The organism is Ruegeria sp. AM7 (assembly GCF_056535965.1).
Genome location: NZ_JBQFJE010000001.1, coordinates 1 through 56,241, shown reverse-complemented (window position 1 = coordinate 56,241; position 56,241 = coordinate 1). Strand labels below are relative to the sequence as shown.

Annotated in this window: 57 protein-coding genes and 2 pseudogenes (1 of these 59 only partly in view); 30 read left to right on the top strand and 29 right to left on the bottom strand. The window is 53.6% G+C overall.

Features of this window, described 5'->3' with window-relative positions:
* The 6 genes from ACR3EG_RS00295 to ACR3EG_RS00270 all read right to left on the bottom strand — a co-directional run.
* Positions 1-668: the 5' portion of an L-iditol 2-dehydrogenase gene (locus ACR3EG_RS00295; RefSeq protein ID WP_480481904.1), read on the bottom strand. It extends 106 nt beyond the left edge of the window; only the first 668 of its 774 coding nucleotides appear in the window; it begins with the start codon at positions 666-668; its stop codon lies off the left edge, out of view.
* The gene (locus tag ACR3EG_RS00290; protein WP_480481902.1) at positions 665-1,669 is read right to left on the bottom strand and encodes an ABC transporter ATP-binding protein; all 1,005 of its coding nucleotides are present in this window, start codon (positions 1,667-1,669) and stop codon (positions 665-667) included. Before ACR3EG_RS00290 ends, ACR3EG_RS00295 begins: the two co-directional genes overlap by 4 nt.
* 12 nt (positions 1,670-1,681) lie before the next feature.
* Complete coding sequence (locus tag ACR3EG_RS00285; RefSeq protein ID WP_170356287.1) at positions 1,682-2,512, bottom strand: carbohydrate ABC transporter permease; 831 nt, start codon at positions 2,510-2,512, stop codon at positions 1,682-1,684.
* A gap of 12 nt (positions 2,513-2,524) precedes the next feature.
* Positions 2,525-3,391, bottom strand: a complete 867-nt coding sequence (locus tag ACR3EG_RS00280; RefSeq protein ID WP_209196140.1) for a carbohydrate ABC transporter permease — start codon at positions 3,389-3,391, stop codon at positions 2,525-2,527.
* Positions 3,392-3,497: 106 nt separating this feature from the next.
* Entirely contained in the window at positions 3,498-4,799 is a 1,302-nt protein-coding gene (locus ACR3EG_RS00275) for an ABC transporter substrate-binding protein (protein ID WP_480481900.1), read from the bottom strand.
* Positions 4,800-4,894: 95 nt separating this feature from the next.
* A complete protein-coding gene (locus tag ACR3EG_RS00270) occupies positions 4,895-5,920 on the bottom strand; it encodes a LacI family DNA-binding transcriptional regulator (protein WP_480481898.1) in 1,026 nt (341 codons plus the stop codon).
* A gap of 121 nt (positions 5,921-6,041) precedes the next feature.
* On the opposite strand from ACR3EG_RS00270, the gene xylB reads away from it, so the two are divergent.
* The gene (xylB, locus tag ACR3EG_RS00265) at positions 6,042-7,478 is read left to right on the top strand and encodes a xylulokinase (protein WP_480481896.1); all 1,437 of its coding nucleotides are present in this window, start codon (positions 6,042-6,044) and stop codon (positions 7,476-7,478) included.
* Positions 7,479-7,729: 251 nt separating this feature from the next.
* On the opposite strand, the gene ACR3EG_RS00260 is transcribed toward xylB, so the two are convergent.
* On the bottom strand, positions 7,730-8,335 hold the full coding sequence (locus tag ACR3EG_RS00260) for a helix-turn-helix domain-containing protein (RefSeq protein ID WP_480481894.1): 606 nt from the start codon (positions 8,333-8,335) through the stop codon (positions 7,730-7,732).
* A gap of 114 nt (positions 8,336-8,449) precedes the next feature.
* On the opposite strand from ACR3EG_RS00260, the gene ACR3EG_RS00255 reads away from it, so the two are divergent.
* The 5 genes from ACR3EG_RS00255 to ACR3EG_RS00235 are packed head-to-tail and all read left to right on the top strand — an operon-like array spanning position 8,450 to position 12,056.
* Complete coding sequence (locus ACR3EG_RS00255) at positions 8,450-9,640, top strand: LLM class flavin-dependent oxidoreductase (RefSeq protein WP_480481892.1); 1,191 nt, start codon at positions 8,450-8,452, stop codon at positions 9,638-9,640.
* Positions 9,633-10,310 (top strand): glutathione S-transferase family protein, encoded by a 678-nt coding sequence (locus ACR3EG_RS00250; protein ID WP_480481890.1) that lies wholly within the window; start codon positions 9,633-9,635, stop codon positions 10,308-10,310. Before ACR3EG_RS00255 ends, ACR3EG_RS00250 begins: the two co-directional genes overlap by 8 nt.
* Positions 10,307-10,792: a flavin reductase family protein gene (locus ACR3EG_RS00245; protein ID WP_480481888.1), complete on the top strand. Its 486-nt coding sequence runs from the start codon at positions 10,307-10,309 to the stop codon at positions 10,790-10,792. The genes ACR3EG_RS00250 and ACR3EG_RS00245 overlap by 4 nt, the downstream gene beginning before the upstream one ends.
* Entirely contained in the window at positions 10,789-11,685 is an 897-nt protein-coding gene (locus ACR3EG_RS00240) for an alpha/beta hydrolase (RefSeq protein WP_480481886.1), read from the top strand. The genes ACR3EG_RS00245 and ACR3EG_RS00240 overlap by 4 nt, the downstream gene beginning before the upstream one ends.
* Positions 11,682-12,056, top strand: coding sequence for a nuclear transport factor 2 family protein (locus ACR3EG_RS00235; protein ID WP_353392107.1), 375 nt, complete (start codon positions 11,682-11,684; stop codon positions 12,054-12,056). The genes ACR3EG_RS00240 and ACR3EG_RS00235 overlap by 4 nt, the downstream gene beginning before the upstream one ends.
* 352 nt (positions 12,057-12,408) lie before the next feature.
* Here ACR3EG_RS00235 and ACR3EG_RS00230 read toward each other — a convergent pair whose 3' ends face one another.
* From ACR3EG_RS00230 to ACR3EG_RS00185, 10 genes are all read right to left on the bottom strand, one after another.
* On the bottom strand, positions 12,409-13,563 hold the full coding sequence (locus ACR3EG_RS00230) for a Gfo/Idh/MocA family protein (protein WP_480481884.1): 1,155 nt from the start codon (positions 13,561-13,563) through the stop codon (positions 12,409-12,411).
* Positions 13,563-14,618 (bottom strand): sugar phosphate isomerase/epimerase family protein, encoded by a 1,056-nt coding sequence (locus tag ACR3EG_RS00225; protein ID WP_480481882.1) that lies wholly within the window; start codon positions 14,616-14,618, stop codon positions 13,563-13,565. The genes ACR3EG_RS00230 and ACR3EG_RS00225 overlap by 1 nt, the downstream gene beginning before the upstream one ends.
* Positions 14,619-14,645: 27 nt before the next feature.
* Positions 14,646-15,722, bottom strand: coding sequence for a LacI family DNA-binding transcriptional regulator (locus ACR3EG_RS00220; protein WP_480481880.1), 1,077 nt, complete (start codon positions 15,720-15,722; stop codon positions 14,646-14,648).
* A complete protein-coding gene (locus ACR3EG_RS00215) occupies positions 15,712-17,334 on the bottom strand; it encodes a dihydroxyacetone kinase subunit DhaK (protein WP_209196152.1) in 1,623 nt (540 codons plus the stop codon). The genes ACR3EG_RS00220 and ACR3EG_RS00215 overlap by 11 nt, the downstream gene beginning before the upstream one ends.
* Before the next feature lie 11 nt (positions 17,335-17,345).
* On the bottom strand, positions 17,346-18,338 hold the full coding sequence (locus tag ACR3EG_RS00210) for an ABC transporter ATP-binding protein (protein WP_480481878.1): 993 nt from the start codon (positions 18,336-18,338) through the stop codon (positions 17,346-17,348).
* Positions 18,331-19,428 carry an ABC transporter ATP-binding protein gene (locus ACR3EG_RS00205; RefSeq protein WP_480481876.1) on the bottom strand — a complete coding sequence of 366 codons (1,098 nt, stop codon included), beginning with the start codon at positions 19,426-19,428 and terminating at the stop codon, positions 18,331-18,333. Before ACR3EG_RS00205 ends, ACR3EG_RS00210 begins: the two co-directional genes overlap by 8 nt.
* A 2-nt stretch (positions 19,429-19,430) precedes the next feature.
* Entirely contained in the window at positions 19,431-19,619 is a 189-nt protein-coding gene (locus ACR3EG_RS00200; protein ID WP_282168718.1) for a hypothetical protein, read from the bottom strand.
* Positions 19,616-20,554 (bottom strand): carbohydrate ABC transporter permease, encoded by a 939-nt coding sequence (locus tag ACR3EG_RS00195; RefSeq protein ID WP_480481874.1) that lies wholly within the window; start codon positions 20,552-20,554, stop codon positions 19,616-19,618. The genes ACR3EG_RS00200 and ACR3EG_RS00195 overlap by 4 nt, the downstream gene beginning before the upstream one ends.
* Positions 20,551-21,498: a carbohydrate ABC transporter permease gene (locus ACR3EG_RS00190; protein WP_480481872.1), complete on the bottom strand. Its 948-nt coding sequence runs from the start codon at positions 21,496-21,498 to the stop codon at positions 20,551-20,553. The genes ACR3EG_RS00195 and ACR3EG_RS00190 overlap by 4 nt, the downstream gene beginning before the upstream one ends.
* Before the next feature lie 80 nt (positions 21,499-21,578).
* Positions 21,579-22,898: an ABC transporter substrate-binding protein gene (locus ACR3EG_RS00185; protein WP_480481870.1), complete on the bottom strand. Its 1,320-nt coding sequence runs from the start codon at positions 22,896-22,898 to the stop codon at positions 21,579-21,581.
* Between the two features lie 423 nt (positions 22,899-23,321).
* Between ACR3EG_RS00185 and ACR3EG_RS00180 the strand changes: the two genes are divergently transcribed.
* Entirely contained in the window at positions 23,322-24,077 is a 756-nt protein-coding gene (locus tag ACR3EG_RS00180; RefSeq protein WP_480481868.1) for an MOSC domain-containing protein, read from the top strand.
* Positions 24,078-24,153: 76 nt separating this feature from the next.
* Here ACR3EG_RS00180 and ACR3EG_RS00175 read toward each other — a convergent pair whose 3' ends face one another.
* The 4 genes and pseudogenes from ACR3EG_RS00175 to ACR3EG_RS00160 all read right to left on the bottom strand — a co-directional run bounded on the left by ACR3EG_RS00175 (position 24,154) and on the right by ACR3EG_RS00160 (position 28,368).
* Positions 24,154-24,936 (bottom strand): arginine deiminase family protein, encoded by a 783-nt coding sequence (locus tag ACR3EG_RS00175; RefSeq protein WP_480481866.1) that lies wholly within the window; start codon positions 24,934-24,936, stop codon positions 24,154-24,156.
* A gap of 3 nt (positions 24,937-24,939) precedes the next feature.
* Complete coding sequence (locus ACR3EG_RS00170) at positions 24,940-26,544, bottom strand: 5-guanidino-2-oxopentanoate decarboxylase (RefSeq protein ID WP_480481864.1); 1,605 nt, start codon at positions 26,542-26,544, stop codon at positions 24,940-24,942.
* Positions 26,541-27,725 carry a pyridoxal phosphate-dependent aminotransferase gene (locus ACR3EG_RS00165; protein ID WP_480481862.1) on the bottom strand — a complete coding sequence of 395 codons (1,185 nt, stop codon included), beginning with the start codon at positions 27,723-27,725 and terminating at the stop codon, positions 26,541-26,543. Before ACR3EG_RS00165 ends, ACR3EG_RS00170 begins: the two co-directional genes overlap by 4 nt.
* Positions 27,722-28,368, bottom strand: a pseudogene (locus ACR3EG_RS00160) (TetR/AcrR family transcriptional regulator). Before ACR3EG_RS00160 ends, ACR3EG_RS00165 begins: the two are co-directional and overlap by 4 nt.
* 93 nt (positions 28,369-28,461) lie before the next feature.
* On the opposite strand from ACR3EG_RS00160, the gene ACR3EG_RS00155 reads away from it, so the two are divergent.
* Genes ACR3EG_RS00155 through ACR3EG_RS00140 form a run of 4 tightly spaced genes read left to right on the top strand, consistent with a single transcriptional unit; the run spans position 28,462 to position 31,571 of the window.
* The gene (locus ACR3EG_RS00155; protein ID WP_480481861.1) at positions 28,462-29,256 is read left to right on the top strand and encodes an ABC transporter ATP-binding protein; all 795 of its coding nucleotides are present in this window, start codon (positions 28,462-28,464) and stop codon (positions 29,254-29,256) included.
* A gap of 36 nt (positions 29,257-29,292) precedes the next feature.
* The gene (locus tag ACR3EG_RS00150) at positions 29,293-30,057 is read left to right on the top strand and encodes a transporter substrate-binding domain-containing protein (protein WP_480481859.1); all 765 of its coding nucleotides are present in this window, start codon (positions 29,293-29,295) and stop codon (positions 30,055-30,057) included.
* 9 nt (positions 30,058-30,066) lie between these two features.
* Positions 30,067-30,813, top strand: coding sequence for an ABC transporter permease (locus ACR3EG_RS00145; RefSeq protein ID WP_170356311.1), 747 nt, complete (start codon positions 30,067-30,069; stop codon positions 30,811-30,813).
* On the top strand, positions 30,810-31,571 hold the full coding sequence (locus tag ACR3EG_RS00140) for an ABC transporter permease (protein WP_170755719.1): 762 nt from the start codon (positions 30,810-30,812) through the stop codon (positions 31,569-31,571). The genes ACR3EG_RS00145 and ACR3EG_RS00140 overlap by 4 nt, the downstream gene beginning before the upstream one ends.
* Before the next feature lie 70 nt (positions 31,572-31,641).
* Here the strand turns inward: ACR3EG_RS00140 and ACR3EG_RS00135 are convergent, their stop codons facing one another.
* Complete coding sequence (locus ACR3EG_RS00135; protein ID WP_480481856.1) at positions 31,642-32,646, bottom strand: helix-turn-helix domain-containing protein; 1,005 nt, start codon at positions 32,644-32,646, stop codon at positions 31,642-31,644.
* A gap of 127 nt (positions 32,647-32,773) precedes the next feature.
* On the opposite strand from ACR3EG_RS00135, the gene ACR3EG_RS00130 reads away from it, so the two are divergent.
* From ACR3EG_RS00130 to ACR3EG_RS00115, 4 genes are all read left to right on the top strand, one after another.
* A complete protein-coding gene (locus ACR3EG_RS00130) occupies positions 32,774-34,186 on the top strand; it encodes an amidohydrolase family protein (RefSeq protein ID WP_480481854.1) in 1,413 nt (470 codons plus the stop codon).
* A gap of 86 nt (positions 34,187-34,272) precedes the next feature.
* Positions 34,273-34,977 carry a DUF3299 domain-containing protein gene (locus ACR3EG_RS00125; protein WP_480481852.1) on the top strand — a complete coding sequence of 235 codons (705 nt, stop codon included), beginning with the start codon at positions 34,273-34,275 and terminating at the stop codon, positions 34,975-34,977.
* On the top strand, positions 34,974-36,152 hold the full coding sequence (locus ACR3EG_RS00120) for a carbohydrate porin (protein WP_480481850.1): 1,179 nt from the start codon (positions 34,974-34,976) through the stop codon (positions 36,150-36,152). The genes ACR3EG_RS00125 and ACR3EG_RS00120 overlap by 4 nt, the downstream gene beginning before the upstream one ends.
* 50 nt (positions 36,153-36,202) lie before the next feature.
* Complete coding sequence (locus ACR3EG_RS00115) at positions 36,203-37,414, top strand: dipeptidase (protein WP_480481848.1); 1,212 nt, start codon at positions 36,203-36,205, stop codon at positions 37,412-37,414.
* Positions 37,415-37,924: 510 nt separating this feature from the next.
* On the opposite strand, the gene ACR3EG_RS00110 is transcribed toward ACR3EG_RS00115, so the two are convergent.
* Positions 37,925-38,704, bottom strand: a complete 780-nt coding sequence (locus ACR3EG_RS00110; protein ID WP_480482842.1) for a site-specific integrase — start codon at positions 38,702-38,704, stop codon at positions 37,925-37,927.
* Positions 38,705-39,387: 683 nt separating this feature from the next.
* On the opposite strand from ACR3EG_RS00110, the gene ACR3EG_RS00105 reads away from it, so the two are divergent.
* A complete protein-coding gene (locus ACR3EG_RS00105; RefSeq protein ID WP_480481846.1) occupies positions 39,388-39,816 on the top strand; it encodes a hypothetical protein in 429 nt (142 codons plus the stop codon).
* A gap of 195 nt (positions 39,817-40,011) precedes the next feature.
* Here the strand turns inward: ACR3EG_RS00105 and ACR3EG_RS00100 are convergent, their stop codons facing one another.
* Complete coding sequence (locus ACR3EG_RS00100; RefSeq protein ID WP_480481844.1) at positions 40,012-40,209, bottom strand: recombinase family protein; 198 nt, start codon at positions 40,207-40,209, stop codon at positions 40,012-40,014.
* 72 nt (positions 40,210-40,281) lie between these two features.
* Between ACR3EG_RS00100 and ACR3EG_RS00095 the strand changes: the two genes are divergently transcribed.
* The 6 genes from ACR3EG_RS00095 to ACR3EG_RS00070 all read left to right on the top strand — a co-directional run bounded on the left by ACR3EG_RS00095 (position 40,282) and on the right by ACR3EG_RS00070 (position 43,374).
* Positions 40,282-40,719 carry a hypothetical protein gene (locus ACR3EG_RS00095; protein WP_480481842.1) on the top strand — a complete coding sequence of 146 codons (438 nt, stop codon included), beginning with the start codon at positions 40,282-40,284 and terminating at the stop codon, positions 40,717-40,719.
* Positions 40,716-41,066, top strand: a complete 351-nt coding sequence (gene tnpB / locus ACR3EG_RS00090; RefSeq protein WP_170779991.1) for an IS66 family insertion sequence element accessory protein TnpB — start codon at positions 40,716-40,718, stop codon at positions 41,064-41,066. The genes ACR3EG_RS00095 and tnpB overlap by 4 nt, the downstream gene beginning before the upstream one ends.
* 20 nt (positions 41,067-41,086) lie before the next feature.
* Positions 41,087-41,329, top strand: coding sequence for a hypothetical protein (locus ACR3EG_RS00085; RefSeq protein WP_480481841.1), 243 nt, complete (start codon positions 41,087-41,089; stop codon positions 41,327-41,329).
* Positions 41,330-41,633: 304 nt separating this feature from the next.
* Positions 41,634-42,458, top strand: a complete 825-nt coding sequence (locus tag ACR3EG_RS00080) for a hypothetical protein (protein ID WP_480481839.1) — start codon at positions 41,634-41,636, stop codon at positions 42,456-42,458.
* Positions 42,455-42,637: a hypothetical protein gene (locus tag ACR3EG_RS00075; protein ID WP_480481837.1), complete on the top strand. Its 183-nt coding sequence runs from the start codon at positions 42,455-42,457 to the stop codon at positions 42,635-42,637. The genes ACR3EG_RS00080 and ACR3EG_RS00075 overlap by 4 nt, the downstream gene beginning before the upstream one ends.
* A gap of 260 nt (positions 42,638-42,897) precedes the next feature.
* On the top strand, positions 42,898-43,374 hold the full coding sequence (locus tag ACR3EG_RS00070; RefSeq protein WP_480481835.1) for a hypothetical protein: 477 nt from the start codon (positions 42,898-42,900) through the stop codon (positions 43,372-43,374).
* A 74-nt stretch (positions 43,375-43,448) separates the two neighbouring features.
* Here ACR3EG_RS00070 and ACR3EG_RS00065 read toward each other — a convergent pair whose 3' ends face one another.
* The 4 genes from ACR3EG_RS00065 to ACR3EG_RS00050 all read right to left on the bottom strand — a co-directional run bounded on the left by ACR3EG_RS00065 (position 43,449) and on the right by ACR3EG_RS00050 (position 47,717).
* A complete protein-coding gene (locus ACR3EG_RS00065; RefSeq protein ID WP_480481833.1) occupies positions 43,449-43,910 on the bottom strand; it encodes a helix-turn-helix domain-containing protein in 462 nt (153 codons plus the stop codon).
* A gap of 53 nt (positions 43,911-43,963) precedes the next feature.
* A complete protein-coding gene (locus ACR3EG_RS00060) occupies positions 43,964-44,296 on the bottom strand; it encodes a DUF4258 domain-containing protein (protein ID WP_480481832.1) in 333 nt (110 codons plus the stop codon).
* A gap of 364 nt (positions 44,297-44,660) precedes the next feature.
* On the bottom strand, positions 44,661-45,596 hold the full coding sequence (locus ACR3EG_RS00055) for a hypothetical protein (RefSeq protein WP_480481830.1): 936 nt from the start codon (positions 45,594-45,596) through the stop codon (positions 44,661-44,663).
* A 966-nt stretch (positions 45,597-46,562) separates the two neighbouring features.
* Positions 46,563-47,717 carry a hypothetical protein gene (locus ACR3EG_RS00050; RefSeq protein ID WP_480481828.1) on the bottom strand — a complete coding sequence of 385 codons (1,155 nt, stop codon included), beginning with the start codon at positions 47,715-47,717 and terminating at the stop codon, positions 46,563-46,565.
* A gap of 222 nt (positions 47,718-47,939) precedes the next feature.
* Between ACR3EG_RS00050 and ACR3EG_RS00045 the strand changes: the two genes are divergently transcribed.
* A complete protein-coding gene (locus ACR3EG_RS00045) occupies positions 47,940-48,908 on the top strand; it encodes a hypothetical protein (RefSeq protein ID WP_480481826.1) in 969 nt (322 codons plus the stop codon).
* 751 nt (positions 48,909-49,659) lie between these two features.
* On the top strand, positions 49,660-49,878 hold the full coding sequence (locus ACR3EG_RS00040) for a hypothetical protein (RefSeq protein ID WP_480481824.1): 219 nt from the start codon (positions 49,660-49,662) through the stop codon (positions 49,876-49,878).
* A 206-nt stretch (positions 49,879-50,084) separates the two neighbouring features.
* Here the strand turns inward: ACR3EG_RS00040 and ACR3EG_RS00035 are convergent, their stop codons facing one another.
* The gene (locus ACR3EG_RS00035; protein WP_480481822.1) at positions 50,085-50,756 is read right to left on the bottom strand and encodes a hypothetical protein; all 672 of its coding nucleotides are present in this window, start codon (positions 50,754-50,756) and stop codon (positions 50,085-50,087) included.
* 15 nt (positions 50,757-50,771) lie between these two features.
* Here ACR3EG_RS00035 and ACR3EG_RS00030 point away from each other — a divergent pair, with 15 nt between their 5' ends.
* From ACR3EG_RS00030 to ACR3EG_RS00005, 6 genes and pseudogenes are all read left to right on the top strand, one after another.
* A complete protein-coding gene (locus ACR3EG_RS00030; RefSeq protein WP_480481820.1) occupies positions 50,772-51,038 on the top strand; it encodes a helix-turn-helix domain-containing protein in 267 nt (88 codons plus the stop codon).
* A 177-nt stretch (positions 51,039-51,215) separates the two neighbouring features.
* Positions 51,216-52,579, top strand: a pseudogene (gene tnpC / locus ACR3EG_RS00025) (IS66 family transposase); the annotation flags it as partial.
* A complete protein-coding gene (locus tag ACR3EG_RS00020; RefSeq protein WP_480482840.1) occupies positions 52,565-52,852 on the top strand; it encodes a transposase domain-containing protein in 288 nt (95 codons plus the stop codon). The pseudogene tnpC and the gene ACR3EG_RS00020, both read left to right, overlap by 15 nt.
* 668 nt (positions 52,853-53,520) lie before the next feature.
* The gene (locus ACR3EG_RS00015) at positions 53,521-53,823 is read left to right on the top strand and encodes a helix-turn-helix transcriptional regulator (RefSeq protein WP_480481818.1); all 303 of its coding nucleotides are present in this window, start codon (positions 53,521-53,523) and stop codon (positions 53,821-53,823) included.
* The gene (locus tag ACR3EG_RS00010; RefSeq protein ID WP_480481816.1) at positions 53,807-54,739 is read left to right on the top strand and encodes a reverse transcriptase family protein; all 933 of its coding nucleotides are present in this window, start codon (positions 53,807-53,809) and stop codon (positions 54,737-54,739) included. The genes ACR3EG_RS00015 and ACR3EG_RS00010 overlap by 17 nt, the downstream gene beginning before the upstream one ends.
* 112 nt (positions 54,740-54,851) lie before the next feature.
* On the top strand, positions 54,852-55,622 hold the full coding sequence (locus tag ACR3EG_RS00005; RefSeq protein ID WP_480481814.1) for a hypothetical protein: 771 nt from the start codon (positions 54,852-54,854) through the stop codon (positions 55,620-55,622).
* Positions 55,623-56,241: the final 619 nt, after the last annotated feature.

Sequence of the window (56,241 nt, the reverse complement as noted above, 5' to 3'; positions counted from 1 at the left end):
CCCATGCGGCCGTAGGGAACTTCTGCGGCCACTTCTAATTTCTTCTGTCCGGGGGGTTTTCCTTCATGTTTTGCGAAGAACGCATCTACCCCGTCCCAGTGCTCGCCACCCACCACACCCGGAGATATGGCGTTCACATTTATCCCATGTGCGATCAGGTTCAGCCCTGCAGATTGAGTCAGGGAAATGATCGCCGCCTTGCTGGCGCAATAAACGGCGACCAGAGGCTCACCGCGACGCCCTGCTTGTGACGCCATGTTGATGATACGGCCCTTGGTGCCATGCGCGATCATGTGGCGCGCGACGGCCTGCATGGTGAACAAGGCGCCGGCGACGTTGATGTCGAAGACACGTTGGTAGTCGGCGCGCTCAATCTCAACAACTGGGGCGGCAGTGAAGATCGCTGCGTTGTTGATCAATATATCGATCGGGCCGAATTGAGCTGCGGTGCAGGCGATGGCGTCGTCGATACTCGGCTGGTTTGTCACGTCCATTTCCACGGCCAAAGCCGCAGCACCGATCTCCGTCGCGGCTTGCTGCGCACGCCGGATGTCGATATCGGCTATGGCGACACGGGCTCCTTCCGCAACATAGGCCTTCGCAAAGGCCAGCCCTATGCCGCGCGCGGCCCCAGTAATCAGGGCGGTTTTGCCAGCCAGACGTGTCATTCGATCCGCAAGCCTTTCGCATCAAACCGGTGTATCACATCGGCGCGTGGTGTCAGGTGAATGCGGTCGCCGTGGCGGAAACCGACCTCGCCATCAGCGCGGACAGTGATTGTGTCGGCCAGCCCCGTCTCGTGGACATGGAAAAATGTATCCGAGCCCAGATGTTCGGAAACGCTCACCACCCCGGACCACTGACCTTCGGTTTCTGAGACTGTGATATGTTCAGGCCGTATTCCGATGGTCTGAGCGCCGTGTTTTGCGGCCTCGTCACCCTCGATGAAGTTCATTCTTGGGGAGCCAATGAAACCCGCAACAAACAGGTTGCGCGGTGTCCGATACAGCTCTAGCGGGCTGCCGACTTGTTCGATTACTCCGGCCTGAAGGACGACGATCTTGTCGGCCATGGTCATGGCTTCGACTTGATCGTGGGTCACGTAGATCATGGTGGTGGCGAGGCGTTCGTGTAATTCGCTGATCTCCAGCCGCATGCCTACCCGCAATGCAGCGTCGAGGTTGGACAGAGGTTCGTCGAACAGAAATGCCGCCGGTTCGCGCACAATCGCGCGCCCGATGGCGACCCGCTGACGTTGGCCGCCAGACAGCTGGCCGGGGCGGCGATCCAGATAGTCGGTCAGGTTCAGAACGCTGGCGGCGCCTTCGACTCGCTTGTCGATCTCGGCCTGATCCAGTTTCGCCATACGAAGGGGAAAGGCGATGTTCTTGCGCACAGTCATATGGGGATACAGAGCATAGGACTGGAATACCATCGCCAGCCCTCGTTTCGCGGGCGGGACATCGGTGGCGTCCGCGCCATCAATGTCGATAGAGCCCGAGGTGATATCCTCCAACCCAGCGATCAGACGCAAAAGGGTGGATTTACCGCAGCCTGAGGGGCCGACGAAGACGGTGAACTCGCCATCTTCGATGGTCAGGTCCAGCGGCGGAATGACCTGCACATCGCCAAAGCTTTTGGTCACGGACTTGAGTTGTATACGTCCCATGTGTCGTGTTCCTTATTTCACAGCGCCGAAGGTCAGGCCGCGGACAAGTTGTTTCTGGCTGAACCAGCCAAGGATCAGGATTGGTGCGATTGCCATTGTCGAAGCTGCGCTAAGCTTGGCAAAGAACAGGCCTTCGGGGCTGGAATAGCTGGCGATGAAGGCCGTCAGCGGGGCCGCGTCGACGGCGGTCAGGTTGAGGGTCCAGAATGCCTCGTTCCAGGCCAGGATGAAGTTCAGCAAAACGGTCGATGCTATGCCCGGAATGGCCATAGGGGTCAGGACGTAGAGGATTTCCTCTTTCAACGTCGCCCCGTCCATCCGCGCGGCCTCCAGAATCTCGCCGGGGATTTCGCGGAAGTAGGTGTAGAGCATCCAGACAATGATCGGCAGATTGATCAGCATCAGGACAACGACCAGCCCTCCGCGCGTATCCAGCAGACCTAACCGAATGAACAGCAGGTAGATCGGGTAGAGAACGCCAACGGCAGGCAGCATCTTGGTGGACAGCATCCACAGCAGAATGTCCTTGGTGCGCTTGGACGGCACAAAGGCCATGGCCCATGCGGCGGGCACCGCGATGATGACGCCCAGAACAGTCGAGCCCCCAGCGATAATGACCGAATTCCACAGGAACCGCATATAGTCCGAGCGTTCCTGCACGATGGCGTAGTTTTCAAGCGTCCAGTTGAAGTTCAAAAACAGCGGTGGGCTGGCGATCGCCTGTGCCTCGGTCTTAAAGCTGGTCAGGATGGTCCAGAGGATCGGGAAAAAGATCAGCAGACCGACAGCCCAGGCGAGGGCAGTGTTCAGCGATTTGCGGCGGGTTGTGACGGTGCGGGCCATGGTCTTACCTCCTCACGCGTCCAGGTTCTTGCCGACGATGCGCATCAGGAAGATCGCAACGATGTTGGCTAAGATGATTGCGTAGACACCTCCGGCTGATCCGAGACCAACATTCTGGCTCTCCAACACACGCTGGAAGATCAGGTAGGTGAGTGTACGGGTGCCGAATGCGCCGCCGGTGGTCACGAAGATCTCGGCGAAGATCGACAACAGGAAGATCGTCTGGATCAGGATTACGATGGTGATCGCGCGGCTCAGATGCGGCAGAATGATGTGGTAGAAGCGCTTCAAAACAGGTGCGCCATCCATTTCGGCGGCTTCCAGCTGTTCGCTGTCCAGAGATTGGATAGCGGTCAGCAAGATCAGCGTCGCAAAGGGCAGCCACTGCCATGAGACGATCATGATGATCGAGGTCATGGATGCTTCGGACAGCCATGAGATCGGCTCGGCCCCGAAAAAGCGCCACAGATGCGCCAGCAGGCCGTTGACCGGGTCCATGAACATGTTCTTCCAGACCAAAGCGGACACGGTGGGCATGACGAAGAATGGAGCGATTACAAGAATGCGGACAACCCCTTGGCCCCACATCGGCTGGTCCAGTAGCATCGCCAAAAGGATGCCCAGAACAACAGTGATGACAAGGACCCCTCCGACAATCACAAGCGTTGCTTGAACTGCCGGCCAGAATGAGCTGGATGAAACAAATCGAACATAGTTGTCTAAACCGACCCAGCCCAGATCACCGCCCCGCAGAGGCAGGTATTTCTTGAAGGAAAAATACAGCGTCATCGTCAGCGGCACGAGCATCCAGCCAAGTAGCAGGACCACTGCAGGTGCCATCATCAGGCGAGCAACGGATCGGGAATGTTGAGTAGCCATAACGCAAACCCTCTCTGTTCAGGCGTAACTCAGCCTGCGAGAAAAACGCGAATTGTGGAAGGGTAAGGCGGGGGGCAGATTACTGCCCGCCCGCGGGGAGAAGACCTCAGTACCCTGCGGCTTCCATTTCTTCTGCGGTAAACGCCTGCGCCTTGGCCAGTGCTTCCTCGACCGTTTGCTGCCCGGCATAGACCGCCGAGAACTCTTGGCTGACCTGGGTCGCGATGCCTGCGAATTCCGGGATCGCAGCGAACTGGATACCAACATATGGAACCGGCTTGACCGTCGGGTTGTTCGGATCAGCGGACAGGATCGAGTCCAGCGTCATCTTGGCAAAGGGAACCTTCTGGTATTCCGGGTTCTCATACAAAGAGGTGCGCGCACCCGGCGGAACATTTGCCCAACCTTCGTTTTCGGCTACCAACTCGATGTAGTCTTTGGACGTTGCCCATTCGATGAACTGTTTGGCTGGGTCTTCCTGCTGTGTGCCGGCCGGAATGGCCAATGCCCAAGCCCAAAGCCAGTTGGAGCGCTTGCCCAATCCGGTGTCAGGTGCCAGTGCAAAACCAACGCTATCCGCTACGGTCGAGTCTGTGGGGTTGGTCACAAATGACGCCGCAACGGTCGCGTCGATCCACATGCCGCATTTGCCCTGCTGGAACAGGGACAAGTTCTCATTGAACCCGTTTGTGGCATAACCTGCGGGACCAGATTCCGACATCATTTCAACGTAGAAATTCAACGTGTCGGCCCATTCTGGCTGGTCGAACTGGGGCTTCCAGTCTTCGTCAAACCAGCGCGCGCCAAACGAGTTGGACATGGCTGTGATGAACGCGCCACCTTCGCCCCAACCGGCTTTGCCGCGCAGGCAGATACCGTTGATGTCAGCGTCACGGTCGGTCATGGCCGCCGCGGCCTCTTTGATGAATTGCCAGCTTGGCGCTTCGGGCATTTCCATGCCTGCTTTTTCCATCAGGTCGGTGCGATACATGATCATCGAGCTTTCGCCATAGAACGGTGCTGCGTAGAGCGTCCCTTCATGGCTCAGGCCGCCTGACATTGCGGGCAGGATATCGCCAACGTCATAGTCCTCGGACAGACCATCCAGCGGAACCAGCCAGCCGTTCGCACCCCAGATCGGGGTTTCGTACATGCCGATTGTCATGATGTCGAACTGACCGCCCTTGGTGGTGATGTCGGTGGTGACGCGCTGGCGCAAGACGTTTTCTTCCAGCGTTACCCACTCGACGTCAATTCCAGTCGCTTCGGTAAATTTGTCTGTATAGCCCTGCATCCGGATCATATCGCCGTTGTTTACAGTCGCGATAGTGATGGATTGCGCATGGGCCGCTGCCGTTGCGACGAAAGTCATTGCAGTCGCCGCACGAAGTGCGTGCTTCAGATACATCCCTGTCCTCCCTGAGCTTGGATGTCGTGCAGAGAGGTTAGATCGCAAATTGTCGCGCAGTCAATAAAAACTTTACGCGCGTTAATTTTGTATCGTTATGCGGATTCTCTTAAAACCAACCGAGCTGGGAAAAGAGTCTCCGTCCGGTTTTCAAATTTCCCTCCGCTTTCAATGAGTTCGAAAAGCGTTTCGACGCTTCGCGCCGCCACGTTGTCATAATCGTGCGCCGCGGTAGTCAGTGACGGGCAGGTAAATTTTGCAAAGGGATGATCGTCATTCGAAGCCACACGCAAAGCGCAATCGTCTTTTCGACCGACGCGAATCCCCTGTTCAAAGCACGCCGCCAGAAAGCCGATGGCCAATCGGTCATTGCTGCACAGAACTGAATCCGTGCGCAACTTGCGTTCATCCAGCACCTTGAGCGCGCCGAGCCGCCCAATCTCTTCAAAGGCCCAACCTGTACCTTCGATTTTGATCACATGCGGCTCAAAACCCAGACGTTCCATCACCTCGATATAAGCTTTTCGCCGTTTGTTTGCATTGGGGTTTGCAGGTGTCCGCATTTCGAAGAACGAAGGCGGCTCGCCAGTACGGGTCATGTATTCCACGGTCTGAGACACAAAGCTGAAATTATCAGACCCGATAAATGCGGCGCCCAAACCGTCGAGGTTGCTGTCAAACAGAACTGTCGGGACGCTGGCGCAGAATTTCTCAATCGCGGACTTGTCTGAGATACGTCCCAATGGCGCCAACAAAACGCCCGCGGGCTTTAAAGATTGCAAGCCGTCCAGGATTTCGTTTTCCAGCTTTTGTTCACCGTGAGAGCTAAACAGAAACGGGCGATACCCCGCTGCGATACAGCTTTGCTCAAGATACCGCGCAATTTCGGCAAAGAACGGATCGGCCAGATAGGGCACGACGATGCCAATATTCTTAGTCAGTTTACGGTTCTGGTTCACAGCATAGATGTTCGGGCGATAGTCAAACCGCTCCAGCGCCTCTTCGATACGGGCCCTCGTCGATGGGCGAACACTGTCTGGATCGTGGAAGTATTTAGACACAGTGGGACGCGAGATCCCGCTGAGGGCTGCGAATTCTTCCATATTCTTTATCTTGTTCATGCCAGTCTGCCTGCGGATCTAAGCCGCCTTGATCTTATCCTATTTTTACATATTCTTTGCGCGCGCTAAAAAGATCAATAGCAAGACAAGTTCCGGACTTTTGTGCAGGTAAGGGGTTTGAATGTATCTCGGGATCGATATCGGTACGTCAGCGGTCAAGCTTGTCTGCGCAGATTCCAGTCGAATTCTTGCTATGTCCTCAGCGAGGGTAAAGACCTCTTCTCCGAAACCCGGTTGGTCAGAACAGCACCCAGATCTTTGGTGGCAGGCGACACGCGACGCTTTAGGCCAGCTTTCCAAGCAAACCAAATTGTCAGAGGTTAAGGCAATCGGGTTGTCAGGTCAGATGCACGGGGCCGTATTGTTGAACCGTGATCTGCGCCCAATCCGCCCGGCCATCCTGTGGAATGACAGCCGGGCAGCGCGAGAATGCGATGAACTGCGAACGACCTTGCCGGAGATTGGTCAAATCGCTGGCGTCCTCCCTTTGCCGGGCTTCACCGGGCCCAAGATTACATGGCTGAAGCAACATGAACCGAGGCACTATGCCCAACTTGCCCATATCCTGCTACCTAAGGACTACATCGGTTTAAAGCTGCATGGCGAATTGGGAACTGATACGTCCGATGCTGCTGGGACAATGTGGCTCGACCAGGCGTCGCGTGGCTGGCACGCCGGCATTGTCGAAGCCACGGATGTAGACTGGGATTGGCTGCCGCAAGTGTTCGATGGGCATAGTGTCGTTGGGACTGTGACAGCGCAAGCCGCGACTGAGACCGGCTTGAAACCTGGAACTCCAGTTGTTGTCGGAGGCGGAGACGCAGCAACAGGGGCTGTGTCTTTGGGCGCCACCGAACCGGGTCGCGGATTTATATCCCTGGGGACCTCTGGCCAGTTGTTTGTGGCAGATCGCTGCTACAAGCCGAACCCCGAACGCTATGTGCATGCTTTTGCGCACACACTGCCCGACCGATGGTATCAAATGGCAGCAATGTTGAATGGTGCACGGCCGATTTCATGGATAGGCAGCCAGTTGGAACTGTCCGCGGCCGAGGTTGTCGCGCTTGCCGAAACGGCCAGCAGGGATCGAGTTCCAGTCTTTCTACCTTATCTGACGGGTGAGCGCAGCCCTCATGGCGACCCGCATATCCGAGCCTGTTTCTTTGGACTGGAGGATTCTACAACACGCGCAGACATCTGCCGTTCCGTGGTAGAGGCGATTGCTTTCTGCTTTGCCGATGCGGCGCAGAGTTTCGGAGGCACAATCGAAGATTTGCCGGAGCTCGCAGCGATAGGAGGAGGCAGCAAATCAGATCTGTTGTTGAGGCTGATCGCGACGGCGACCGGAAAGCCAATTGTGCGGTCAGCTGGGGCAGATTCCGGTCCGGCTTATGGTGCGGCAAGGCTGGCAGCTTTGGGTGTAGGGGCTTTGGAAAGAACTGATCTTGCAGCTCAACCGCCATCAACCGACAGGTTCGAGCCCGCAGATATGGCACCGTTGTTCGAACGATTGACGCGGTTTCGGCGGCTTTACAAGGCCATCCGTCTGACCGAATAGTTGTCAGCACTTTCAAAAAATCTACGCCGCTTGCTTTTCCCGCAGCGGGATCATTGCTGTCTTAACAAACAAGAAAACCTTAAATACGCAGGTCGCTGATGCTCGAATTGACAGAGCGGACGGCGGCAAAGTCCGAACTTAAATCCTTGCTCACCGTCGAATGCAAGCAGGTGGGACGAACGGCGGCCATCCCGTTTGTGACCACCACATACGCAAAGCTATTCTTGGATTGTCTTTGATAAGACCAAACGTCACCAGGTGATGCGTATAGGTGACATCGCCCAGACCATTGTCGCTTCCTTTTCTGTCTTGTTGCGAAAGCGGTGCGCGATCATGGACGGGTAGGAGAAGCTATCTCCTTCACGCAATGAAATGATCTCGCCCCCGAGACGCAGTTCAACTGCACCGCTTAGGACGATGGCGTGTTGCTCACCTTCAAAGGAATACCCCTCCAGCGGCTCGGGCGGTTGTCCTGCGCCGGGACGGAATCGCGACAGTATCAGGTAACACTGGCCGGACAACGTGCTGGAAAGTAATTCGTCCTCAAAGCCCAACTCATCTGTTGACCGCGTATACATCGCAGACAGCGCCCTGCGGTTTTCGCGTCGCACGACGTGCTTGCGTTCCAGCGGACCTTCTCCCGCCTGTGTGGGAAAGAACCAACCCGGGTCAACCGCAAGCGCATCGCTAATTTCTGCAAGCAGGTCCTCTGACACCTTGGCCGCGCCAAGTTCAATCCTGCTGAGATAGGCTTTGGAACATGACACCGCTTCGGACAGGTGCTGCAGGGTCAGTCCACGTGCTTGACGCACTTCGCGAATTTCACTGCCGAGCCGTTGGGCGTCAGTCTGGGACACGTCATTTTTCATGTCTTCAGGATAAATGATTTCAGTTGACTTATCGATAATAAATCAACTTAGTTGAAATATGAGGTAAAAATCAACCACGCTTGGACTGCATGGGAGGAAGCTATGCGCTTTGATTTGATTGCCAATTTCAGCCCCGGCGAGACGATTCCATGGGCGCGCACGCTGGAAATGATCCTCGAACAGTGTTCCTTAGCCGAGCAGGCTGGTTTCACGACCGCATGGTTCACCGAGCATCACTTTGCCCATAACGGCTATATGAATGCGCCGCCCAACCCGATCCAGATGGGTACGCATGTGGCCGCGCACTGCAAGAAACTGCGGGTTGGGACGGCCCCCATCATCTTGCCCGATTGGCACCCCCTGCGTGTCGCCGAAGATGCTGCAATGTTGGATAATATGACCCAAGGCAGGTTTGATTTTGGCGTTGCCAAGGGCATCAACGAACGCTCGACCCTTCAATTCAATGAGGACGCGGACCGGCGCGACAATGCTAAGGTAATGCGACTGTATCAGGAAAGCCTTGAGATTATCCTGAAAGCCTGGACCAACGAGGCGTTCACTCATCACGGTGAGTTCTATCAGTTCCCGGTTCCCGGATGGAAAGAGACCAACCGGTTCTTTGATCCTCTGGACCCGCGCTACCACGACGAAGACGGCGAATACAAAGCGATGTATGTGCATCCGCGCCCCTATTCCAACCCCCATCCGCCGGTCTGGCTGATGTCGAACGCTCCGCCCACGTTCAAACTGGCGGGCGAACGTGGTTGGGGCGTGATCTCGATGGCGGCCGGCCCCAAGGCAACGTTGGCCTGTTGGGAACCTTATCGTCAGGCTCTGTCGCAACGCGAAGGGCGCGAAGTGAAGCTGGGCGAGGGTGTTGGTGTTTGCACGGCGTTTTATGTCGGTGAAAGCATGGAAGAAGCGGTGAACACGATCCGTGGCCCGATCAATGCTTATTACGAATTCCTCGGCGGGTCGCGCCCCAAAGGGGAATGGACCAAGCATGGTTATCTGGATGTTGGCGAAGAGATGACGCCCGAGGATGAGGGCATGGACTGGTTCGATTTCCTCAATAAACGAGGCATCATCGTGGTGGGCGACGCCGAATACGTCGCGGACAGATTTGCCGAGCGGCAGGAAACCATCGGCCTCGATCACCTCATGCTGATGCAGCAATATACCGGTGTGCCTTACGAAAAGATCCTCGCCAGCTGGCATCGCCTGTTCGAGCACGTGGTTCCCAAGTTCGGCACGCAATCCATCGCGCAAAAAAGGATGCTTGAACATGCTTGAGATTTGGGGGCGTCCTTATTCATCGAACGTCATTCCGGTGATCTGGACAGCGAATGAGCTGGGGTTGGACTATACGCTGCAACTGGCCGGCGGCAGCTTTGGCAAGCTCGACACCGAAATGTACGCGCAGATCAATCCTAACAGGATGATCCCGGCGATCCGTGATGGCGACTTTGCATTGTGGGAAAGCCTCGCCATCGTACGTTATCTCTGTGACCGCTACGGTGCGGGAACGCTGAGCCCTTCGGACGTTCAAACCCGTGCGACTGCGGATCAGTGGATGGAGTGGTCGGCCAGCCGCGCCTTTGGGCCGGTGATCTACCTGTTCTTCGCAACGGTACGTACGCAACCCGACCAGCGCGACCCGGAAAAGATCGCCAAGCTGCGTGATGAGGCGCATGAAGCCCTGACCCTTCTGGATCAACACCTTGCGGATCGTGCCTATGTCTGCGGGGACAGCTTTACGATGGCCGATATTCCCTTGGGCTGTGTGGCCTATCGTTACTTCAACGTCGAGGTCGACCGCCCGCCCTTGCCAAATGTCGAGGCCTGGTACCAGCGACTCGCGGCCCGCCCCGCGTACCGCGATCACGTCATGCGCCACTTCGGGACCAACCCCGATGAATGGGCTGCGCTGGAAAAAGCCTGTGCCAACGAAGGGGTGCTATGATGGACGTCCGAGACTACCGCCGTGCCCTCGGCGCCTTTCCGACGGGGGTGACCATCATCGCCACCTATGACGCGGACGGTGCGCCCTGGGGCCTGACCGCCAATTCCTTTACTTCGGTCTCACTGCAGCCGCCGGTTGTCTCGGTTTGCGTCGCAAAGTCCGGCCGTGTCTTTCCGGCGCTGGCGCAATGCGATCATTTCGCCGTCAATATCCTGTCGGCCGATCAGAAAGACCTGGCGATGCACTTCGCCAGTGATGTCGAAAACCGGTTTACCGATACCGAATGGACCGTTGGAACCACGACCCCTCTGATCCCCGGAGCGTCGGCACAATTGGAATGCACGGTTCACAGCAGGGTCGATGCCAACGATCATGAAATCCTTCTGGGTCGTGTCGTAAACTACACCCAGGTGCCCATCCCCCCACTTGTCTATTGCCGTGGTGCATTTTTCTCAGCACCCCAACCCGAGGCTCTGCCATGAAAGATCATCTGACCTATCACACCCGCTTCAGTCCTGAAGAGTTCGACGCGCAATACAATCTGCGGGCAGGGCGGCCTGACTATGAAGAGACTGTCATTCCCACCTGGAGCCGCGACAGCGAGGCCGCGCGCGCCACATCCGATTGCAGCCTCGATATCCGCTATGGCGAAGGTGAGAAACAAAAGCTCGATGTTTTCCGCTGTCCGGATGTGGATGCCCCAACACTGATGTATGTCCATGGCGGCTATTGGCAACGCGGCGACAAGTCGATTTACAGCTTCATCGCTCCGCCCTTTGTCGCGGCAGGGTGCAATGTTGTAATCGTCGGCTATGACCTGTGCCCATCGGTAACCATCACGCATATTTCCGAAGAAATCCGCGAAGCGATGGCTTTTATTTGGCGCAATGCGCGTGATTTGGGTCTTAATCCGGACCGTATCACCGTGATGGGTCATTCGGCTGGCGGCCATATTACGCAGATGATGATGGCGACCGATTGGCCCTCGCTTGGCGACGATCTTCCTGCAGACCTGATCAAATCCGGCATCCCGGTGTCCCCGCTCAGCTATCTGGAACCGGTGCGCCTGACTGAAGCGCTGAATGCCGGTATCCGGATGACGCCGAAAGAGGCCGAAGCGGAAAGCCCGATGACCAACCACCCGCCAATCACGAATGCACCGCAGCTGGTCGTTGTCGGTGGCGCGGAAACCGACGAATTTCACCGGCAAGCTCGGATGTATGTCGAAAAATTTGGGGCCGCGGACCGCGAGGTCGGCCTCTACATCGTCCCGGACGTCGATCACTTTGACGAATTGAACGTGCTTGTCGACCCGGCAAGCCCGTTCTTCAAGCACACTTGCGATATGCTTCAAGGAAAAGGACCGCAATCATGACCGCTTTGACCCGAGCCCTCGTCGACGCCGTCGGCGACGCGTTTAATGCCAATGACATCGATGCCGTTATGAAGCATTTCGCAGCCGACGCCACATTTGATCACGCCGTCGGTCCGGACGAGCATGGCGTGCGTCTGGAAGGCGCCGAAACCATCCGGGGTGCATTTTCTGCGCTGTTCGAAAAAGTGGAAAACGTGCACTGGGAAACGCTGGACTGCGCGATCTCGGGCAACAAAGCCTACTGTGAATACCGGCGCACCGCGACGCATAAGGATGGTTCGAAAGAAGAGTTCCTCAGCGTCGACATCCTGACCTATCGCGATGGGCTAATTGTGCACAAAGACACCTATTACAAACAACGGACAAGCTGATCAGTTCACTTCGCTGCGATCAAATCTCTAAAGACTTGCTGAAGAAACCAGCCATCGTTTTGGGTGCTGTATAAAGTTCGTGAGGCCAATTTACTGCGACGGTTCTGTCGCCGAAAGACTCAGGTCCAGTGCTACATGCAACGCTTACAAAATCAAGGCTGTGTCAGTCGTCATCCAATTTTGACCCCCTTAGTGATGAACAGGCCCGGCGCTGCGTAACCTCCATTTAACGCCGTTGTGGCGGGCCTGCGGGGTTTGGGATTAACGTTTTTCGCGGTTTTTGAAGCGCCAGCTTTCATCCCCGGTTTCGAAGATCTTGCAGTGGTGTGTAATCTGAACGTTGCACAGGGATTTATTCCAACTTGACCCAAGCCGCATTCCTTGAAGAGCTTTGCACGCAAGCGGCTACAAACTTAACACCATTGAGCCCGTCGTGAACCGTTGGATAAACAATCGAAGCGTCAGGTGAAATCCCGTTTCGGAAAGCTAGGATCGCCTCAGCAGCTTCTCCATAGATATTAGCGAAACCTTCCAGATATCCCTCGGGATGGCCCGGAGGAACTCTGCTCAGCCGATTGGCAGCGTCACCAGCTCCAGCTCCATTTCGGGTGATCAGGCGCTTGGGCTCGTTATATGGCGTGAACCAAAGGTAATTGGGATCTTCCTGAGACCACTCCAATCCCCCTTTTTCGCCATAGACGCGCAAACGAAGTGCGTTTTCATTGCCGGGTGCCACCTGAGAAGACCACAGCATCCCACGCGCTCCACCTTCGAAGCGAAGCAAGACATGCGCGTTGTCATCGACTTTGCGCCCCGGCACAAAGGCCTGCAAGTCCGCCGCCAAGCTTTCCGCTGTCAGCCCGGTCACAAAGCAGGCAAGGTTGTAAGCATGGGTTCCGATGTCACCGGTTGATCCGCCCGCGCCCGAGCGTTCGGGATCGGTTCGCCATTCCGCTTGTTTGAAATCCTGCTGCTCGGTCAGCCAATCCTGTGGGTATTCAACCTGAACCACGCGGATCTTGCCAATATCACCGTTGGCAACCATTTCACGCGCCTGCCGAACCATCGGATAGCCCGTGTAATTGTGGGTCAAAATGAATAGGGCGTTCGCGCTTTCTGCTGCTTTGACCAGCTTTTTTGCATCGGCAAGGGTCGAGGTGAGTGGCTTGTCACAAATGACATGGATACCGCGTTTCAGAAACTCACGTGCGGCTGCATAATGGACGTGATTTGGCGTAACGATTGACACTGCTTCGATCCCAGATTTCAGCCGGGCTTCCCTTATCGCCATTTGCTTGAAGTCTTCATAAACTCGTTCGAGGCCCAATGCCTCACCGCTTTCAAGAGATTTCTCTGGTGTCGAAGACAAAGCTCCGGCAACCAGCTCGAACTTGTCGTCCAGTCGCGCGGCTATGCGATGAACGCCGCCGATGAAGGCGTCGTTTCCGCCGCCAACCATGCCAAGCCGAATACGTCCTGAGGTTTCTTCACTACGTCCTGTGACCATCACTCAATCCCCAGCATTTTACGATTGGCGGCTTCGTCTGCGCCACCATCAGCGAAATCATCAAAGGCTTTTTCGGTCACACGGATTATGTGGTCGGATACAAATTGAGCGCCTTCACGCGCACCATCCTCGGGGTGCTTGAGACAGCATTCCCATTCGACAACCGCCCAGCCATCAAAGTCATTCGCGGCCATTTTGGAAAAGATCGCCCCGAAATCGACTTGGCCATCGCCAAGCGATCGGAAACGCCCGGCACGATCAACCCAACTTTGAAACCCGGAATAAACGCCCTGACGACCGGTTGGATTAAACTCGGCATCCTTAACATGGAACATGCGTATTCGGTCCTTGTAGATGTCGATGTTGTCCAGGTAATCGAGGCACTGAAGAACGTAATGCGACGGGTCGTACAACATGCACGCGCGAGGGTGATTGCCTGTCCTCTCAAGAAACATTTCGTAGGTCACGCCGTCGTGGAGATCCTCTCCGGGGTGGATTTCGTAGCAGACATCAACGCCGCATTCTTCAGCGTGATCAAGGATCGGCACCCAACGACGAGCGAGTTCATCAAACGCCGTTTCAACCAAGCCTGCAGGTCGCTGCGGCCAGGGATAGACATAGGGCCATGCCAACGCGCCTGAGAATGTTGCATGTGCCGAAATGCCCAGGTTTTTTGATGCTGACAGTGCCTTTTTAACCTGATCCACGGCCCATTCTTGGCGGGCTTTTGGGTTCCCCCGAACGCTTTCAGCCGCAAAGCCATCAAACGCACTGTCATAGGCTGGGTGAACGGCGACTAGCTGACCCTGAAGGTGCGTTGAAAGTTCGGTGACTTCGACGCCATTTTCTTGGGCTTTGCCTTTGAAGTCATCGCAATAACCGGTGCTGGACGCAGCCTGTTCAAGATCGAATAGCCGGCCGTCCCAACTAGGGACTTGAACGCCTTTGTATCCACAATCCGCCGCCCATTTGGTGATCGCGTCCCACGAATTGAACGGTGCTTCGTCCCCCGCAAATTGCGCAAGAAACAAAGCTGGACCTTTGATCGTCTTCATAATAATTCCTCCCCAAAACTCATGCCTCTATGGCGGTAAATTTTCCTTCAGATAGATGTCGATACGGATGCGTTCCTGCGCTTTGTTGAATGGAACCTTGTCCGAAGTTGCGCGCAGTAGACGTACGGCGGAACGGACGATGTGGCCGGTGTCTTGCGAGATTAGAGCGTCAAATGTACCCAGCCTAAGCGCTTCCCGACTAAGCGGTGTGAGCTCATGAGCAATGATCACCAGATCTTCGCTGAGCTTGTTCTCGGAAAGAAATTGAATCAGACCTGCATTGCCCGCAGCTGACGAATAAATTCCGACCAGATCCGGGTAGGTTTCAAAGATCTCGGGCATCATCGTGTAAATCAGATCCGGGTCATCCCGGCCCTCGACAGACGCTACGACTTCGAGATGAGGAAAATCCTCTGCCACAACTAGATCAAAGCCTTGGCGACGCTCTAGGTGGTCACGTGCCAAACGAGAGCCTGTCAGGACCAGTACTTTGCCTTTGCGATCTACAAATCGCCCCATCAACTGGGCAGCTGTGCGTCCTGCAGACACGTTATCGATTCCCACAAAGTGGTCCCGCTCAGAACTCGGCAAGTCAGACACCAAGGCGACGACTGGAACGCCCTTATCTCTGACCCTCTTTACGGCGTCGCGGACAGAAGGTGTTTCAGGACCGAAAACGGCAACTCCATCAACGTCCAAGCTTTCGACGGTATCCAGAATGTTGACGATATCCTGTGGCTCAAACGGAGCTACTTTTTTTATCGAAGTACGTGTCCGCTCGATGAATTGGTCACGAGATTGCTCTGCGATCTGACTGCTAATCGCCTCTACAAACTCGTTATCCGTGTCCGGTAACACAAAGAGGAAGTTGTAAACTCGGTTTCGCGCAAGGTTGGCCGCAGCCGTGTCGCGCACATAGCCCAGCTCATCAATTGCCTTTTGTACTTTCTGTACGGTTACGGCCCGCACGCCGGGGCGTCTGTTCAAGACCCGGTCAACAGTCGCCAGACTGACACCCGCAACACGCGCGATGTCATTGACAGTTGGCTTTTTAACCAATTCTAGTTTTTGTTTTTGGTCTTCCACGTGTTCTTCAGCCTTCAATCTCCCGAGCTAAGCCTTCAAACAACAAAGCAACAGCCTCAGCGCCGGGATCGTTATGTCCAACTAGGTTTTCTTCGGGAACATAGGCTGCCCGGCCCGCCTTCGCACGGCGAATTTTGGCCGTGTTGTCTGCACCTTCGCGAGCTGCCTTTGCCGCGTGAGTAAGGCCAGATGGGAGTGCGGCAAGCGCAGGTGCCAAGGCGTCAATCATGGTCCTGTCACCGACCTTGGCGCCGCCGACTTGGCTAACGCGGTTCAGACCTTCGACCAAAGACTTCGGTACCGAAGCGCCGCTCGCACAGGCATCTCCAGCGGCGTTAAAGAAGATTGCAAGTATTACGCCGGAAGAACCACCCATCGTCTGGCTCAATTCATTGCCCAACGCTGGAAACAGTTGTGTTAAGTCAGCAAGCGGCATGCGGTCAAGGCTACCTTGCAACGCCCGTGCTGCAGTCGCCAAAGTGCTCCCCGTGTCGCCATCCCCGGATTTGGCGTCCAACTCGTTCAGGTTCTTCTCAGCGTTGATGAGAAGTTCAGACAAACGAGAGATCGTTTCCTTCGTCGCGGAATTGTTCGAAGGAATTGGATCGATCGGAGTCAAGCCATCAGGCAAAGGCGCTACTTTTATTGGGGTGATGGAATTGACACCGGGCCAAGCCACCAGATCGACCTGAGCTTCTAGTTTTGACAATTCGTGTTGATCTACGGGCAGAATAGAAACAGAAAATCCGTGCATATCCAACGATGTCATCATTGGTGCTGGGCCAATTATATGGCTGGCAATACCAGTCTCAGACAGGGCATGTGTGAGGACAGCCATTTCTAATGGTGTTGTAGAGCCAAGGTTATTGACCAACGCCACACAATCCCCGGAACCTACCCGTTGCTTCAGCTTACCCACCACTGTGGACATGGCCGACACAGCATTCGAGAATTCCACCTGCTGTACACCGGGCTCGCCATGGATGCCCAAGCCGAGTTCCGCTTTGCCGGGCGCAATTCTGTCCTCTTTCGGAGAACCTGGGACGGTGCAGGTGTCCAGGCTCATACCGATGCTGACGACCTTCGCTATAGTGGTTCTTGCGGCATTGGTAACGGTGTCCAAGTCAGCACCATCTTCAGCTAGTGCGCCAGCGATCTTGTGCACGAACAGCGTTCCTGCCACGCCACGCGGTTGCGGAAGGTCGGGCAGGGCGATGTCATCATCGACAACAACCATCTCTACTTTGCGGCCCAATGCGCGGGCGCGCTCAGCCGCCAGACCAAAGTTCAACCGATCACCTGTGTAATTCTTCACGATAAGCAAGCACCCAGCCTCACCCGTAACGGCGAGAATGCCAGCCAAAACCGCCTCAACTGACGGGGATGCAAAAACTTCTCCACATACTGCTGCTGTCAGCATACCAGCGCCAACAAAACCCGCGTGGGCTGGCTCGTGCCCAGACCCTCCGCCGGAAACCAAAGCGACTTTCGACTTGTCCCAATCGGACCTGTAGACGACTTTGATGTGCGGGTAACCGTCCAGCCGGGTTAGTTGTCCTCCGGATGACGCAAGAAGACCGTCTATGGCCTCTGTCACCAGAGTTTCTTTCGTGTTGAGGAACTGGGCCATGCTTTTGCTCCTTAAGTCACTCGCGTGCCGGACGCGTCAAAATACAATGGGTTGTGTGGTCGGATTTTTATTACTTTCCCAGAGGGGTAGTCCTGATGGATATCAATCAGGGTCACAACCGGGTGGCCGTTTAAGTCTAGGTGCAGCCGCGTTTGATCTCCCAAGTGTTCGGCGCGCACTACACGTGCATCCGTGCCTTCACCTTCGATGATGTTTTCCGGGCGAAGACCAATCTGCGGACCTTTGTGATCGCCTCCGAACAACGCGGACGGCAGGATGTTGATCCGTGGCAGTCCCAACCGGCTGGCAACATACACACTTCCGGGGTTTTCATAGATGTCGCGAGGGGTACCGTACTGAACCAGCCTGCCGTTTTCCAAAACGCCGATATGCGTCGCCATTGTCATGGCTTCGACCTGATCATGGGTCACGTATAGTAAGGTTGATCCCAGGTCTGCCTGAATCCTTTTCAGTTCCACACGCAAATCCGCTCGAAGTTTGGCGTCCAAAGAGCTGAGGGGTTCGTCCATCAGGAATATCTGGGGGTCCCGCACAAGCGCCCGTCCAATTGAAACGCGCTGCATTTCGCCACCGGACAGCTCAGTTGCTTTGTTATCCAGCTTGTGCGGAATTTGGAGAATTTCTGCTACCTCGCCAACCTTCCGGGTGATCTCATCTTCGGGTGTTTTCAGGATCGGTGACCGCAGGGGAAAAGACAGGTTCTCTCGTACTGTCATATGGGGGTATAGCGAGTATTGCTGGAAAACCATCGCTACATCACGCTGGGCAGGCGTATCTATTCCAACGTCACGACCGGCAATGTGCACCGTTCCTGAATCCAGTTTCTCAAGTCCGGATATCAGTCTTAGCGTCGTTGTTTTCCCTGCGCCCGTCGGCCCCAACAACACCACAAAGGCACCGTTGGGGATCGTCATCGATATACCATCCACCGCTTTTAGACTACCGAATGACTTCGAGATGTTTTGCAAAACGACTTCAGCCATTGCTTAGCACCTCGTCGTTCAAAGCGGACCTCAACGCGCGTCCGGTAGACTTTTCAAACAGGGTTACCGCAGGTGAGCGGAATTCCAATCCTACCGTCTCGCCGGGATTAACCACTTCACGCGCATCAATGCGGGCTTTCAGCTCTCCGTTCGGGCTTTGCAGTGTCACGATCTGGGTGGTTCCCAGATATTCCGCTGTCAGGACTTTGGCCCGGTAGGCGCTGTCGTCTGACAGAAAAACATGCTCGGGACGAACGCCGAAAACCAGGTCACCTTCCGCCCCTTCCATCAGTTTGGGCACGGCTTCTTCATGGCCGTTCAGTCGAACCATTTCCGAGCCAGGCGCGACCTTTCCCTGAAACGGCAGGAAGTTCATCGAAGGAGATCCAATAAAATCTGCAACGAACATTGTGGCCGGTTTGTCGTAGATTTCCTGAGGAGTACCGAATTGCTCGATCACAGCGTTGTTCATCACCACGATCTTGTCGCCCATTTGCATGGCTTCCAGCTGGTCATGTGTAACGTACACAGTGGTTGCGCCCATGCGATCATGAAGAGCGCGCAGTTCTTCTGCCATATGCTCGCGAAATTCGGCATCCAAAGCGCCAAGTGGTTCGTCCATCATGAACGCCTTGGGTTCGCGAACAATCGCGCGCCCCAGTGCCACGCGCTGCCTGTCGCCGCCTGAAAGTCCACCTACTGGGCTATCGAGGATCTCCTTGATCCCCAAAATTCCTGCGACTTCCTCGACTTTGGCCTTTACAGCGGCGCGGGGCATACCCTGCGATATCAGTGGATAGCTGATATTCTTGCGCACGTTCATGTGGGGATACAGCGCGAACATCTGGAACACGAAAGCAATGTCCCGCTCTGATGGCGGTCGCTGGCCGATCTCTTCACCGTCCAAGTAGATTTCACCCGAGGTTGGAAGTTCCAATCCTGCGATCATCCGCAGCGTCGTCGTCTTTCCGCAACCGGATGGCCCAAGAAGCATGAAAAACTCACCGTCCTCAATCGTGAACGAACTTTCGCGTACAGCGGTGAAGTCGCCGAACATCTTTTTTACGTTTTTGACTACGATCTGGGCCATTTCTACTCCGGGAAATGGCTGACGATGATGAACATGACGGTTCCGATCAGCGTGACGATGAAAGAGTAGGTGAAGGCCCAAAGGACAAAGGGCTGCATCAGCATGAAGACACCCAGTGCAATTAGGATGGTTGCGACCATTTCCCATGGGCCGCGGCGAAGTCGCATCAATCCGGTAAGAAACTCGTTCATTTGCGTACGGCTCCGAACGTGATCCCGCGCAACAAGTGTTTGCGCATCAGGATGGTGAAAATCATGACCGGGATCAGGAAGATCGTGGCACCTGCCGCCACAGCAGGCCAGTCCAGACCACCGATACCGATAATGGTTGGGATGAAGGGCGGCGCGGTCTGCGCATTTGCTGAGGTAAGCAGTACGGCAAATGCATATTCATTCCATGCAAAGATGAGGCAGAAGATAGCTGTCGAGGCTATGCCGGTCGCGGCTTGTGGCAGCACCACTTTGTAAAATGCCTGAAAGCGTGTGTAGCCATCTATGAGAGCGGCTTCTTCGTACTCTCTTGGGATTTCGTCGATGAATCCTTTCAGCAACCACACTGCCAGAGAGATGTTCACGCCCGTATAAAGCAGGATCATTCCCAGATGCGTATCGCTCAGCCCAAGGTTTCTGAACATTAGGAAGATCGGGATAGCAACAGCAACCGGCGGCATCATCCTTGTACTCAGGATGAAGAACAGAAGGTCGTCCTTGAGCGGGACCTTGAACCTACTGAACGCATAGGCGGCCAGCGTGCCAAGGAAAATACTCAGGAAGGTCGAGCCGAACCCGATGATGACCGAGTTCATAAAACGCTCACCGAACTTTGATGGCCCGACAATCACCATGTCGTATTGGCGCACGATCTCATCGGCCCAGTTCTGCGGCGGGTTGGCTTCCAGAAACTCCTGCGTTTGCCGTGTGCGCGTGGTGAAGAGGTTGACGTAGCCTTCAAGCGTTGGGTCAAAGACCACTTTGGGCGGGTAGCTGATCGCGTCGGCCGGGGATTTGAAACCGGTCAGCAAGATCCATACCAGCGGGATCATCGTGATCAGCGCATAGGTGATGACCAAGAAGCCTGCGATCCACTTGGACCGGTTCGAAGGTTCTGTGATGGAAAAACTGCTCATCTCTGTTTCACCTTGTTCAGGGCTTTGACGTAGATCGACGCAAGGCCGAACACGGTGACGAAAAGGATGATCGCATAGGCCGAAGCATAGCCCGTACGCCATTTCTCAAAGGCTTCGCGTTTCAGGTTAATCGAGGTGAGTTCCGTAACAGACCCCGGCCCACCGCCGGTTAGCTGAACCACCAGGTCGAACATCTTAAAGTTCTCGATCCCCCTAAACAGCACTGCGAGCATCAGAAACGGCAGCACCATCGGGATGGTAATCGTAAAGAACTGCCGCAGCTTGCTGGCCCGGTCTACCTCGGCAGCCTCGTAGATATAGTCGGGAATACTACGCAAACCGGCCAGACAGATCAGCATCACGAAAGGCGTCCACATCCAAGTGTCGACAATCACGATCGCCCAGGGTGCCAACGTCACCGACCCCAGCATTTCAAAGCTCGAAGGCTCTTTGCCGGTAAACCAGGACACGATGTAGTTAAACAGGCCAATCTGAGGCTGGTACAGGAACTTCCAGAAATTCCCGACAACAGCCGGAGACAACATCATCGGCAGCACGATGATCGTTGTCCAAAGATCGTTGCCCTTGAATTTTTTGTTGATTAACCACGCCAGCGTGAACCCGATCAGAACTTGAAAAAAGATCGTCCAGAACAGGAAATGCGCGGTCGCCTGCATGTTTAGCCAGGTGTCAGAGTCCGTAAGGATACGCTCATAATTCCTGAGACCGACATCTTTGACTTCACGCCCGATCCGGTTGGCCTTGTAATTGGTAAAGCTCAGTTGGATGGTCCAGATCAACGGAAAGATATTGATCGCCAGCAACAGAAATATCGTTGGGGAGATGAATATCCAGGCGATTGCACGGTCGGATAATCCCCGGATTTTTCGCGCGACTCGCTCGGGCGTTGCCTGCGCAACGCGATCTACGGTCCTGTCAGACATCTCTTTGCCAATTCTTTTTGGTTACGGACTCACGGGTGTAAGGTAGAGCGGGATTGCGCCCGCTCGTACCTGCGTCCGGGCTATAGCTTGCCTTCGTCTTCGAAGACTTCCGTCCAATCTTCAATCAGAAGATCAAGCGCTTCCTGTGCGGTGCCTTGGTCAGCAACCACGTAGTCGTGGATGCGTTTCTGCATTGCCAGCAGAAGCTCAGCATAAGCAGGCTCTTGCCAGAAATCCTGCACACCGCCCATTGCTTCAAGGAAGTCACCGGCGAACGGTTGGCTATCAACGAAACCGGGATCCTCCAGCACTGAGTTATGTGCCGAGTAGCCGCCCAGTTCCCACCATTTGGCCTGAACGTCTGGCTGCGCGAACCACTTAATATACTCAAGTGCAGCGTCCTGTTTGTCGGAGTAACTGACTACAGAAATTCCTTGTCCACCCAGTGTTGAACCCGCTTGATTTTGCGGTGGGTTCACGAAGAAGTCGATCTTGTCACCGCCGGTATTGGGGTCGGCATAGAGACCAGGGAAGAAGGCAAACCAGTTCATAGCCATGGCGACCTGACCGGACTTAAAGGCGTCCAAGCTCTCACCCATGTAAGAGTTGGTATATCCCGGAGGCGTCGCCGTTTGGTAGAACTCCTTGTAGAATTCCAGCGCCTCAACTGCTTCGGGTGAATTTACCGCGCCTTCCATGTCATATGAACCCGGGGTGTTCTCATACTTAAAGCCCCATGGGTACAGAGCCCCGGTCACACCCATAGTAATCCCTTCCGAGCCACGCTCGGTAAAGATTGCGGCCCCATAAACTGTCTTGCCGTCGATCTCACGACCTTGGAAAAACTGCGCGATCTGCAAGAGTTCTTTCTGAGATTGAGGCTCGCGCAGGTCCTGACCAGTCGCCTCTTTGTACGCGGCTTGGATATCAGGGTTTTCGAACCAATCCTTGCGATAGAACCAGCCATTCGCATCGCCCATCGCAGGCAACGCGTAATAGTTTGGTGTGCCCTTGGGCCAGGTCGAATAAGCGTAAACAGTGGCCGGCGCGAAATCGTCCATGCTGATGCCTTCAGCATCGAAGAAGTCGTTCAGTTGGACATAATGACCGTTTTCAGCCCCACCGCCGATCCATTGGCTGTCGCCAATCAGCAGATCGCAGAGCTTGCCCCCAGAGTTCAGTTCGTTCAGCATCCTGTCCGCAAAATTTGGCCAAGGAACAAACTCGAAGTTCATCGTGTGGCCGGATTCTGCTTCGAATTCCTTCGATAGCTCGACAAGCGCGTTGGCCGGGTCCCATGCAGCCCAACATAGCGTCAGATCTTCAGCATTTGCCTTGGTAGAAAGAGTAGTAGCGGCAAGGACTATTGCGCTGGCCGAAGCCAGTTTTGTGTAAGTCATCCATTCCTCCCTTTTTTGCGCCGTCAATCGAGGATGTGCGAATCGCGGCATATGTCCGAGGCTATTTGAGGTACGCACCTCAAGTCTAGAAATTTTTGAGGTTCGTACCTCAATGGCTAAGAGAAAATCGAAGATTTTTGCTATAAGCATATGATTATTATACACATAATGAAATCACTTTTATGCATGAATGGTTTTGGCTGAGAGATTCTAAATGGCCATATCGACTAAAATTGGCGAAGCTCGTGATCGAAGTCATCATGCAACCAGCAGGTTTAGCTAAGCCGCGTCTGAAACGCTCACAGATTATTTGGTCGATACCTTTGCGAATTGTAGATAGCGTCAAACAGCGCAGCCTGCTCTGGGTATTGGGACACTCGATTGGTAAGGTGCAGACGTATGAAAAATCTCTCTATCGTCCGAATGAGCCGCTACCCAGTAAAAGGCTTGAGTTCGGAGCCTATGCAAACTGTGACTCTGCGAGCAGGAGAGGGCATTCCTGGTGATCGGTTGTTCGGATTTGCTAGATACAACTCGGGTTTCGATGAGCAGAACCCCAAGCCACTGCCGAAAGATCGTTTTGTCGTTTTGTTAAACGAGGCTGCTCTGGCCGGCATTCAAACAAATTTTGATCCCGAGACCCAAGCTCTCGAGATCAAAGCTAACAGCAAGATACAACGCTTTAATATGCGAACGCCCGAAGACCGGATGAGCGCGGCAAATTTTCTTTCGTCGGAAATTGGTTCAAAAGATCCCGAACCGCCAAAGTTCGTCTCGTCTTCGCCTCATCGATTTACGGATGTGTCTGTGGTATCACCGAAAATGATGAACGCGATATCCGTTTTGAATCTGGCTTCTGTGGAAGAACTGGGCAATCAACTGAACACGAATGTCCACCCAGCGCGCTTCCGATCGAATATCGAGATTGACGGGTTACCTGCGTTTGCCGAGCTGGATTCCGTTGGTTCAGTTTTGAGATTTGGTGGTATTAAGCTGAAGATTCTCTCGCGTACCAAAAGGTGCGCAGCAACTGAAGTTAACCCGATAACAGCCGAGCGGGACTTGAATGTACCCTATCTTATTCGAAAGGTGATGGGTCACATGGACATGGGTGTCTATGTCGAGGTGGCCAATGGTGGAACGCTAATGGTCGGTCAATCTGGGGAATTGCTCGCCTAATCCAGAACAGATTGTCAAAAGGTTTGAGACATAAACTATGCTTCAAGTCCAGTTGTCCTGCCTGTCCCTGTGACCCTCAAAACCTCAAGGACAGGCAGGACATTCCGCCATCCAGTTTAGCGCAATCGGTATTGTCGATCTGAACAACCTCAAATCCCGCCTTGTCCAGAGTGTCGGCTGTGCGCGGGAAACCTGCTGCCATCAGTACCAGATTATTGAAACGAATTGCATTGGCAGCCGCTTCTTCACCGTCGGCGACATGCAAAACCCGATAGCCTTCAAAACTCCCGGACGCATCCAGGCGCTTGGTTGCAAGGATGGTCTCGGCATCCATCAGCGAACAATCGGTCTTGAAATGCAACACGCCTTCAGGCGTAAACACCTCACGCAAAGCATGGCCCCACTCATTGGCAATTTCCGCCAGCTCGGCCACGCCTGCCGCGTCGGTGCGATCCGAACGGCCCACCAAGATTTCTTTTCCGGTCACCAGAATGTCGCCGCCTTCGACATGGCCGGGGCCTTTGATCTCGCGGACGTCGTCATAGCAGGCGCGGATCGTCGATGCTATTTCCGCCACTTCACCCATGCGAGAGGGCGCGCCAGGACGCATCAGAATTGCACCTTGCGGAAGGCAAAGTGCGGTATCCTCGACGAATTGTGCGTCAGGATAAGCGTCAAGCGGTTCAAGCTCGATCACCTCTGCCCCAGTGCTGCGCAGCGCACTTACATAGGCCGAATGCGCGACCAGCATCCCGTCCAGGTTTGGATTGCCGATATCCTCGGCGCGCAACCCTTCCGCAATTGTCGTGGCGGGCTTGCGGGTGATGGCACGTGCAAATTCAAAGGTCGGATTCCGCATGAGTTACTCCTGATCCGGGCGATTCCCGGTAATGTCGATTTCCAGAATTGAAGGGCAGTTTCGCGCGCGGGCCGAAGCCAACGCGGCCGCTATCTCAGCGGGATTTTGAGAAACCCGTTCATATGGTATGCCAAACGAGGCTGCGGTGGTGGCAAAATCAGGTGGAGTCGGGTCGCATCCGATCACCTCAACCCCAACATCCTGCATTGACGCAGCGATTTCGCCGTAGCCGTGGTTGTTCCACAAGACAAAGGTAATGTGCAGGTTGTGATCCACCGCGGCCATAATCTCGGGCAGCGAGAATTGGGCACCACCATCGCCGGCGATGCAGATCACAGGGGCCTGAGGATCGGCAATTCCTGCTCCAATAGAGGCCGGAATGCCATACCCGAGCGCGCCATAACCGGTGGCAGCATTGAACCATCCGCCCGGACGGTCGTGGTCATAATAGAGGTTACCTGCGTAGATCGGTTGCGTGGAATCGCCCACTATAAGCGCGTTGGGGACAGTCGCGCGCATGGCTGCCAAGATCTCGACCTGGGCGCGGTAGTCCGGGCCGATCTCTTCAAAAGCTGCGGCGCGGGTTCTTTCGGCGCGACCTGCACCATCCCGCTGGTCGGGCCGGTCGGGTAGGGTCGCAAGCAATGCGGATATTGCCTGATCAGTCCGGGCCTGTATGGCAATTTTCGTGTCATGACGGGCCAATTGATCCGGGCAAACATCAACACGTATCAAACCGGGCATCATGGGCATCTTTCCCGTAGCGTACATGTCATAATCTGTTGGGCCCAGCTCGGTCCCTAAAGCGAGAACGCAGTCGGCGTTTTCGATCAGTGCGCGTACAGAACTCAAACTAGGGCTAGCGGGAACGGTCAATGGATGATCATGCATCAACCCGCGCGCGTTGACGGTCTGCACGACTGGGGCGTCTAGGCGCTCGGCTAAGGCTTTCAGACCTTCGGCGCTGGTTTTCGCACCGCCACCGGCCAGGATGACAATGCGTTTTGCGGCCAAGAGCTGCGCGGCAGCCTGTTGGATCACGTCGCGGTCCGGGGCCCGGCTGGGTAGGGTCTTGGCGACAGGGGCGCTTTCGGCTGCGTGTCCTGCCACATCCAATGGGATCTGAATATGAGTGGGGCCGGGACGTTCCGAGCAGCAGGTCGCAAAAGCGCGCTCCAGAGCTGGGTCCAGATCACCGGGCAGGCTCACATGTTCAGAAACCAGCGCCACAGTTTTGGCAAGGGCGTGCTGATCGGGCAGTTCATGCAAATGGCCATATCCGTGGCCGAGCGTATCTGTTTCGTTGACGCCAGAGACCACCAGCATTGGCACGGAGTCCGCGCGTGCCTGCGCCATCGGGGTCAGGGTGTTTGTCAGGCCGGGGCCGGTGATAACAAAAGCTACGCCGGGTTTGCCCGACGCGCGCGCATAGCCGTCAGCCATAAAGCCCGCACCCTGTTCATGCCGAGGGGTGACATGACGGATTCCAGAGGCCGCAAGGCCGCGGTACAGCTCGACCGTATGCACTCCGGGAATGCCAAAGACACAAGACACGCCGCGCTGCTTCAGCCCTGCGACCAATGCTTCGCCCACTGTTTGGTTGGTCATGCGACGGTCCGATCGCTGAGGTTTGCATGGGCAACGATGCGGTCCAGTGCTTTTGCGAAACGCTCGTCGTCAATCGTCAAGGCGACCCGGACCCAATCTGTAAGGCTTTCGCCAAAGGCCGAGCCAGGCATGACGGAAACGCCATGCTCCAGCAGGTCCCAAGCATAAGTGTCCCCGTCCATGCCGCAGGCTGATACATTGACCAACGCAAACATCCCGGCCTCTGGGCGGTGTACGACAAGCCCGGCTTCGGCGTGTAGCCGATGTTCAAGGATCAGGGCGCGGCTTGCAAAGCGGGACGCCATGCCCGCCGCAACCGACGATCCGTCCCGGACTGCTTTTTCCGTCATGTCTGCGATGAAGGGTTGGTTACCGAACAGCATTGTCTCGGAGACCGGCAGAAGCGCTGCACAAAACTCGGCTGGGCCAACACACCAGCCGCTGCGAAAACCGGGGGCGGCGTGGGATTTTGATATCGACGATACCGCGATGACCCGGTCTGCCAGCTGCGGATCAGAAAGCGGCGACACAAAGTTGGCATCATCGAACACCAGATGCTCGTACACTTCGTCCGAGATGATCCACAGGTCATGTTGTTGCGCAATTTTACCGATTTTACTGATATCTTCCGCGGCTAGGATCGCGCCCGTCGGGTTGTGAGGAGTGGTCAACAGTATCGCCCGGCTGCGCGGCGTGATACGCGCGGCAAGATCGTCGGCCTGAAGTCGAAACCCGTTTTCAGCGCGCAGCGGCACCGGAACCGGTTCAGCCCCGCTGGCGCGGATGACGCCCTCATAGGTCGCATACATGGGATCGCCGACCAGAACTTCGGACCCGGCTTCGGCAACGCCCTGCATCACCGCATAAAGCGCTGTCTGCGTGCCGGGAAAACACAGAATGTTTTCAGGCAGAAACTGCCGCCCACGGCTTTCGGTGTATGTTTCGGCCAAAGCTGCACAAAGCCCGGCCTCTCCGCGCCCGTTTGAATATCCGGTACGGCCCGATTGCAATGCCAAGGCCGCCGCGTCGCACAACTCTTGCGGTGTTGGCACGTCCGGTTCGCCGATCGTCATTTCCACGAGATCTGCGCCTGCCTCGGCCAATGCGCGCGCCTTCAGGTGGACTTCCCACTTGCCGCCGCCCAATCCGGCCAGCCGTTCGGTGATTGCTGTCAGCCTCATTTGGGCTTGCTCTCCTGCGTTAGATCCAAATCGAGAATGGCGGAAACGGATTGCAGCCCGATTTCAACCAGTTCACCTTGTTCAAATGCGTCCGGCAGCGCCCCGCCTTCAAGCCACAGACCATCGATCACCGCGTTGCACGCAATGGCCAGTTGCCGCAAACGGGCAGGGGCGCGGGCCGGTCAACTTCGTTCAGCGAGGCTGCAATCAGTTCCTCAAGCTGGTCCCGAAAATAGGCATATGTCCGTTCATGCGTCGCTTTCATCTGCGGGTCGTGCTGCACCTTGTTCAGAAAGCTGGCCCACAGGGCGATGGCGCGGGGGTCGACAACGGGTGGTGTCAAAGACGCCGTCACGAAAGCGACCAGCCTGGTTTGCGCGCCGACCTCTGTGCCCGTCGCAGGTGCAAAGGTCTGGTCGGTCATCGTGTTCATGTGGTGCTCGTAGGCGGCGACGATCAGATCTTCTTTGGAGCTGAAGTAGTGGCGGATCAGCCCCCCCGTGACATTTGCGCGTTCTGCGATTCCCCGCACCGTGGCGCCGCGCACGCCCTGCTCGGCAATCAGTTCCAGCGTGGCTAGAATCAAAGCTTCCTGCCGGGATTCGGCCGACTCGCGCCTGAATTTTTTGCGTTCTTCGCTCACAACTGGTTCGTTTTCGCTGATTGCATTAATTATACGCTTGCATAATTACGATGTTCACGGCTTACTGCAATCGGAAAATTGGGGTCGCAAAATATGGACACAGCCGCTGCCGCATCAGCACAGCAACCTGACACCCGCCGTGAGGCGATCCGGGTGGAGGATTTGCATAAATCCTTTGGCGATTTAGAAGTGCTGAAAGGCGTAGATCTGATCGCGCATCAAGGTGATGTTGTTGCGATCATCGGCGGTTCGGGTTCTGGTAAGTCGACCATGCTGCGCTGCATCAATTTTCTGGAGACGCCAACGTCGGGCAAAATCGTCATAGGCGGCGAAGAGGTCGCGATGCGTTCAGATGGCAGCCCGGCCAGCCAGAAGCAAATCGAACGTATACGCACCAAACTGGCGATGGTGTTCCAGCAATTCAATCTGTGGACGCACCGCACCTTGTTAGAGAACGTGATCGAGGTGCCGGTGCATGTCCTGAAGGTCCCAAAGGCAGAAGCGATCGAGCGCGCGCGCGAATTGCTGGTCAGGGTTGGCCTAGGCGGTAAAGAGGACACGTTTCCCGCTTACCTTTCGGGTGGTCAGCAGCAGCGAGCCGCGATTGCACGGGCGTTGGCCGTTGATCCGTCTGCCATGCTGTTTGACGAACCCACATCCGCGCTGGACCCTGAACTGGTCGGAGAAGTTCTGACCGTGATCCGTGACCTGGCCGCTGAGGGGCGCACCATGCTGCTGGTCACGCATGAGATGAAGTTCGCCCGCGAGGTCGCGAACCACGTCGTCTACCTATATCAAGGTCGTATCGAAGAGCAGGGCCCACCTCCCGAGCTTTTCGGAAATCCGCAATCCGAGCGGCTGAAACAATTCCTCAGCTCGGTCGGATAAAACAAAAAAATAAACACTATCAACATGGAGAAACTTATGAAAATCAAAGCATTCCTGACTGCAATCTCTGCCGCAGCCATGCTGGCGGCAGGCGGTGCTGCAGCCGAGCAAGTCAAGATTGGTATTGCAGCTGAACCCTATCCACCATTCGCCTCGCCGGACAGCGCGGGCAACTGGATCGGCTGGGAAATCGAGGTAATCGAAGCGGTTTGTGCCGCGGCCGAGCTGGACTGCGTGATTACGCCTGTTGCCTGGGACGGCATCATCCCATCCCTGACCGGTCAGCAGATCGACGCGATCATGGCCTCGATGTCGATCACCGAAGACCGGTTGAAAACCATCGACTTCAGTGATGCGTACTACAATACGCCTGCGGTGATTGTTGCCGACAAATCAATTGATATCGAGCCTACGCCTGAATCGCTGGCTGGCAAGATTATTGGCATTCAGGCCTCGACGATTCACCAAGCCTATGCGCAGGAATACTTCAAGGACGCCGAGTTGAAAGTCTACCAGACTCAGGACGAAGCCAATCAAGATCTGTTCGCAGGCCGAATTGATGCGACCCAGGCAGACAGCATCGCGATGGCGGATTTCGTGAACTCGGACAATGGCAGCTGCTGCGAAATCAAAGGAGCCGTTGCGGATGATCCCGCCATTCTGGGCCGTGGTGTAGGTGCAGGTGTACGTAAGGGCGATACCGAGCTTCTGGAAGCGCTGAACAAAGGGATCGCGGCGATCCTGGCTGACGGCACGCACGAGAAAATCACCGAGGGCTATTTCACCACCAGCATCTACTAAGGCGCTGTTGTGACCGGACTATTCGAGACACTGGGCCTCGGCGCCAGCGCCGAGTTGCTGTCGCTGTCAAGCTGGGGCGGCAACCTGTTGCGCGGGCTTGCCAATTCTCTGCAGATCGCCGTGGGCGCTTTTGGAATGGGGCTGGTAATCGGGCTGTTCGGTGCCTACGGGAAACTCTATGGGGGGAAGGTCACACGTGACCTTCTTGCCATTTATACAACGGTAATCAGGGCGGTGCCCGAACTGGTGCTGATCCTGATCCTGTACTATGTCGGCAGCGATATCATCAACAAGATCTCTGAGGCGTTCGGAGGAGGTCGAGTTGAAATCAGCGGTGTCGCCGCAGGCATCTGGGTCTTGGGCGTTGTACAGGGGGCCTATGCCACCGAAGTGCTTCGTGGGGCTATCAAGGCGGTTCCGGTCGGGCAAATCGAAGCGGCAAAATCCTATGGAATGCCCGCATTTATGATCATGCGTCGCGTGACGATCCCAGCAATGATGGGATTTGCGGTGCCAGGCTTGGCCAATCTGTGGCTTATCGCGACCAAGGATACGGCCTTGCTGGCTGTTGTCGGGTTCAGTGAATTGACACTTGAAACACGACAGGCGGCAAGCAGTACCCGAGCTTACTTTACCTTCTTTCTGGCTGCGGGCTTTCTGTATCTCATGGTCACCCTTTTCTCGGGTGCGGTTTTTGCCCGTATTGAGAAATGGGCGCGCCGTGGCCAGCCTTCGTTGAAAGGGGGTTCCTCATGATCACCGTGAAAGCGCTGATGCAGCCGCACCGCATCGTCATGATGCTGTTGTTTGCGGCCCTGATTATCTGGTGTGCCTTTTCGCTGCGATGGGATTGGATCCCGCAATACGCGCCGCTGGCGTTGCAGGGCCTTTGGACGACGATCTGGCTGCTGGTGGTGACAACCGTTCTGGGGTTTTTATTGGCGGTGCCGCTGGGCTTGGCGCAGGCGATCGGCCCTTGGTACCTGGCGACACCTGCCCGAGTGTTCTGCACCATAATCCGTGGCACACCACTGCTGTTGCAGATTTGGCTGTTGTATTACGGACTGGGTTCGCTGTTTCCGCAGTTTCCTTGGATAAGGTCGTCAGAGCTGTGGCCCTACCTGCGCCAAGCATGGCCTTACGCGGTGCTTGCGTTGACCTTGTCCTTCGCTGGTTATGAAGGTGAGGTCATGCGGGGTGCGTTTTCCAGTGTCGCGAAAGGGCAGCTTGAGGCTGCAAAGTCTTTTGGAATGCCACGTTTTACGATGTTCCGCCGGATATGGCTGCCCCAGGCTGTGCGCAACGTGCTGCCAACCTTGGGCGGAGAAACGATCCTGCAGCTCAAGGCGACTCCCTTGGTTGCAACGATCACGGTGGTCGAGATTTACGCCGTCTCTTCGCGGGTTCGATCTGACACGTTTATCGTATACGAACCGCTTCTGTTGTTGGCCTTGGTCTATATGGTCCTAGCCGGGTTGATCGCTTTGGCTTTTCGCCGATTTGAAGGTGTTTGAAGTCAGACACTGTCTTGTCGGCCCGCACTTGTTAAGTAGTGGATAACCAGTCCGGGTATTTGCAACTTAATTACAAGCCAAGGCGGAACTTGGTCGGTGTCATTCCGGTTTGACCTCGGAAAAAGCGAGTGAAGTGGGACTTGTCGGAATAGCCAAGCATCAGACCAATCTCCGCAATTGTCATCCGGTCTTCTTTTAGGTGCTTCTTGGCAATATCGACACGCAGCCGTTTGATTTCGCGGGGTAGCGTTGTGCCTTGCTGCTGAAGCGCTTTCAGGAACCGTTCCGGCTGTATTCCCAGCAACCTGGCCACCATCTCCGGCCCCAAATCGGTTTCATCCAATTTGTCGCGCAAGACAGAGCGCAATGCAGCCACCACGGTTACTTCTTCATCTTGTTGCGGCGAGGCTATTGGCCTGGCAGAGCCGTCAGAGACATGGTGCAAAAACAACCATTCCACAGGAAAACTAATTTGCATTCCGGGATCGGGTCCAAGGCCAACCTCGATCCCCTTGTAGTCGATCGGTAGACCATTGATGTATCTGCTTTCCCATCGTACGCGCGAAGAATCCCAGGAATCGCCGACGACGGTCTGCAATAGACGTACATAGATTGCGGCTCCAAAACCGGTCACCTGAACGGGTGGAACAGTTGGTTCTTGCTGCCTCTCGATACGATAAGTCGCTTTGTCCGCTTCAATGATAAGGCTGTGCCGTACAGAATTGGATTCCTGCGGCACAAGCCCAACAAAGCGGGTAAAGAACTCGAACAGCGTTTTTGTAGTTTGCAGGGCTTGAGCGAACGGAGGCCACTCTTGCAGGTTAAACGTCTCGCCTACATTCAGTCCAAGGTATCGGTCCCCTGACACTTCTGAGAAGGCATTTACCAAGCCGTAGACCAGCTCTGAGTGAACGAACACGGATGGGTCGGTCAACAGTTCGGCTTTCAAGCCGACCTGATCCAGTGCTGGTTGCGGATTGATCTTACGTTCGGTGAGATATTGCAAAAACGGAGCAGCTAAGGAGAGGCGAATAAAGCCCTCGCTATGCTCTCGGGAGGTGGCGTTGAAAGGCAAGCTCGTCATCCTTGTGAGGATTAGCAGTTATATTCAGTGGCCATTTTTATTATCACATTCGAACATCCTAATTCAAAAGTGGCAACCGAGGCAAAACTTTCCGGACTACAGTTGGCAGAACATGAATATGAAGGGAGCACTTATGTCCGGTCTGCGAATGTCTCTTTGTTCGGTGGCAATTGTCGCTGCCGGTCTTTCTGTTGGAACCTCCGCGCACGCTCAGGATCAGGAAGAACCCCAAACGCTTTTCACCAACGTACATGTCTTCGACGGCGTCAATGAACAGCGTATCGAAAATGCGAGCGTTCTGGTTGAGGGCAACCTTATCAAGGCCGTCTCAACTGATGCGATCGATGCCCCCAATGCCGCGGTCATCGACGGAGAGGGACGGACCCTGACCCCTGGGTTTATCGAACTGCACGCGCACCTGATGCTGATGGGGCCGACCTTGCCCGCGATGGAGGCCAACACAACGTGGGAAGACTTTGCCATACACGGTGCGCGGATGGCCGAGATGTATTTGATGCAGGGCTTCACCACAGTCAGGGACGCGGGTGGAGCCAATGGCGGGTTACGCCGCGCAATTGACGCAGGCCAAATTGACGGACCGCGTTACTTTCCGTCCGGTGCATTTATCGGAACGCGAGGTGGTCACGCCGACTTCGCGAATTTCACCGCTCCACCGGGCTCGGAGACCAACATGAGCCGTCTGAACATGGCGCAGGAAGTTAGCGGAGTGGACGACGTTTACAGGTTTGCACGCAACAATTTCCGCATGGGTGCGACACAGTTGAAGTTCATGCAATCCGGGGGCGTCGTTTCGGCATTCGACCCATGGCAATTGCTGGCTGGATCGCCCGAAGAGATCAGGGCCGCCGTGCAAGTGGCAAATGAGTACGGCAGCTATGTCATGGCGCATTCCTATCGTAAGGAAGCGATCCTCAGTGCGCTTGATGCAGGTGTGATGTCAATCGAACACGGCTTTTCGTTTGACTGTGAAATTGCCCAAGTCATGAACGAAAAAGGGGCATACATTACCACCAACCTGACGGCCTTTGATCCAGGATTGCTTGATATTCCGGCAGTGGCTAACGTCCCGTCGAGCCTTGCCAAAGCAAAGTCCGCCTCGGCAACATTTGCTGGCTACATTGACAATATGAAGGAATGCCCGGTGAAACGAGGATTCCAGACCGACTGTGTTGGTTCCGTCGAGGCCTGCAATATCCAGATTGCCTATGAAAAGCACCTGAACAACGAGTTTTTCGGGCCCTACACATCCATGGTCACGCTGACATCGACAGGTGGCGAGGTGGTCGCTTTGTCAGGTGACTTCATGAACCCGTATACCGCCGGAAAACTGGGTGTGATCGAAGAAGGCGCCTATGCCGACATCCTGCTGATAGACGGCAACCCCCTCGAAGACTTCTCTGTCGTCGGAACGGGTGATCAGTGGTTTGGTGCGGACCCGAGGCCGGACAGCCCGGAAACAATCCGCCTGATCATGAAGGACGGCGTCATCTACAAAAACACACTGGATTGACACCTCTAAAGAGCCGGAGAGCATCTATGCACCATGTGTTTCGCTCCGTAGTTTTGGCAGGCTTGGTTTGGTGTGGACAGTCTGCCATGGCGACGCCCGATACCGCGTTAGACTGGGCAGACCTGCCGGACCCATTCTGGCAGATCTTTAAAGACCCCTACCGTGATCTCAGCCCCGAACAATTCGACGATGTCCTCTACGTCGTGCGATTGCGTGGCAAGCTGCAGCAGGATGGTGGCAGTGAAGAAGAGAGGCAAAAGTGGCAAATGCTTTTGACTGAAACTGAGGATGCCTTGGCAGTTAATGGAATTGATGTCGACTGGTTGCTCGATCAGCGCGAGGTTGTCATGGAACGTCGAAGAAAGGCTGGGACGAACGGAAATCCACAATTCGATGGTCAAACAATCACAATCGCGGGCTTTGCCATTCCTGCTCCGAATGATCCGGACGGGCGGCCTGTCGCGTATTTGGTACCAGAACGCGGGATGTGCAGTCACATGCCTCCACCTCCGCCCAACCAGATGATCCGTGTGCGGTTGAATGGAGACTGGACGCCTAGCTATTTCCACGAACCCGTTCGGCTGACGGGCATGCTCACTATTGATCCTTCCACTCAGAATATGATGGTTGTGGATGGCCTCATGCCGATGATCGCGACTTTCCAGTTGGAAACGGAACGTGTCGAAACTCTGGAAACTGAAGCAGATAGGCTGGAATGGAAGCAGCGTGCCGCTGATCGCATCCGGGCGGCGGGAAATCGCAAGACCGGCGGAGCAAGGGCGCCTGAATGATAAGACTTTTGGTTGCCGCATTGAGCATTGCCTTCGCTGGCGCAGCGTCGGCTCAGGGATTATCTGGGCCATCTTCGGTCGAGGCTGATCTAGAGCCCGGAGATGGGCTGACCGACCCACAATACCGTTCCGATTTTCCGCGCAACATCGCACCGGGTTGGTTTGGGTGGAAAGACCGACTGGCTGAGGGTGGGTTTCGGTTCAACATTGATTACTTGGTGTTGGGTCAAACCACGAACGCGGATCTGGGAACCGGCGAAGCGGCCAGCGGCATCGCTCGTTTCTACGGCAGTTGGCAGGCCACTGAACGGGGCTCCCTAACGTTCAAGATCGAAGACCGGCACAGTTATACGGACGTTGCTCCGCAATTCCTTGGGCTGGATGGCGGAGCCCTTTCAATCACGGGAACAGCCTTCAACGACAATGGTCTGCTATTGACTAACCTGTTCTGGACCCAAAGGACCGAGAACGGTTCATGGACGCTGCAAGTCGGGCAGATTGATGTAACAGACTTTGTGGATATCTATGGGTTGGTAAGCTCCTATAGTGGTTTCCAGAATCTGTCTTTCAATACCAACCCAACAATTAACACGCCCAACCAAGGCCTTGGTGTTGCCGGTGGGGTAAAGCTGAGTGAAAACCTTTACGCCGTTGCCAGCGTATCCGACGCAAACGCCGACCCGTCCGATCCAGACTTTGATGTGTTTAGCGACGGCAATCTCTTCAAATCACTCGAACTTGGTTACACCTCCGGCTTTGATCGCATCTACTTCGACAATATCCATCTGACCCTCTGGCATGCGGATGCGGCTGACGATGGCAGTCGAGCGGAAGACTACGGCGCTGCGTTCTCTGCCGCATGGTTCGTCGACAACAAGTGGATGCCGTTCTTTCGGGCTGGGGCCTCAAAGGGGGCCGCAGCGCTTTATGACCGGTCTATCTCTGCAGGTCTGGGCTACTATGGTCGCAATACCGATTTGGCGGGACTGGGCCTGAACTGGGCCGAGGCAAGAGGCATAGACGGTGACCAATTCACGCTCGAAGCATTCTACCGGTTTTCAATCTCGCCCGGGCTGCAGATCACGCCGTCATTTCAGTTCATTTCTGATCCGCTGCTGAACCCCACTCAGGATAGCATTACTCTCTTCGGCCTAAGAACACGGATCGTTTTTTGAGGTGGTTCGAAAGTGGCAGCTAAAAGCAAAACAGTTAAGGAGGTTTTGTCATGAAGACTCTGTTGGCCATCAGCGCTATCGCGGTCACCCTTGGTGGCGCTCTACGGGCGAGCGAGGAAAGCAAGACATGGGACGCCTCGCCCGAGGCAAAACAGTTCGTCATGGACACGATCGTAATCGGCATGCTGGCCAGCCCCTATGGCACCGGCTGGACCGAAAACAAACAGTTGCACGACTATTTCGCGCTCGCCCGCGAGAACGGTATCACCGGTCATGAAATGACCTTGGCCGCCGCCGATATGACTTTCGACACCCTGCTGGAGCAGCACTATCACTTTCGGGCCGCCATGGCGGAGCAATCGGACCAGTTTGTGATAGTGAACGAAACACGTGATATCGAGGCGGCGCATCTTCAGGGCAAGACGGCCGTTATCTGGAACAGCCAGACAGCGACAATCCTCGATGGAGATCTGAAGAAAATGGCGCTGTTCAAGGACATGGGTATCAAATCCATGAACCTTGCCTATAACGACATCTTCCGGACAGGGTCTGGCGGGCTTGCAGCTCAGAAGGGGCTCGATATCGGCCTGACGCGCTGGGGCAAGTCGGTGATCGACGAGATGGTGCGCTTCGGCATTATGCTCGATCTGAGCCATACCGGCATCAAAACCGCCAATGACGCCATGGACTACATGGACGAAAACTACCCCGGAGTGCCCTATATCTACACCCATTCGTTGCCCGCCGGTCTTTACAAAGATGCGCCGGAGGCCTCACCCAAGGGATGCTATCGGAACATTACTGATGAAGAAGCGATCCGAGCGGCGGAGTCCGGTGGCTATGTCGCGCCTACATTCACCGAGTGGATGATGGACGGGATCTGGCCCGAGGACATTTCGCCCAAGCAGGCTGCGGACATGATCGACTACTACGTCCAGCTGATCGGCGTAGATCATGTAGGTATTGCTTCGGATGATATGTTCTCCACCCAGTTGGTCGTGGATTTCGCCAAGGCCAATCCCACCATGTATGATGACGGCGGCTACATGATCGATGCTTTCAACAGGGGCGCGACGGGCAACGGCGAACTGGCTAAAATCCTCGCTGCCGTCACCGATGATCTCTGGGCGCGGGGCTATACCAATGAGGACCTTGCGAAGATTTATGGCGGTAACAAGATGCGAGTTTATGCGCAAGTTTGGGAGGGCAAACCACCCGAACTATTCCTGAAAGAGTACCCGGAGCGTCTGCGCCTAAGGTGACCTGAGCCCCTGAAACTCTTCCAGTTTTGTGTAGAGTCCGCCCAACCAGAGGATGGACACATGAAGGCGGGATTCACAGACGAGCAGATCATTCAGATGACGGGCAAAAGGTATTGTTGGTGAAAGCGCAGAAGGGAACGGAGCCAGCGTTTTTGGACGACACCTTTTATGTTAGAACCAACCCTGCCACCGATAAGCTTCAGGGTGAGCGCCTCTACAAGTATCTATCTGAGCGGTTTTAATGCGAAATTCGGTAGTTGGTGTATGCCGGTAGTGAACGAACTGAGCACATCTATCGAACGAAACGTTGCGGATATCGTTGCGGCCAATCCTCTGAAAACAACAAAGGCGCCCTCAGGCGCCTTGTTTTGCTGGTCGGAGTGAGAGGATTCGAACCTCCGACCCCTGCCTCCCGAAGACAGTTCAAACACTTTTTTACTCTTTTGTTTTTGTTTTTTCCATGCTTTGTTCGCATTTCCGACGTTCCTTTTCGATTGAAAGCGTGAGGTCTCACAGTTTCCGTCCTCCAGCTGAGACGGCATCTGCTGCACCTTCTTGGTAATCTGGGTGGTGATGAGCATAGACACGAAGCATAGTTTGCGGGCTTACACCAAAGAAGCCAGCAAGTTCCCAAGTGTTGGCGCGGCCTGTCCTCATTGCCCAAGTGATTGCTGTATGGCGCAATGTGTGCGGCGTAACTCCGGTTCCTTCCAGGCCCGCTGCTTCAACAGCTGTTTTCCACGCGTTTTTTACAGATCCGACGCCATTGCCCTTATAGTCAACAACCCAACGACTTCCGGAGGCCTCCCAGCGTTTTAGATGTGCCAGCAGGCGTGAAGGGATTGGAATTGGTGGTCGCCTTTTTTTTGTTTCGGTCTCCAAGGAGCCCCGGCGATACATAATTCGGCCTGTTGTGTCGACCCAGCCGCCCGACGTGTTGGCCATGAAGCGCATCCTAAGAACCGCGGTTTTTCGTGTTCCTGTGTACAGCGACACTAGAATAAACCTCGCCAGATGCTTGGTTCTAGGATTGCGTCGTGCTGCTCGCAGAAGCTTTGCTGCTTCATTGCGAGTCAACCAGCGATCATGCGGTTGCGGCTTTTCAGGAAGGTGTACTTCCGGAGGGTTTAGGAGGCGTTTTTTACTCACACAGAAATTTAGCGCTGCGCTTAGGGTTCCTAGCTCTTTCCGAATGGTGCCTTCTGAACACTGTTCGAACTCCAGCGCTTCCTTTGTAGCCGGGTCGCGTTTTACAACTTTGAACCTTTGGTCGCCGTATGCTTCGCACATTTCTTCAGTGATTGCCGATACTGGCAAGGCCCCCCAATAGGGCAGCAGCGCGGCGATAGCGTAGCCAATTCGAGCAGGGTCTTTCACTTTCTTTGCACGCTTTTCACCATAAAATGCAAGCGCCTCTGCAATAGTCATTTCGTCTTCGCTGAGTGGACCCGGCGGTCGACTTTTTTCTGCGACGTAGATGGCGAGAGCGCTTTCAGCTTCTGAGCGGTCTCTTGTGCCCGTTGAACACTCCCCGCGTCCGGTGTCGCGGATGAGGTAGATACCCGTGTCTTTGCGGCGATAGAGGCGGGGGCCTTTTGCGTGCTGCGGCATGCGTTGATGATCTCCTTGAGGTCGTTTGGATCGATTTTCCTGCGGTTTCCAAAAACAATGAGCAGTCCGAGTTCATCAGCCACTCTTTGGACCACAGCTTTGGGTGCGCCGAGACGTTTGGCGGCGGCTGTGATTGTGATGGTTAGTTCGTCGTATTCAGATTGGGCCAAGGCAAAAACCTTCGTGTGTTCAGCATGACTGGAAGCCCGTAAGGACTATTTTGGCAGTTTCAAAAACGCCAAAATATCATGTAACCTACGAAGAAATTTAAATTATGGGTACGCATAGATACTACCTACAACTAGAAATCATGTTGCGCAACAACTTTTTTATGCGTACCCATAGAAGCGTGGAGGTCAGCCATGTTATTCATGTTTTTGGGCTTTTCAGTTGCCGTATCAGAAGAGTTGCGAAGCTTCTTGGAAGCGGAACAGCTGTCGTTCGATGAATTGGAAACTCTGTTGCGCAGATGTAGAAACGAGCGAGCAGATATGACTGTGGGTGCGCTTCATACTTTCATCCACATCGCTCGCTCGACGAAGCCGGGAGCAGAGAATGCACCAACCATCGCGCAAATTGCGGAAGACTTAGAGCTAAGCTATCCAACTGCCGCTAGGCACTGTGATATCCTTAGTACAGGTGTCAGAGGGAAGTCGGGATTGCATTGGGTACGGAAAGAACCGGTAGCAGGGACCCGGCAAAAGAAAATTTTCCTTACCCAAATGGGTGTCCAAGTGCTGGAAGAAGTTGCTGGAACGAAAACAATTCGACTTTTGCCGACAATACCTTGACCGGTTCAAACTGAGTCTTTGAAATCCTAATTTAACTCAATCAAACACCATTTGGGTTAGCCATTATTTCAAATTGTTTTTGGTGCAAGTCTCTTCAGGAATTACTGATAGCCAGAATTTCTTTTCTAATTCTGTAAACGGTCGATAGGTGAATCCTTGCCAGTTTAGCTACTTGTGGGGGCTTGAGACCACTATTCAAGAGTTGTTGATCTCGGTTCGATTATCTGCTGGCGGACGACCACGATAACGGCCAGCGAGCTTTGCTTTCTCTATGCCCTCACGTTGTCGTTGTAGAGTGAGCCCCCTTTCAAACTCTGAAATAGCCCCGAGCACTTGGAGCATCAATTTGCCAGTTATGTCAGTTTCCGAGGCGCTAAATGGTAAGCGTTGCATGTAGCCCCACATTTAGCACCTGATTAGGTCAACGAGATCAGTTTATGATGCCTCCAAAAGGATACAGGCATCATGAATTCTCAAGCTTTAGGTGAGCTCGCCAGTGACCAAAAAATCGAAAACGTCTTCCATGCCTACGGTTACTCAATTCCCGTTGGGAAAGACGGCCGTCGTCTGTGGACCCGAAAATTTAAAGATGAAATGGGACAGCGTATGAGGGCTGGTCGTTTATCTGTTGACGAAGTAGCAAAGACCTGTGGTGTAAAGCAGGAGACTGCAGCCAGGTGGAAGAAAACGTCCGAGAAAAAGGCGTCAGGTCCGCATTCCACGTTAAAATCCAAATCCAAACCGTCGTTTGCTGAGATTAAAGTCAGCTCTCGTGAGCAAACTGTCCCAGTCGCGTCAGAAAACATCATCTTCAAGCGAGGTAGCTGCGAGGTCCTATTTCCCGCCAGTTACCCACTTGGGAAACTGGCGACACTGATCCGAGCATTTGAGGGCGAAGTATGATTACACCGTCCGGGAATTTTAAGTTCTACGTAGCGACCGAACCTGTGGACTTTCGCAAAGGTATGGATGGTCTAGCGTCTATCGTGCTGAACGAATTTGACCTCGACCCCTTTAGCGGTGCTGTGTTCATTTTTCGCTCCAAACGTGCAGATCGGCTCAAACTCATTGTTTGGGACGGAACCGGGCTCGTGATGACGTATAAGCGCATCGAGAGCAAAGGCTTCGTGTGGCCAAGACTTCGAAACGGTATGATGACTATGAGCAAAGCGCAGTTTGAAGCGCTTTTTGAAGGTCTCGATTGGAGACGAGTCGTTGGTGCAAGACCGTTCAAGCCTACTGCTGCATGAGTTCTGACAAGGCGTTGGGAATGGAAGAGAAGATTGCAAATCAAATTCACGACTTGGTGCAACAACTGCGGGAAGTGACAGGCGTTATCGATGATGACGCTATCGTTCGCGACGCACTAAAATTTCACCTCGCCAGCCTGAGTGACAAACAGAGCCTTCGTGAGCGCATGCAACTGATCCAAAGGAAAGTTGAGGCTCTTGGTGAGCTAGATGAGAATTTTGATTTCAAGAAGTTTCGTAACGAAATGTTGGACGACAATTAGCTCCGAGCTGATCAATCAGCGCGCAGCTGTAGCAGATAGTAATTCTAAAAATGCGGACGATTGATGCAACTCCGTTAGTGCCTGGAACGCGGACTTTGTTGCCGTTCGGTGTTTGCTTTCCAATGACCTGACACAGCCCAAAGCAGAATTTAGTTGCTCTACCGCTGGTTACATGTGGACTGGAAGGCACAGAATTTTCCTCGGCCTATCCCTTGAGTCGTAAGCCTCAGTCGCGCTATCGAAAGGCATAGAAAACTCCGCGGCTCTGCAATTTAGTAACGCGGACGCGGCAGGAGCATTGATCGTGGGAGAGGCGAAAATCAGAAGTCGTCGGCGGCAAGAGATCCTTTCCTCACACCCTCGGTGCATTTATTGCCCCAATACCCACGCAAGCACGCTCGAGCACATGCCGCCACGAGGTCTTTTCAAAGACAAACAACGTTCAAGTGGCTGGGAATTTCCCGCATGTTCAGATTGCAATGAGGGAAGTCGCGGAGCTGACGCCGTCGCGCAGATGCTGTCATTGATCCAACCTTTCGAGGAAGATGGATGGCAGTTCGAGCAAATGAAGAAGGTGCTGCCATCAGCAAAGAAGTACGCACCTCGCGCCTATCAAGAAATCAGTTCAAATAATAAGGCAAAGTCGTGCTGGGTTAAAAGCCGTGGATTGCTGAGGGATGTGGTCGAGGTCACAGTGGATGGTCCAAGTACGGTGGCGCACTTAGACGCATTCGCAGGTAAGATGGCTTTAGCTGCGTTCGCAGAACTCACAGGGCGACCGATAGAGCTTGATGGCACGCTGTTTACGCAGTGGTATTTGAATGCTGGCCTCAGTCAAGAGGCCTACCATGCCCATCTAAGAATCCTGCCAAATTTCTCTAAATTACAGCAAGGCAAAAAGACTTCGGATGGCCAATTCTGGTTGCACTATAACACTGATATGAAGTCGATCATTGCAGCGCTTATTGTTTTTCACGGCAACTTAAGTGTCATGACCATTGCCTCAGATGGTGAACCTTACAAGCAAGCACTGGTTGAGTTCTTAGGCGACATTTCTGGACCAAACCGCCCGGGGTCTCGGTTGATGCATCCCATTGATCTGAAACTTAAGACTCTACGAGATATGTGACCGACACAAGATTGGAGCAGACATCCGCTGCGCCTAACGCTATCGTCGGTTTTGGATCGTTCAAAGGTCTGTATCACATGGCTCCGCAAAGTTCGATTTCCTGCGCATTGGCGAAATCGGTGCTGACTGAAGCATCGGTTATTCTGGGCTCAAAGCAGACCTCCGAAGGTCAACAATAAGGAGCAGAAAGTGATTTTCACGAGGATTGGTTCGGTCATAGCCTGGGTGCTAGTCGCCTTAGGGCATTTAGGACGGCACTCGGATTTCTCCTGGCCTTTGGCGCGGATGATAATGAAGCCGCTGCGCGCGCCTTGTTAGCTGCGGCGAACACCGGTGAAGCCATCAATGAAGGTATGCTAGCAATACTCGCTGGTGTCGTGGTGGGAGTTCTTGTCGAAATCAGTAAATCTGTAGCTCAACGATAAGGAGCTTGGCCTTGGTGAAACCAAAGGACAAACAGCATCAAATTTCAGATGAGCTTGCTCTGATTATGCTGCGACATGACTTTGATCTGAAAGGGTTGACGGATTTTATTTCTGAAAATCATCAGCCTGTTATAGCGGCATGGACCAAGAAACTGAGGCACCGGGATTACCTCGCGCACCGCAAAGTTGTGCGAAGGGAAGTTCTTCGGCTTAGATGGGAGGGTGTTCCGCACAAAAAGATTCACGAAATCCTAGATGTGCCGCTTTCTCGGATAACTGAGATCAAAGCCGAAGAGATGGACAAGATCTGGAAGGCTTACACGCGCAATCCTGAAAGTGTGCATGATCTGGCCGAAGAGTACCAGCTTACAGCAAACGATATATTTGCCATCTATCAGGATAGGCAGGAGCGTTGGGAGGCTCAGGAAGCGGAATACTGGGAACGTCAACAGGAGCGCTGGGACGAAGAGGAAGAACTCTACAACGGTTAGTTCACTAAAGGGAGCGCTTTAGACGCAAAACGCCGCCCTGCAGGGCGGCGTCACGGTTGTCTTTCAGGGAAATACTAGGAAGCTTGTGCTTCGTGCCACTCTTCCCCTTCGAATTCGAAGATACGGTTCTCCAGACTTACGATCTTGCGGTCCAGCGTCGCGAGATGCGCCAAAAGCTCGGCGATCCGACCCTCTTCCTTGCTGTCGAGGTAATACGCCTTCAACAGGTTCTGAACCGGACCGGGAATCGTTTTGGTTTCCCCAGTTTCCCAGCGCGCAAGCGTCTTCTCAGTTGTGTCCAGAATATCCGCAAGCAGGCGCTGCGACAGGTCGAGTTCGATTCGCAGGAATCGGAACTCATCCTTGGTCATCGGAGATGGTCTGCTGACGATAGACATAGCTATCGCATGGTGCAGTTCATCCGCGTGTTCGATGGACACGACGACGCCGCGCGGCGTCTCAGTCATGGTCACGCCATTCGCCAAGAAGATGTTTGGCAGACCACTTTCAACGTAATGATATCCTTGATCGGTCATATGTCTCATCCTTTCATCAGCCCATTCATTCGGACCAATGCCCCTCGCTTTGCTTAAGTTGTGCGTCCGACCGGGTAGGTCGTCACCACCGTGACGGTCATCACGCCGTCTTTGATGGCACACACAACAACCAATTCAACTCCTGCCGCTACCCCTTGCATTTCGCCGACCCAATCGGCGCAGTCGCGATCCCAACACGGGTTCTTTCTGAGCGAACCGTTCAAAATCGCGCGTTGAACCATGCGGGGCGTGATGTCTCGCTCGCGCATCCGCTCAAGACAGTGCACGGTCGGATTGACCATGTGCAGCATCTTGGCATAGTTCTTCACAGCGCTCTCAAACGCCTGCGGAGTCATTAGTGGTATGGGTTCGGTCGATTTGGTCACACACCCCATATTGGGGGGGTTACGACGAAATGTCAATCAGTTTCGCGGTCGCATAGTTAACGAATCGCCAATGAAATAAGGCGAATCTGTGGCGCTCACCAGATGTTGTGCGTTTTGGCAGGTAACCCTCAAGGGGCAGCCGGTGCGGGTCTTCTCGACTGATCGCTCCCATTTGCCCTTACAATAGCTGTGTTTTCAAAGGGGTACCTAATTCTTGGATATGCTCTGCTGTTTTAGGCAGTTCACAATAAGGAGCCAATGTCGGCTGTGCGGACGAAGCAGACCTTTGTTGTATTTGCATCAATGTCTGCTCAAAACGCGTTCGCCTAAAAACGAAGCGACGTCGTTGGCACGCTTGGATCGATCATTGTTGGATTACGCTCGCCCAGATTACACTCGCATATTCCAACATGGTTGTTGCCTGCGATTTCATTTCAGAAGTCTCAAACCTATCAAGATAGACAGCGGCAATCACATCAGCAGCAACGCTAAACTTGACACGGCAATAGCGACTAAGGTGAGGACTGCTCAGTATGCTTTCATCTCGGCGGGCATTGCATTCAATTGCAATAGGATCGCCAACATAATCTGTCCCGAGGCTATCTGTATCAGCACCTAACCAGTTTTCCTCCTGGAGTTGCCGCAAATTGCCTTCAGACACAGGCGAGAATACCACCCTATGCCTTGGCCTCCCCAGGCACCAGATGCTCTCAGAAAGCGCCACCCTTGTCTCACACCATCTCTGAAGTTCGGACTGTTTCAAGCATGCGTTCAGTGGCGCGGTGGGACCGTCACATGTGCTATGCACGGGGATCAGCTCAATTTCAGTAAAACTGACTTCGCCCGCCCCATATGCAACCATGTCTTGCAGTGTGTCTCCACTGCGCCAAAATTTCGTGTAGCAGTGCTGATCTCCCCTACACGAATGAATGGTCTCGAGCTGTGGACTTGCGGGAAAACGAATCTCTTCGTCACCGATTTGCCCAGCAAGCTCGCCAGCCTGGAAAGCAGCCAAGTCATCCCTGCGCTGCTGTTCATCTATGTGTTGGTTCCACCATAAAAACAGAATTGCCAAAGAAGGGCCGACCAACGAGATTACCCGGACGGCATGGGCAGAAATCGTCAGGTCTCGGTTTGCAAGGTCATTTGCAACTGCTGACGTGACAAGGCCAATTCCAAGAGCGAGTATGGGAAAAAGAAGAAAAAGTGGTATGGCACCAAAAATAAGGCCACCCATTTTTATGCCGCTTATCAAAACAAAAAGGCAACCGTAGTAAGCAGAGAGATAACGGTTAGCCAAACACCAATTCTCTTGGTTTTCGCGGCATCATTGCCTCGTCGCGTTACCCCGAAAATCCAAGCCAGAAGGTAGAAAAAATAGTAAACGTAAATCAAAGGAGTGAATCCATCCTTCGGTCAGATTTTGCCAAGTTTCTGTTCAAAATTATGCTTAGCATGGCACTTATTCGAGTGAGTTTCAACAAAAGTGCAGAGCTCAACAGATTTCACCGAAGCAGACCTTTGTGCACTGCGCAGCATCGGACATTATGGGCTCACAGCTGACCTCAGAGCCAATGCGGCACCGGCCTCTGCCCCGCTATGCACTGATCACACGGACGGCCCAAACCTGCCGTTCACTCAGCAACTAGATTGCTGCGGCGCGCCCGTCAGAGGAGACATTCGCTGCGACCGCAAATTCTGAGCCGTGGTGAACTCACACTTCGCGGACTAACCCGACCTTGGGTTTTCGCACTTTGCTTACGCAGCAGCGCCTCGCAAAAGCAGCATTGATTTTGCAGCGCTGCAGCGAACTCACGTCCGATCCCTGCAACAGAGTTGATGTCGTTGTATTTGAGTCTGTGCTTTGAACGCAGAGCAAAAAACCAAGGCTTCCGGTATGGACTCAATCAGCTTGTTTAGGTCCACCGGAGAAAGTCGGCAGCGAGCCCAACCAAGTTATTGAGACTTTGTACTGCATGCGCTCGCAGCGGAAAAACCGTTTCGCGTATCTTGATAGGAATGCTGATGTGCGGCGAGAATAGCCGTCATTCGAACTTAGCGCAGCGATCAGGTAGGCTCAAATTCGCAGAGCGCGGGACAAACTGATGTTTGCCATTCTGAGTTAAATTTACCACCCGAAACCCCGAACAGAAATTCAGTACTGAGTTTCGCAATTCCAACTCAGTCGACCTAGTAAATCACTGCACCACGGAATTGTGATTTGGAGGTCCATTTGTTGAACGCAATCCTGTTTGTTCCAGTAGATTTAATCGCCGCTGTTCAGAAAAAGCTTGGGGCTTGTGACCATCGCCAAGCGAACAAGATCAAAGCGTCGTTCGCAATCTAGCTTTTGCATGATCGATTTGATCTGCCCTCTTACCGTTTCCAATGCTGTACCACGAAACTCGGACACCGATGCGGTGCTTAGCCCACGGAGTAGTAGATCACAGATTTCTGTCTCAGCTTGCGTCAGGCTACCAATTTGAGCCAATCCATCTGCGGTCAGATGCTTCTGTTCGGTAGGATCGAGAGCAATGAACATCAAAATTCGCCCGCGCCGTATCTCATAGTCATTGACAGGCGTAACGTGGATTACCAAAGACGTTTGCCCTGATCGACCAGCAAGCGACAACGTCGCTTCGCTCGGTTTGAGCCCTAAGGAAACGCTTTTTCCAAAAACCGCACGAAGGGTTGGTTTATGGATTTCTTTGACTGCTTCTATCTTGTTCTGAACCGTAACAATGACGTCTTTTTCGCCAAGCCACTCACGCAGCTTTTCGTTGGCGACAACTACGCCACCAGTTGCATCGCAAAACGCCACTCCAAAATTGAGTCGGTCGAACAAATCTAACAAAATTGAGTAGCTTTGGGTTAGCCGGTTGATTATTCTTTTGGCTTCAAGCGTTTTCTGTAGAATTGCGGAAAGCGCGGGTGCATAACTCTTGAGCTGTTTTGATGCGTTGTAGTCGTTTTGCTTGTCGCAAGTAATTGCGACGTCCATCCAAGGGCCGATCTGGTTTACTTGAAACGCGCTTCTCGATGTGCCTCCCGTCACCGCAAACACCCTATCACGAGTAGGATTCACTGGTGGCGGCCCCGATGGATCAAAGCCGAAGGCTTCTGCTTCACCCAGCACAGTTCCAGGAGTGGTGTTTGCCAAAGAAGCGTATCCGTTCCTTTCTTCGATGGTATTGCTATGACCTGCAACAACTTCTTCGAGAATCTGTCGGCCTTCACCAGTTCTCATAGTCTGGGACGCGTAAAAGGTTGGCGTCGAATGTTGGAGCACATTGTACTCCTGAAGCATGAAAGCTCTAGCGCCCAGTCGAGTCGCAACAACGTCGCATAGCGCGTCCCATCTCTCCGGGCATGTCGCTGCGTCTATCGCCGCAATTGCGATTTCAGCGTCTTCAATCTTCATTTCCCCAGTTTCTCTAAGTCTAAGTAAGTAAGCCCGTTGTAGGTTCAGAAGCTATCCCCCATTTGGGGGATGAACGCGCGCAGCACTTCAGCCTAAGCTTTAGTACAACCTACGGATAAGCTGGTTCCACAAATTCCTCTGGATAGTATCTGTGAACTGTTTCTCGAGAACAAGTTCCTATGTCGGCACGATTTAAACGTATTGCACTTTCGAGTTTCAACGATGGCGATAAAATTGGAGGTAAAAAAGAAGCTAATGCAGAACGTGTGTATTATTTTGGCTCTCGGAGCGGCTTTGTGTTCGGCATCGTCGGCGAACGCACAATCAAGCTTGTGCAATGCCGTGCTTCAAGGAGGCGTTTTTGATATACATAGAACCTTTGATGCTAGTCAGAATTACCGCATGGTAAAAACTGCACAGTGTGATCAAGCAAGTGGCGGTTTTTCGGTTCCTGGCTACCTCGATGGTTCTGCCCGAAAGAAACTGTGTCAGTCGAACGAACAAACGTCACTATCAGATGAGGAAGTTGTTGGTTACGTACAGCAAGCTTCGTCTGTGATTATCGGCGCTTGGAATCAGTGCATCCGTGACAATAAAGCCGGAGTTAGCCACTATCTTCAACCTACGCTAAACCCCGCAGAGATCGTCTACAAAATTGTCTATACAAATGACGGCTTGCCTTTCACATCCAATATAAAAACCTTTGAAATTTCCGGGGTGGACAAATGCCGACCTCAAAAATTTAAGAAGGGCGATCAAATCGATAGCGCTGGGAGCACAATAATCTGTGACAGAGACCCGGATTCACCAATCACTGTCATCCTTGACATGACCACCGGAACGAAAAACCTCCGCCCGATTGAGCTTCCAGAATATGTAAAAACTGCGCGTGTGTGCGACATGCCAACGTTTGGGCAGATTAAACCGACATTTGGCTGCGGTTTTTACCCAATTGGATGGCAACGCAGTGTGATATCTGGCAAAGAGACATTTGAAAGCTGTACGCGTAGATGTACAGATCCTGTGTTTGGCCAAGGATGCACTTGGTCGCTCTGTAACTCTTTATGTCGTACGAAATGGCAAACCTCTGACTTGAGGGTCGATGATCTCCAGGCGAAACGGCCACTCCCGGAGTACAACAAGGTTACCGGTTTCATGTGCACTGGGGATGCCCACCGAGTTTTGAATTAAAGTCAAAATCTGTAGATGATACGGACCATGTGGGTATTCCCGCAACCATACATTGGGCCGTTCCGGATTGAAGTGGCGGGTCTTTTCAAAGTCGTCTTTTAACTTTTCTCTGACTTATGTGCTAGTCAGCAACGAAAGAGTGGCTACAGTTCCAAACAAAACGTGGCCGCTACATGATCAGTATGATGATGCTGGCTGCAACGTAGCAAAGACCATGCTGCGCATGAGAACAAATGCTGGTTTAGCAATATGCGCGTTTGCAAAAGACAGATGTGTCCGCTCTCGCACCATTCCTGCCAGGGAAATCCAACGCCCGGTTTCTGCGGTTCTCGACGTGCGGCGCTGGCGACATCAGTCGTGCTAGCGGAGGACTGCAAAGGGCTCAGTGCCGTCGTTTTCTGCGGTCTGCGCGAACGGCGGCTTCGGAGTCGGTGATGGTGCGTTTGACCAGCAGTTGAGCTTACCACTCAACCGAGATCGCTTCACATAACACCTGTTCAACGATGTTCGCGGTTCGGTATGGTCCGAGAAGGCAGCGCAGGGTTGTGCACTTGGTCTACTCTTGGAAAACCGCATCAAGCATCGTACGCTGTAGATCAGCCTTTCAAGTTCGTGGTCCTTCCAATGTCCTGATGACGATTCCGCTTCTTGCACCGACCAGTCCGACATGTTGTCGGACTAGGGACAGGTGTGTTCAAAGAAAGGAAGCCAAATGGACAATGCAAGACGCGACTTTCTCCGTAGACAGAAAGTGAATGTCGAAGATCTGGGCGATATCGGGGAAATACTGCTCGAAAAGGCGGAGCATTGGCTGGTGCCGATCTTCAAAAACGGCGAAGCGGTGGCGATGGTCATCGAGATAGATAGGTTCGATCGCGATTGGGAATTCAAAGGCGAACCAAGGAAGCAACAAAATGAGGGGTTTGACGAAGAGCTGCTCAAAGTGTTGAGGCAACAACTGGGCGAGTAATCAAGTCCATGGGTGTACGCGTTACGAGGTCATCGGCGCGTACATCCACTCACCAAAGCCGCCCGAGTTTTGTGAAGTTCTGGCATTGAGATACCAAGTTTTTGCAATCGCAAGAAGCATGGCGCTTTGGCGAAGGATCGCTCCCGCGCTTTGATGCAAACCTGGAGCGAAAGTCATCAAATGTGCGCATCGCACTTTTCACGGTTTTATCTATCCATCTGTTCTTTCGCCTTTGCCCAAGAGATCTGCAGCCTCCGCCTAAGCTCGTTGATTGACGGATCGTCTTTCAATGCATCTTGGACTTCCGCAGCATCTAGTTGGACCGGGATTCTTCCGGAGCGAATTGGAACATCACGCTGCTTCAAGCCATCCGAAAGCGTCGTTGACTTCAAACCATGACGTTTTGCAACCTGCTCCAAAGACCTGGGTGTTTCATAATCTTTGATGACACGACCCCATGGGTCTAGACCGAGTTGCTCAAGCAACTTCCAAAGAGATTTACGGCAGCAATAGTATGTTTCGCACAGTTCTTTAAGGGATTGTATGGCGCGAAAGTCAGAAATGAGATGCTTGGGTGAGAAATGGAAAGGCAACCCTGTTTTGTCCTTCAACCACACGGACGCACGAATATCACCATCTTTTTCCAGCTGGATCTGGGACCGTTTTATTGCCGCTAGGTCTAATTTGCGGAAACCTGTGTAGTCGTTTTGAACTTCCCAAATATCGCGGGCATGTTTGCATGCGGCTTTCTCGTCGGCTCTCATTTTCCATGCCCCTTTTTGCATGTAGTCTTTTTGAGATTTCGGGCATCGATAAAAAGATTTGACCGGCCCGCACACAATCGATTCTATCTGGAGCAGTCGCAAAATCCAGTTCATTCGCGAGGTGAACTCATGAAGCACATTGATATCCCTATCGATCGCGCAAGGCACGCGCGGATCAAGTGTGAATTAGAAATCAGAGGGCTGAGGCTAGCGGATTTGGCTAAGCAAATCGGTGTCGGACCGAGCGCCGTAAGCTCTGTATCGCTCGGGAAAAGCCGCTCGGAGAAAATTGAGAGGCACCTGGCTTCCATTTTGGACCAGCGAGTAGAGGATTTGTTCCCGGAACGCTACGCCCAATCCGAGATAACCGAGGAGGTCAAATCGATGGGGCCTTAAACACAAGGCTCTGGAAAGGTTGAGCCCGGCGGACTGGCATCCATAACCGGGCTCGTAAAATCGTAGTCGACCACGATCTCTTCCCTTTTCATCCCATTTCCGCGCTTGGAAATCAAGCGCAATCGCGTCCGGCTCGCCGGACGCGACCTACTAAGCTGCGCTTACCGCGCATGAAGGATGAACTGGGTTATGGATCCTCTGCAAAGGCATCAGAATATCTTTGAAGAGATGTTGTCATCGCAAGATGACAAACTGATTGCCTTTGCCGAGCATCTGATAGCGACCTTTGACGATGTTGTTGGGTTCATTAACGATCTGCTCGAAAAGAACCAGAAGCTAGAGAAGCAGAATGGGCATCTGCAGAGTAAGATAGCAAAAATGCTCCGCGATGCGCATGGCCCGAAAGGAGATAACCCTCCCGATCAGGCGAAAGATGACGGGCAAGAACCCGATAAGTCCGGCGAGAAAAGTTCGCAGGACAAAATGAAGAAAAAACGTGCTCCGAAACCAAAACCCAAAGGCAAGGGTAAGGCGAACTGGGCCAAGAATGCCGTGAAAACGGATCGCGTGTTCAAGACCGCAGACAACAAATGTCCCTGCGGGTGTGGCGGCAGCTTTCGCAGCTTCAAGCCGCGCAATTCAGTCGTCTATATACCCGCCCAATATAAAACTGAGGTCCGGTGGTACGCCAATTACCGCTGCCGGATTAGAGGCATGTATTCTGTTCCGTCTGTACCTAAAGTCTTCCCAGGCGGAAACATCGATAACACTTTCATCGCTGGCGTTGCGGTCAACAAGTTTCTCTGGGGGCTGCCCTGCCACCGCCAAGAGCAGATGCTGCAAAACAACGGCATCACGATGAGTCGGTCTACCTTTAACCGGTATCTCAATCGAGTTGCGTTGGAAGCGCTTTCACCAATCTGTCTGCGAATGATTGAGATGCTGCTCAAATCATCGACGCGTTTGCTCATGGATGAAACGCCGGTGTCTATTCTTTCTTCTGGAACGGGGAAGGCGGCCAAGTTTTACATGTATGCAATCACGCGTGATGACAGTACATTTGGCGGGACCAGCCCGCCCATGACGGTGTATTTCGCGCGGCCGACACGAGCGCAATATCACATCAAAGAAATCCTCGGTGACTATAGTGAACTGCTCCAAACCGATGGATATCCCGGCTACAACTTCTTCAAAAACCGTGCGGACTGCTGGCGCATGCGCGACGACACTATTCAGACGCAGCCATCATCACCGAGACAGACGATGCCTACACCGCAATGGGATTTATACGGAGATTATATAAGATTGAGGATAGCATTCGAGGCCACAGCCCTGGTGCCAGGGTCAGTGTGAGAGTAGAGTGTTCGCAACCCATACTGAATGAGTTCAAGGTTTGGCTTGAGAAAGCGCTGACCCGCCATCTTTCTGAATCGAATGTGGCCAAAGCAATCCGTTACACACTGAAGCGGTGGACTGGCTTGACCAAATTCGTTCACGATGGGCGCCTGGATCTCGACACCAATGCAGTGGAGAGGCAGTTCAAACCGATCATTCGGACGCGGAAGAATAGCTTGTTCGCGGGAAGCGCTGATGGTGCAGATGCCTGGGCTATCTATTCAACTCTTTTTGAAACCTGCAAGACGCACGGTGTGGACAGCTATGAGTACCTGTATTGGGTTCTGAACCAAATTTCCCAGAAGCTGCCTCGCAGCAGATATGACGAACTTCTCCCTTGGAATGCGCCTGAACACTGCCGTATGGGCCGGCCCCCTGTCCCGCGATACAAACACGCGCCATATGAGCAAGCTGCCTGAAGCGGGGACGGTGAGCCGACCTTCGTTGCGATACCGAGGATCGAATAGATCGCGGTTGAAAGCAGGCGTTCAATCCGAGAAGGCTTACGCTGTCGAAAAAAGTTCACTTTTAGCGAACTTAATCCTTGAAACGGGAAACAGCCATCCCCATCTGAAGACTGTGTGAAAGACGGAAGAAGTTCTCATACCCAGCTTTGGCGGCAGTCAAAGCGCGGAGGACGAAAGTTCTCTACCGTTTCTTCCGCAGAGGCCGCAAGGGCCCCGGCGACGGGGAGAGACGCGGGCGGCGGGCGAAGCAGACGCGATAGACGAGATTTCTATCGCGTCTAGGTAAAGGGTGTAGCCACCGGGTCCGTTTCCACTGTTTGGCGAGATGCCTTGGCCAGCTCAGTTCGTTGTGAATTGGGCGCCGAGGACAACAGAGGAGGAAAAGCCATGGCTTTTTCAGACTACACATGCCGGTGGCGGCGGTGGCGCAACTTGAGGGGTAAACTCCAAAAGATGCGTCGTTGGTTCTGGAGGAAACTCTTGAACCGCCAAACTTGGATTTCCATCGTTACGGTGGGGATCTTTATCTTCCGGGTAGTCCGGTGGATCAAAGGAGTTCTTGAACTCTTCGAGTAGACCGCCAGCCTAATATCTAAAGAACATCCGTAGGTGGGTCCAAAATGATAAATGAAGCCCTCAGATTGATACGAGTTTTCCATGACCTCAAGCAGTTCGAAGCTGCTGAGCGGTTGGGTATATCCAAATCGCACATTTCTGAAATCGAGAAGGGCAATAAAACACCCTCGCTGGACTTGATCGAACGTTACTCCCAGGAATTTCGGATACCTGTTTCAGCCATTATGTTTTTCGCGGAAGAATTGCCGAACGCTAGGCGTGGGGACGCTACAAGAACGAAAATCGCTTCTAAGGTTGTTGATTTGCTAAAATTCATTGAAAGAAAATCAAATGCCGAAGCCAAGTAAAACAAAGAGACATTCCCTGCGTGACGGCCCGTTCTTTCGCATGAGAAGTCGGCAAAAGTTAGCTGCGCTTCTTTATGTATCTGAGGATGCCCTTGCAGAATTGACAGCAAGCAACGATCTCTATCAACGTCTTTGGAAGCACAAAGAACTGAACAAAGGTCCAGAATCTTGGCGTCGTGAGCCACCTCACCCCGGCTTGGCAGAGAAGTATCGCCCAATCGACATTCCCGACCCGCGACTGAAAAGCATCCAATCTAGGGTTGGTGATCTACTTGGCCGTATCACCCCGCCCGATTGGCTTTTCAGCCCTGTCAAAGGTCGGTCCTATGTTGACAATGCCGCCAGGCATACAGGTGCGAAAGCATTTTGGCTTCTCGACATTGCTGACTATTTTGGAAGCTGCACAGCGAACAACGTCGCACATTTTTTTCACAAGAAACTGGAATGCTCACCGGATGTCACAGCCGTTTTGATACATTTGGTTTGCCACAACGGGTCACTACCCCAAGGCTCTCCTTGCAGCCCCATTCTTGCGTATTACGCAAACTTGAATATGTGGCTCGAAATTGAAGCAAAGGTTGCCAAAACAGATATCCTCCACAGTGTCTATGCGGATGATCTAACGTTCTCTGGGCCCAGAATTCCAAAGGCGTTCATTTGGGACATAAAGAAATCTGTGCATAAGCATGGCCTTACGCTCAAAGCTGAAAAGGAGGTCAGCATCATCGACGGCCCAGCCGACATCACAGGTGTGATTGTTCAAGACGACAAAACCAAGCTACCGAACCGTCAGATGAAGAAGCTGTTCGAGCTTCGAGAACAGCGGCAAAAAGCCAAGAGCGCGAAGCTCAGGCGATTGCTCGACAATCAGATTTCGGGTCGTTTGGCTCAAAAGAAGCAAGTTGAGCAAGCATAGCCAGATCTTTTCAATGCATTCCCGACCCTCTGAACGGCGGTAATTGGGAATTCTGCACCGCAGGGCACATATTCGCTCCAGGTGTAGTAACAGGCCGGAGAAGCCAATCACCATGTCAGAACTGAGCATTGCAAATGCAAACTCCACGGCGTTTAAAACATTCAGTAGCACACATGAAGAACTTGGAAATGCTTTGAAGGTGTTAAGTGTAGGGCTTTCACTGACCACCGAAGAAATCCAAGCCGGAACATCTTCAGCAGCACTTTGGTCCCGAGTCGTTTTACTGGCTGAGCAGTGTAAGACTGAGCCAATGTTCTCCAATACAGTCATCGAGACTGCCTATTCTGAAGTGGCAAATCTCGGACTCGCCAGAAGTTTTTCAGCTTTCGACAAGTTTTTGACTGATGTAGACGCAGATCTATCCAGCCTCGAATATCACAACCTCCTTACACCCTCACAATTCTCAACTCAGGCGGAATGGGAAGCCGGGACAGTCGATGAACCGGGCTTGACGTTTGAACGGTTTTATCTCCGTCGCAGTTTCGATGCGTCGAGGGTAGACTTTGTCGCTCCAGTTTTTGACTACTATCGGTCCGCTCGTAACTGCATAATTCATCGCAGCGGCGTGGCGAGTTCTGAGCTGGAGTCTTTAGCTAGTTCAACCAGGCTCGCCGAGGCACTTCAAAACTGGGTGGAACGCACACACGAACATGGTCCCTTGAAACTAAAGACATTCAAAGAAGGGGAAGTCATCAAACTCGATTACTTTGATGCGATTCTATGTTTCTCAGTACTGCGGCGCCTAGCTCTTGATACTGACAGGCAAGTTGTGCCGCGGATTGGGGTCAAAGGCTTGACCTTCTCGCTGCCAAGCACAGCCTGAAGCGGTGGGAATCTGGTGCTGACGAACTCGAGCATTCAACTGCCTCAAAAGCAATCGCTTCACATCTTTCACGGGTCAACCGAGTTGTTGGCTATGGATGGAGAATGGTTGAACCCCAACTGAATCGCCTAGGAATTCTCGGAGACTGCAACCAGGCTTTCCCCGGTCGGTTTAAGAATGATCCGGATCCTGAGTAAATTTCACCTATGGTAAGGACCGGTTCGGCAGGTTGTGCTGCAGAAAAGCATCAGAGGGGCGAAGGTCCGGTTTGGGCCGATTTTGTTGAAAAACTCGAAAATCCGGGAAGCTCGTATTTTCTGCGAATAGACGGTCAACCGGAAGGGTCTGCTACCGACATCGCCTACAGTCGTTGACGTGCCCTCTGGCAGCCAGTGTCAAGTTTAGACCGACCCCTCAGTTGAAAAACTATACCGGCTCTGTAAGGACATTTTTACATCAAGATTCGGCGAATTCGAGTTTTTCAACGGAATCGGCCGAAAGCGTTCGAGCGTGCCGATCTGTATATTGGCCGTAAGGCCAATATACTAAGACAGTTGTGTCATCGAAAGACCTTAATCCGCTGCATGCAACGCTTACATGTGAGGCTTTCCTTCATAAA

What these genes read in the sequence shown, in the direction of transcription:
- ACR3EG_RS00290 (WP_480481902.1), bottom strand. Translation starts at nt 1,669, where the DNA reads ATGGGACGTATACAACTCAAGTCCGTGACCAAAAGCTTTGGCGATGTG.
- ACR3EG_RS00285 (WP_170356287.1), bottom strand. Translation starts at nt 2,512, where the DNA reads ATGGCCCGCACCGTCACAACCCGCCGCAAATCGCTGAACACTGCCCTC.
- ACR3EG_RS00280 (WP_209196140.1), bottom strand. Translation starts at nt 3,391, where the DNA reads ATGGCTACTCAACATTCCCGATCCGTTGCTCGCCTGATGATGGCACCT.
- ACR3EG_RS00275 (WP_480481900.1), bottom strand. Translation starts at nt 4,799, where the DNA reads ATGTATCTGAAGCACGCACTTCGTGCGGCGACTGCAATGACTTTCGTC.
- ACR3EG_RS00270 (WP_480481898.1), bottom strand. Translation starts at nt 5,920, where the DNA reads ATGAACAAGATAAAGAATATGGAAGAATTCGCAGCCCTCAGCGGGATC.
- xylB (WP_480481896.1), top strand. Translation starts at nt 6,042, where the DNA reads ATGTATCTCGGGATCGATATCGGTACGTCAGCGGTCAAGCTTGTCTGC.
- ACR3EG_RS00255 (WP_480481892.1), top strand. Translation starts at nt 8,450, where the DNA reads ATGCGCTTTGATTTGATTGCCAATTTCAGCCCCGGCGAGACGATTCCA.
- ACR3EG_RS00250 (WP_480481890.1), top strand. Translation starts at nt 9,633, where the DNA reads ATGCTTGAGATTTGGGGGCGTCCTTATTCATCGAACGTCATTCCGGTG.
- ACR3EG_RS00245 (WP_480481888.1), top strand. Translation starts at nt 10,307, where the DNA reads ATGATGGACGTCCGAGACTACCGCCGTGCCCTCGGCGCCTTTCCGACG.
- ACR3EG_RS00240 (WP_480481886.1), top strand. Translation starts at nt 10,789, where the DNA reads ATGAAAGATCATCTGACCTATCACACCCGCTTCAGTCCTGAAGAGTTC.
- ACR3EG_RS00235 (WP_353392107.1), top strand. Translation starts at nt 11,682, where the DNA reads ATGACCGCTTTGACCCGAGCCCTCGTCGACGCCGTCGGCGACGCGTTT.
- ACR3EG_RS00230 (WP_480481884.1), bottom strand. Translation starts at nt 13,563, where the DNA reads ATGGTCACAGGACGTAGTGAAGAAACCTCAGGACGTATTCGGCTTGGC.
- ACR3EG_RS00225 (WP_480481882.1), bottom strand. Translation starts at nt 14,618, where the DNA reads ATGAAGACGATCAAAGGTCCAGCTTTGTTTCTTGCGCAATTTGCGGGG.
- ACR3EG_RS00215 (WP_209196152.1), bottom strand. Translation starts at nt 17,334, where the DNA reads ATGGCCCAGTTCCTCAACACGAAAGAAACTCTGGTGACAGAGGCCATA.
- ACR3EG_RS00210 (WP_480481878.1), bottom strand. Translation starts at nt 18,338, where the DNA reads ATGGCTGAAGTCGTTTTGCAAAACATCTCGAAGTCATTCGGTAGTCTA.
- ACR3EG_RS00205 (WP_480481876.1), bottom strand. Translation starts at nt 19,428, where the DNA reads ATGGCCCAGATCGTAGTCAAAAACGTAAAAAAGATGTTCGGCGACTTC.
- ACR3EG_RS00200 (WP_282168718.1), bottom strand. Translation starts at nt 19,619, where the DNA reads ATGAACGAGTTTCTTACCGGATTGATGCGACTTCGCCGCGGCCCATGG.
- ACR3EG_RS00195 (WP_480481874.1), bottom strand. Translation starts at nt 20,554, where the DNA reads ATGAGCAGTTTTTCCATCACAGAACCTTCGAACCGGTCCAAGTGGATC.
- ACR3EG_RS00190 (WP_480481872.1), bottom strand. Translation starts at nt 21,498, where the DNA reads ATGTCTGACAGGACCGTAGATCGCGTTGCGCAGGCAACGCCCGAGCGA.
- ACR3EG_RS00185 (WP_480481870.1), bottom strand. Translation starts at nt 22,898, where the DNA reads ATGACTTACACAAAACTGGCTTCGGCCAGCGCAATAGTCCTTGCCGCT.
- ACR3EG_RS00180 (WP_480481868.1), top strand. Translation starts at nt 23,322, where the DNA reads ATGAGCCGCTACCCAGTAAAAGGCTTGAGTTCGGAGCCTATGCAAACT.
- ACR3EG_RS00175 (WP_480481866.1), bottom strand. Translation starts at nt 24,936, where the DNA reads ATGCGGAATCCGACCTTTGAATTTGCACGTGCCATCACCCGCAAGCCC.
- ACR3EG_RS00170 (WP_480481864.1), bottom strand. Translation starts at nt 26,544, where the DNA reads ATGACCAACCAAACAGTGGGCGAAGCATTGGTCGCAGGGCTGAAGCAG.
- ACR3EG_RS00165 (WP_480481862.1), bottom strand. Translation starts at nt 27,725, where the DNA reads ATGAGGCTGACAGCAATCACCGAACGGCTGGCCGGATTGGGCGGCGGC.
- ACR3EG_RS00155 (WP_480481861.1), top strand. Translation starts at nt 28,462, where the DNA reads ATGGACACAGCCGCTGCCGCATCAGCACAGCAACCTGACACCCGCCGT.
- ACR3EG_RS00150 (WP_480481859.1), top strand. Translation starts at nt 29,293, where the DNA reads ATGAAAATCAAAGCATTCCTGACTGCAATCTCTGCCGCAGCCATGCTG.
- ACR3EG_RS00140 (WP_170755719.1), top strand. Translation starts at nt 30,810, where the DNA reads ATGATCACCGTGAAAGCGCTGATGCAGCCGCACCGCATCGTCATGATG.
- ACR3EG_RS00130 (WP_480481854.1), top strand. Translation starts at nt 32,774, where the DNA reads ATGAAGGGAGCACTTATGTCCGGTCTGCGAATGTCTCTTTGTTCGGTG.
- ACR3EG_RS00125 (WP_480481852.1), top strand. Translation starts at nt 34,273, where the DNA reads ATGGCGACGCCCGATACCGCGTTAGACTGGGCAGACCTGCCGGACCCA.
- ACR3EG_RS00120 (WP_480481850.1), top strand. Translation starts at nt 34,974, where the DNA reads ATGATAAGACTTTTGGTTGCCGCATTGAGCATTGCCTTCGCTGGCGCA.
- ACR3EG_RS00115 (WP_480481848.1), top strand. Translation starts at nt 36,203, where the DNA reads ATGAAGACTCTGTTGGCCATCAGCGCTATCGCGGTCACCCTTGGTGGC.
- ACR3EG_RS00110 (WP_480482842.1), bottom strand. Translation starts at nt 38,704, where the DNA reads ATGTGCGAAGCATACGGCGACCAAAGGTTCAAAGTTGTAAAACGCGAC.
- ACR3EG_RS00105 (WP_480481846.1), top strand. Translation starts at nt 39,388, where the DNA reads ATGTTATTCATGTTTTTGGGCTTTTCAGTTGCCGTATCAGAAGAGTTG.
- ACR3EG_RS00100 (WP_480481844.1), bottom strand. Translation starts at nt 40,209, where the DNA reads ATGCAACGCTTACCATTTAGCGCCTCGGAAACTGACATAACTGGCAAA.
- ACR3EG_RS00095 (WP_480481842.1), top strand. Translation starts at nt 40,282, where the DNA reads ATGAATTCTCAAGCTTTAGGTGAGCTCGCCAGTGACCAAAAAATCGAA.
- tnpB (WP_170779991.1), top strand. Translation starts at nt 40,716, where the DNA reads ATGATTACACCGTCCGGGAATTTTAAGTTCTACGTAGCGACCGAACCT.
- ACR3EG_RS00085 (WP_480481841.1), top strand. Translation starts at nt 41,087, where the DNA reads ATGGAAGAGAAGATTGCAAATCAAATTCACGACTTGGTGCAACAACTG.
- ACR3EG_RS00065 (WP_480481833.1), bottom strand. Translation starts at nt 43,910, where the DNA reads ATGACCGATCAAGGATATCATTACGTTGAAAGTGGTCTGCCAAACATC.
- ACR3EG_RS00050 (WP_480481828.1), bottom strand. Translation starts at nt 47,717, where the DNA reads ATGAAGATTGAAGACGCTGAAATCGCAATTGCGGCGATAGACGCAGCG.
- ACR3EG_RS00045 (WP_480481826.1), top strand. Translation starts at nt 47,940, where the DNA reads ATGGCGATAAAATTGGAGGTAAAAAAGAAGCTAATGCAGAACGTGTGT.
- ACR3EG_RS00035 (WP_480481822.1), bottom strand. Translation starts at nt 50,756, where the DNA reads ATGAACTGGATTTTGCGACTGCTCCAGATAGAATCGATTGTGTGCGGG.
- ACR3EG_RS00030 (WP_480481820.1), top strand. Translation starts at nt 50,772, where the DNA reads ATGAAGCACATTGATATCCCTATCGATCGCGCAAGGCACGCGCGGATC.
- ACR3EG_RS00015 (WP_480481818.1), top strand. Translation starts at nt 53,521, where the DNA reads ATGATAAATGAAGCCCTCAGATTGATACGAGTTTTCCATGACCTCAAG.
- ACR3EG_RS00010 (WP_480481816.1), top strand. Translation starts at nt 53,807, where the DNA reads ATGCCGAAGCCAAGTAAAACAAAGAGACATTCCCTGCGTGACGGCCCG.
- ACR3EG_RS00005 (WP_480481814.1), top strand. Translation starts at nt 54,852, where the DNA reads ATGTCAGAACTGAGCATTGCAAATGCAAACTCCACGGCGTTTAAAACA.